Below are 55995 nucleotides of genomic sequence, written 5' to 3'. Positions count from 1 at the left end.
GTCGAGGCCGAGCTGATCGAGGCGACCGGCGAGGTCAGTTTGCGCAGCGCCCGCATCGGCGGCCGCCTCAGCCTGCGCGGCAGCCGGCTGCACAACCCGTACGGGCGCTACGCGCTCAACGCGGCCCGGGTCACCGTCGAGCACACCCTGTACCTCAGCGCGGGCTACGTCGGCACGGGCGGCTCCGGCGGCGGCACCCCTCCGCTGGGCGTGCGCACCCGGCGCTTCAGCTCCGACGGCGGGGTGCGGCTGGACGACGGCCGCTTCGGCAACGCGGTGATCATCCACCAGGCGCGGTTCCGGCTCACCGGCGGGCAGCAGCTGTCGCTGCGCCGCGTCCAGACGCCCGAGCTGCGGCTCACCCTCGACCAGCCGCCGACCGGGACGATCTCGCTGGCCGGGGCGCGCGTGGGCAACCTCACGGACAGCCGCACCTGCTGGCCCGATGCCGGCGGCCTCGACCTGACCGGCTTCGCCTACGGCTCCCTCAGCCCCGAGGGCGCCTTCCCGCTGCGCGCCCGGATCGGCTGGCTGGCCGCGGCCACCCCGGAGTACAGCCCCGAGCCGTACGAGCACCTGGCGGCCGCCCTGCGCGCGAGCGGCGAGGACGCCGACGCCCGCGAGGTGCTGCTCGCCAAGCACCGGCGGCGCCGCGAGACCCTCCCGCTCGCGGGCAAGCTGTGGGGCTACCTCCAGGACGTGACCGTCGGCTACGGCTACCGGCCCGGTCGCGCGGCGATCTGGATGGCCCTGCTCTGGGCGTTCGGGGCCGTCTTCTTCGCCGTCCACGGCGAGCCCGAGCCGGTGGACGGCGGCGCCTTCCCGCACTGGAACGCGCCCCTCTTCGCCCTCGACCTCCTCCTCCCGGTCATCAACCTCGGCCAGGACAACGCCTGGCGCCTCAACGGCGACGCCCAGTGGGCCGCCGCGGTCCTCACCATGCTCGGCTGGATCCTCGCCACGACCGTCGCCGCCGGCGCCTCCCGCCTCCTCCGCCGCGGCTGACGCCGCACGTCCGCCCGGGCCACCCGCAACCCGCGGGGCCCGTGGCAAGCCCCCGCACACCCGCGAATCCCGGACGCGAACCGGAGCGGAGGCGAAAACGGAACGGCACCGCACGAGGCCGACGAGGAAACGCACCCGCACCGGCGCCAAGCCAGCGGCGGCGAGCCCTCTCGGGCCCCACCGACGCGCCCACGGCAACAGCCACCGCGACGCGCGCCCGGCATCGTCACGGCGGCGAAAACGGGGCGGGACGGGACGAGGCCGACGAGGGGTGGGCGCCGCAGGCCCTAGGCTTGCTGACCGTGACCGCTCGTCTTCCGCTCTTCCCGCTCGGCTCCGTCCTCTTCCCGGGCCTCGTGTTGCCGCTCAACGTCTTCGAGGAGCGCTACCGCGCGCTCTTCCGCGATCTGCTGGCCCTGCCGGAGGACGCACCGCGCCGCTTCGGTGTCGTGGCGATCCGCGACGGCCACGAGGTCGCCCCCGCGGGGGCGGAGGAGGCGGCGGCCGGGTACGCGCCGGACCTCTCCGGGGCGCTGTACGCGCTGGGCTGCACCGCGGACGCCGCGACGATCGGGGAGCGCGAGGACGGCGGCTTCGACGTCGTGGCGACCGGCACGACGCGCTTCCGGCTGCTGTCGGTGGACGCCTCGGGGCCGTACCTGGTCGGCGAGGTCGAGGAGGTCGCGGAGGTGCCCGGCACCGGCTCGGGGGCGCTGGCGGCCGGCGTGGCCCGGGCGTTCCGCACCTACCAGAAGCGGCTGGCCGGGGCCCGGGAGCGGAGCCTGGCGGGGAGCCAGGAGCTGCCGGACGACCCGACCGTGCTGTCGTACCTGGTGGCGGCCGCGACCGTCGCCGCGGTCCCGGCGAAGCAGGCGCTGCTGGAGGCCCCGGACACCGCGGCCCGGCTGGAGCAGGAGCTCGCGATGCTGCGCCGCGAGGCGGCGGTCATCGACAAACTGCGCACCCTGCCCGCCGTGGACCTGACCCGGCAGGTCCCGAGCCCGAACTGACGTATCCTCGCAGCGCCATGGCCAAGAAGAAGCAGTCATCCTCCGGCGGCACGCCCGCCACCGTCGCGCTGGAGAAGGCGGACGCCGTCTTCACGGTGCACGCGTACGCCCACGACCCCGCCTCGGAGCTCGGCTACGGGGAGGAGGCCGCGCAGGCGCTGGGCACCTCCCCCGACCGGGTGTTCAAGACCCTCGTCGCCGACGTGGACGGGGCGCTGACCGTCGCCGTGGTCCCCGTCGCGGGGTCGCTGGACCTCAAGGCGCTGGCCTCCGCGGCCGGCGGCAAGCGCGCCGGCATGGCGGACCCGGCCGCCGCCGAGCGGACCACGGGGTACGTCCGGGGCGGGATCTCCCCGCTGGGGCAGCGCAAGCGGCTGCGCACCGTCGTGGACGCCTCCGCGCTGGAGCACCCCACCGTCTTCGTCTCGGCCGGCAAGCGCGGCCTGGAGGTCGAGCTGGCCCCGCAGGACCTGGTGCGGCTCACGGACGCGGTCGTCGCGCCGATCGGACGTGCCTGACCCCTGGACGGCGGGGCCGTACGGGCGCACGCTGCCCGGAAGCGCACCCGGCTCAGGGGAGGCCCGATGTCCAAGCGCACCCGCAAGCGCAAGTGGCGGATCAAGAAGCGCAACGCCAACCACGGCAGGCGCCCGGCGTGACCTCCGGGCCCCGGGTCAGACGCCCGGGGGCGGTTTCCAGTGCACGGCGGGGTGCTGCTGCTCCTCGCGCGGGCCGAAGCCCGTGGTGAGCACCAGATGGGTGAGGACGGCCCCTATGGGCCAGGCCAGGAACGCGCCCTTGGCCTGCAGTTCCAGGGGGCCGTCGAACACCTTCTTCGCACCGACCGCCCGGGCGTGCGCGATCAGGTCGCTGGTGGGGCCGAGCCAGGTGCCCAGCCGCCAGGCCAGCACGGAGCCCAGGACGGCGCCCACGGCCATGCCGAGGACGACACCGACACCCCCGCGCCGGCTGCGCCAGAAGACGAGCGCCCCGGTCAGCACCCCGATGCCCAGCCCGAGCAGCACGAAGGTGCCGTCGGCGCCGATCGCCTGCTCCCCCTCGGTGTCCTTGAGGTAGACCGCCTTGCCGTCCGAGACCAGCGGGATCCGCGGCGCCAGCCACAGCCACAGCAGGCCGAGGACCACGCCCGCCACGGCCACGAGCACCGCGGTCAGCGCACCGCTCTTGAGCTCCCGGACGGGGTCCATGCGGCTCTCCTGCTCCGGGAACGGCGGCAGCGGCGCGGGCGGCCAGTGGTCGTGGGGGGTCAGGGGTGCGGTCACCCTGCCATCGTGCCAGGTCCGTCCGTGGCCCGCGTCACCGGCACCTCACCGGCACCACACCCGCGGGTCACCGGCAGGCCGCGCGGCGGTAGGCCCAGGTGGCCACCGCCAGCGACACCAGGCCCACGGCCGCGCACACCGACAGGTCGGTGGTGATCGCCAACCAGTCGGGGTGGTCGTCGAAGCCGCGGATGAGGGCCTCCACGCCGTAGGTGGAGGGCAGCAGGTCCCGTACGTAGCGGATCGGCTCGGGGAGGTTGCCGGCCGGCAGCACGCCCAGCAGCAGCGCCGCCGACATGCCGAGCTGGCCGGCCAGGGTGGCCAGCTCCTGGCGCGGCGCGAGCAGCCCGAGGGCCGCGCCCAGCCCGGACAGCGCCGCCCCCGCCAGCGGGATCACCGCGGCGAGGATCCACAGGTTGGCGAAGGGCAGCTGGAACAGCGCGCAGCCGATGCCCGCCGTCACCAGCGTCCCGGGAACGGTGAAGGAGGCGTACGCGCCCGCCGCGCCCAGCACCACGGCGGCCGGGGGCACCGGCAGGGTGGCGTAGTGGTCGAGGCCGCCGGAGGCGCGCAGCTGGCCGAAGTACTGGGCGAGCAGGTTGAGCGCCACGAAGGCGACGACCAGCACGCTCGACCCGGCGACCACCGCGCGCGCGGCAGGGCCGCCGTCGACGACGCCGCGCATCATGATCATGATGCCGACCGACTGGAAGGTCGCCACGAACAGCAGGGGGATCCGGGCGACCTTCGCCCGGGACAGCTGCGCCCGGTACACCGCGGCCATCGCCGGCAGCAGCCGGGCGCGCGGCGCGAGCGCCGCGGCCGCCACGCCGAGGGGGGCGGCGGGCGCCGCCGGTGCCGCCGTACGGGTGTCCGCTCCCGCGGAGATGATCGTCACTGCGCGCCGCCCCGCTGCGCGGTGCCGCGCGCCACGTCCAGGTTCACGTTCCGGTCCACGTCCAGGCTCACGTCCCCGCCGTTGCCGCCGTTCACGCCTTGACCAGCCCCTTCCGCCGGCCGCCGAGTGCCAGGTAGACATCCTCCAGGCTCGGCGCCGTCAGGGTGAAATCGTCGAGCGCGGTGAAGGCCGGTCCGCCGGTCAGCTCGGCGACCACGGCGCGGGCGCGCTGCTGCGGCAGCCGCAGGGTCCAGCGGCGTCCGGTGACGTGGGCGGTCTCCCGCAGGGCCGCGACCTCTGGCACGGCCAGCGGGGGCTGGTCCCGCCACACCAGGTCCAGCCGTACCTCGTCGGCGACGAGCGCCTTGAGCCCGGCCGGGGTGTCGCAGGCGATGACCCGGCCCTCGTCGATGACCGCGACCCGGTCGAGGACGGTCTCCGCCTCGATCACGTTGTGGGTGACCAGCAGCACCGTGGTGCCGTGCTCGGCGCGCCGGCGGTCGACCGCCGCCCACACCGCGCGCCGGGCGACCGGGTCCATGGCGGTGGTCGGCTCGTCCAGCACGAGCACCGGCCGCTCGCCCACGAGGGCGGCGGCGAAGCAGGCGAGCCGGCGCTCGCCGCCCGACAGCCGCTTCACCGGCCGCGAGGCGAGGGCGGTCAGCTCCAGTTCCTCCAGGACGGCGTCCCGCTCGGCGCGGGCGGCCCTGGCGTCGAGGCCGCGCAGCCGTCCGGTGGTCTCGGCGGCGAGGGCGACGGTCAGTTCGTCGAGCGCGCTCGACTCCTGGCCGAGGTAGCCGATCAGCCGCGCCGCGCGCTCCGGGTGCCGTACGAGGTCGTGCCCGAGCAGTTGGACGCTGCCCGCGTCGGGGCGCAGCAACCCCGTCAACTGGCGTACGAGGGTGGTCTTCCCGGCGCCGTTGGGGCCGAGCAGCCCGAAGATCTCACCGCCCCGGACGTCCAGGTCGATGCCGTCGTTGGCGCGTACCGGGGGGCTCGCGGCGCCGCGCCGACCGCGACCGGCCGGGTAGCTCTTCACCAGCCCGCGCACGGTCACCACCATCGCCGTCCGCGCGGTGGCGCCCTGTTCCGTGCCGGTACTCACGAGCACCGAGCCTACGCTGCGTCCCGGCCGCGACGTGCCGCAGGGTGGGGTCCGGGCGCGCTCACTCCCCCGCGGAGGCCCCCGCGACGACCGCGCGGGCGTCGACCTCGCGCCAGAAGCCCGCCCGGATGGCGTAGCGGTCGTGCTCGTCGATCTGGTCGTCCTTGTGGGCGAGCAGCCCGAAACGGGCGGCGTAGCGCAGCAGCTCGCCGTCGATCCGGTGCGGGACGCGCGGGTACTCGGCGGAGAGCACCTGGAGGTGGGAGGAGTCGGCGATCCGGCCGATCCAGCGGCGGGCGAAGACCTGGCCGACCTCGTACGGGTCGCCGCTGACGTCGGTGATGTCCTCCTCGCGGTCCGCCCAGCGCTGTTCGGCGCTGGTGAGCTGGGCCAGCGTGGGCAGGCCCGCGTCGGCGGCCTCGGCGCCGCCGACCAGCCCGCGGTCGGAGGACCAGCGCAGGGTGGCGCCGGCGGCGGCCGGGGAGGCCGGGTGCGGGGAGGAGTGGCCGCGGTGGACGATGCCGGCGACGTCCTTGGGGGTGGGCATCCCCTTGCCGGCCGCGGCGGCCGGCGCCCCGGTGCCGGGGCGGGTGCCGTTGCGGTCGGCGGTGACGACCTGGGGGGCGGCGGCGGCCGGCTCGGCGGGCTGCTCGGCCGCGGGCTGCGGTTCGGTCCCCCGGCCGGTCTCGGGCAGCGGCGCGGAGAGGATGGCGGCGATCTCGGGGCGCGGGGTGAGCGGTGCGCAGACCCCGGCGGGCTCGCGCACGTGGATGGCCCGGGTGATCCACTCCCGGTCCAGGACACGGCGTTCGTCGGCCTCGGCGACCAGGTCCTCGGACTGGTTGAAGTCGCCGTCCGCGGCCTGCACGGCCCACAGGTGAACGGCGACGCCGTGCTCCTTCGCCGACATCATGCCCGGCAGGAGGTCGCCGTCCCCGGTGACCAGCACGACGTCGGAACAGGCGCGGTTGCGGGCCAGCTCGGACAGCTCGGCGTGCATGGCCGCGTCGACGCCCTTCTGCGCCCAGCGTCCGTCGGTGCGGGTCAGTGCGCCGAGGCGGACCGTGACCCTGGGCATCACGCGCAGCCTCCGGTGCTCCGGCTGCGGGACGCGGTCGGGCGCGCCGTCGAACCAGTAGATCCGCAGCAGGGGCTGGCCGGTCTCCTTCTCGGCGCGCTCCCGCAGTCCCGCGACGATCTCGGAGTGGTCGACGGTGATCCGGGACCGGGAGGACTCTCCGGCGAGGAGGCTCGCGGCGGCCCCGAGCAGGTACCCGGCGTCCACGAGGACGACGCAGCGGTCCATCGGTCTCACCCTCTTCTCCGAAAGTCCTGCCGTCCGTCCCCCCGGTAACACTGTTGCCCCGAGTCTGCCCGAACACGGGGGCGTTGTGACCGGTTACGCGATCACCGGCGCGCCTCACCCTGCAACTGCCCGAAATGCGACCTTCGTACTCCCGTGCAAGCCTGAGTGCGGCCCATCATCCGAGATTTCCCCCGAGGAGGAATCGTGGGCAAGAACAAGAACCGGGGCGAACGTACCGGCCAGCAGCACGACCGCGGCGCCGCGACCACCGAAGAGCACGCGAAGAGCGCAGGCGGACGCGAGCAGATGGCGATGACGGTCCCGGGCGCCGAACCGCACGTGTCGCAGAAGCGGCAGAAGAAGTTCGGCCACAACTAGCGCGCGCACGCAGGACGCTCATGACCGAGGGTGGCACCCCGTCCGGAAGGGGTGCCGCCCTCGGCGCGTTCCGCCGCCCGCGCGGCGGGTGATCAGCCCGCCTGCTGCTGGGCGGTGGCGAGGCAGGAGGGGCCCAGGAGCGCCTTGAGGTCGCCGAAGAGCGCAGGGTCGGGAGTGACGCGGTGGCGGTCGAGCCTCAGCACCGTCGTCTTGCGGGCGCCCTGCAGCCGCACCCGTACCTCGGTGCTCCCCTTGTGGCTGGCGAGGACCTCGCCGAGGCGGGCGACCAGCGGCGGGGTCACCTTCACCGTCGGGATGGAGATGGTCACCGGGGCGTTGGTCCCGGCGTCCGTGAGGTCGGGCACCATCAGCTCCATGGCCACCAGGCGCGGCACGTCCTCGCGCTTGTCGAGCCGGCCCTTGACGAAGACGACGGCGTCCTCGACGAGCTGGGTCGAGATCAACTGGTAGGTGGCCGGGAAGAACATGCAGTCGATGGAGCCGCCGAGGTCCTCGACGGTGGCGATGGCCCAGGCGTTGCCCTGCTTGGTCATCTTGCGCTGCAGACCGGAGATGATGCCGCCGATGGTGACGATGGAACCGTCGGCGTAGTCGCCGGCCAGCGCCGAGACGGAGGCGTCGGCCTTGTCGTTGAGCACGTGCTCGATGCCGAAGAGCGGGTGGTCGGAGACGTAGAGGCCGAGCATCTCGCGCTCCTGCGCGAGCAGGTACGTCTTGTCCCACTCGACGTCGGAGAAGGTGACGTCGAGGCCGAAGCCCGGCTCGTCGCCACCGGCGTCGTCGCCCATGCCGCCGAAGAGGTCGAACTGGCCCTCGGCCTCCTTGCGCTTCACCGCGACCACGTTGTCGATCATCGGCTCGTAGTGCTCGGTGAGGCCCTTGCGGGTGTGGCCCATCTCGTCGTAGGCGCCGGCCTTGATCAGCGATTCCACCGTGCGCTTGTTGCAGACCACGGCCTCGACCTTGTCGAGGAAGTCGGGGAAGGAGGTGTACTTCCCCTTGGACTTGCGGCAGCGGATGACCGAGTCCACCACGTTCTGGCCGACGTTGCGGACGGCGGTGAGGCCGAACAGGATGACGTCGTCGCCCTGGGCGGTGAAGTTGGCGTCCGACTCGTTCACGTTCGGCGGGAGCACCTTGATGCCCATGCGGCGGCACTCGTTGAGGTAGACCGCCGACTTGTCCTTGTCGTCGCGCACCGAGGTGAGCAGCGCCGCCATGTACTCGGCCGGGTAGTTGGCCTTGAGGTAGGCCGTCCAGTAGGAGACCAGGCCGTACGCGGCGGAGTGCGCCTTGTTGAAGGCGTAGCCGGCGAACGGCACCAGGACGTCCCACAGCGCCTGGATCGACGCGTCGCTGTAGCCGTTCTTCCGGGCGCCCTCCTGGAAGATGGTGAAGTTCTTCGCCAGCTCCTCGGGCTTCTTCTTGCCCATGACGCGGCGGAGGATGTCGGCCTCGCCCAGCGAGTAGCCCGCGATGATCTGGGCGGCCTTCTGCACCTGCTCCTGGTAGACGATCAGGCCGTAGGTGACGTCGAGGACCTCCTTGAGGGGGGCCTCGAGTTCCGGGTGGATCGGGGTGATGTCCTGCTGCTTGTTCTTGCGCAGGGCGTAGTTGATGTGCGAGTTCATGCCCATCGGGCCCGGCCGGTAGAGGGCCGAGACGGCGGAGATGTCCTCGAAGTTGTCGGGCTTCATCATGCGCAACAGGGAGCGCATGGGGCCGCCGTCGAACTGGAAGACGCCGAGGGTGTCGCCGCGGGCGAGCAGGTCGAAGGTCTTCGGGTCGTCGAAGGGCAGGGCCAGCAGCTCGATGTCGACGCCCTTGTTGCCCTTCACGAGCTTGACGGCGTCGTCCATGATCGTGAGGTTGCGCAGGCCGAGGAAGTCCATCTTCAGCAGGCCGAGCGACTCGCAGCTCGGGTAGTCCCACTGCGTGATGGTGACGCCGTCGGAGTGCCGCACCCAGACCGGGGCGTGGTCGACGATCGGCTCGCTGGACATGATCACGCCGGCGGCGTGCACGCCCATCTGCCGCACCAGGCCCTCCACGCCGCGCGCGAGGTCGATGACCTTCTTGGCGTCGGGCTCGTTCTCGTACATCGAGCGGATCTCGCCGGCCTCGCTGTAGCGCGGGTGCGAGGAGTCGGTGATGCCGGAGAGCGGGATGCCCTTGCCGAGGACGTCGGCGGGCATCGCCTTGGTGAGGCGGTCGCCGACGGCGTACGGGTAGCCCAGCACGCGGGCCGAGTCCTTGATCGCGTTCTTGGCCTTGATGGTGCCGTAGGTGCCGATCATGGCGACCTTGTCGGCGCCGTACTTCTCGGTGACGTACCGGATCACCTCGGCGCGCCTGCGCTCGTCGAAGTCGATGTCGACGTCGGGCATGGAGATGCGCTCGGGGTTGAGGAAGCGCTCGAAGATCAGGCCGTGGTCGATCGGGTCGAGGTCGGTGATGCCCATGGCGTACGCGACGATCGAGCCGGCCGCCGAGCCGCGGCCGGGGCCGACGGCGATGCCGTTGTTCTTGGCCCACATGATGAAGTCGGCGACGACGAGGAAGTAGCCCGGGAACCCCATCTGGATGATGGTGTCCATCTCGTACTCGACCTGCTTCATCCGGTCGTCCGGGATGCCACCGGGGTAGCGGCGCTGCATGCCGCGCATGGTCTCCTCGCGGAACCAGGTGACCTCGCTGTAGCCCTCGGGGACGTCGAAGCGGGGCATCAGGTTCCGCGCCTGGAACATGCCCTCGGTGTCGACCTGCTGCGCCACGAGCAGCGTGGTGTTGCGGCAGCCCTCCTGCCAGGCGTCGGAGGAGTCGATGGCGAACATCTCGTCCGTCGTCTTCAGGTAGTAGCCGGTGCCGTCGAAGCGGAAGCGGTCCGGGTCGGAGACGTTCTTGCCGGTCTGGATGCACAGCAGGGCGTCGTGGGCGTCGGCCTCGCTGGCGTACGTGTAGTGCGAGTCGTTGGTGACGACCGGCGGGATGCCGAGCTTCTTGCCGATCTCCAGCAGCCCGTCGCGGACCCGGCGCTCGATCTCGATGCCGTGGTCCATCAGCTCCAGGAAGTACCGCTCCTTGCCGAAGATCTCCTGGTACTCGGCGGCGGCCTTCAGCGCCTCGTCGAACTGGCCGAGGCGCAGCCGGGTCTGCACCTCGCCCGAGGGGCAGCCGGTGGAGGCCATCAGGCCCTCCGACCACTGGGCGATGGTCTCCTTGTCCATGCGCGGGTACTTGGTCAGCCAGCCCTCGGCGTAGGCGTCGGAGGAGAGCCGGAAGAGGTTGTGCAGTCCCGTGGCGTTCGCCGCCCAGATCGTCTTGTGCAGGTAGGAACCGGAGGCCGAGACGTCGTCGCGCTTCTGGTGCGGCTGGCCCCAGGTGACCTTGCGCTTGTTGCGCCGGGACTCCGGCGCCACGTACGCCTCGATGCCGATGATCGGTGTGATCCCGGCGCCCTTGGCCTGGTGGAAGAAGTCGTACGCCCCGTGCAGGTTGCCGTGGTCGGTCATGGCGATGTGCGTCATGCCCATCTCACCGCAGGCCTTGAACATGTCCTTGAGCCGTGCCGCTCCGTCCAGCAGCGAGTACTGGGTGTGGACATGAAGGTGGGTGAACGGCGTGGTCACGGGAAGCGACACCTCCGGCATCGGTCGTCATCTGGCGGCGTTGGAATCCTACGCCGGGGGTCCGACAGCCGCTGCCACTCCCGCCCTGCCCGCCCTCCCCGCCGCGGCCGGCCGGCCCCGTGTCCGGCCGGTCGCGGACGGTGGCGTCAGCTCGCCCGGTAGGCGGTCCACGAGCTCTTCATGCGGCTCACCTGGCCCGCGGTGAACTGGTACATGCAGGAGTCGTAGGTGTAGTCCATGAAGTTGTGGATCGGGTCGGTGCCGGCGGCCGTGCAGGTGTCGCGGCCGGTCGGGCAGGCGTTGGCGGCGGTCTTCTCGGCGGGCGTGTCGGAGACGTAGTCGCCGCTGGCGCCGCAGCCGCCCTGGAAGGTGTGGTAGAGGCCCATCCAGTGGCCGACCTCGTGGGTGGCCGTGTCGCCCTGGTTGTAGTTGGTGGCGGAACCGCCCGGCACGGACGCGTCGAGGATGACGACGCCGTCGTCCTTGGGGTCGCCGGCGTACCAGCTCGGGAAGGTGGCCCAGCCGAGCAGGTCCTCCTGGAGGTTGGCCGAGTAGATGTTGAGCGCGCTCGCGCCGCCCTTGCGGAGGCTGGTCTTCATCGCCGTCTCCGCCGAGGAGCCCTCGGTCAGGTTGTACCAGGCGGCCCGGTCGGTGTAGTCCGTGGCGACCAGCGAGAACCGGAAGCCCGAGTCGACGTTGCCGGTGCCCTGGCCGGCGTAGGCGGCGTTGAGCACCGCCATCTGGCCGGCGATGGCCGAGGCGCTGAGCTTGCCGGTGCTGCCGCTGTGGACGACGTGCCAGTAGACCGGGATCGTCGTGGTCGCGGCGGCCGCGGCCCGGGAGCCCTTGGCCTCGGCCTTGACCATGGCGACGCGCTTCCTGAGGTCCGCGTCCATCGCCTGGGCGGCCGCGTCACTGAGGGCGTTGGGCTCGTGGGCCGTGGAGCCCTTCATCGTGCGGGCCGCGGCGTCGCCGCTGTCCGCGCACTGCTCGGCGGGGGTTCTCGTGTGCGCGGAGGCGCTGCTCACGGTCGCCGTGGCGCCGGTGAGGGGGAGCAGGGCCAGGGTTCCGACCACGGCGGCGAGACCGACGAGACGGCGGGAACGGGGGGTGCGTGACATGTGGGGGCACTCCTCGTGGGACGTACGGGAGGAATTTCCTCCTCGCCGCCCGGAGATTATGTGTCCATGTCAGAGCCGCGGCAGCCCTCTTCCGGCCCAATGGCGGACAGAGGGTAATCCCTAGACAACGAGCGCCCCTTGAGGGTCCGCGCCGGCCGGCGCGACGTCCCCGTGGCGCGGGGCGGGCGATGTGTCCGGATACGGACCCAGGGGGGTCCCACCGCCCGCCCCGCGCCGGCCCTTTCCCGCGCGGCGCGCGGGCGTGGCCGGAAATCGGCGTACGGGACGCTCAGCGTACCGGCGAGTAGACCCGCTCGGCCTTCTGCGTGCCCGACAGGGTGCGGTACGAACGCTCCCAGGTGGAGGAGGCGTTCGGGTCGGTGCGGTCGGAGAGCGTGTAGTAGTCCATCTGCGCCCGCTCGCCGGTGACGTCCAGCACGCCGTAGCCGTGGGAGTCCATGTCCAGCCACTTCACGTGGCGGTTGGCGGCCTTCACCGCCGTCTGCGCGATCGTGGAGACCGTGTCCGGGGCGACCTTGAGGATGTCGTCCAGGTTGTCGGAGGTGACCGAGGTGACCACGAACTCGGTCGCGGCCGAGGCCGACAGCGGGTAGGTGGCCGCCTTCACGGGGACGTCGTTCGCCCACGCCATGTGGATGTCGCCGGTCAGGAAGACCGTGTTGCGGATGCCGTTGTCCCGCAGGTGGGCCAGGAGTTCGCGGCGGTCGTCGGTGTAGCCGTCCCACTGGTCGACGTTGACCGCCAGCCCCTCGGCGGGCAGGCCGAGCAGCTTCGCCAGCGGCGCCAGCAGGTAGTCGGGCAGCGCCCCGAAGGCGACCGGCGAGATCATCACCGAGTTGCCGATCAGCCGCCAGGTGGTGTCGGAGGCCTTGAGGCCGGCTTTCAGCCAGTCCAGCTGGGCCCGGCCGGTGATCGTCCGGTCCGGGTCGTCCACCGCGCCGCTGCCGGTCGAGGCCTGCTGGGAGCGGAAGGAGCGCAGGTCGAGCAGGGACAGGTCGGCGAGCCTGCCGAAGCGCAGCCGCCGGTAGGTGGTGCCGGCGACCGAGGGGCGCACCGGCATCCACTCGAAGTAGGCCTGCTTCGCGGCCGCCACCCGGGCCGTCCAGGCGCCCTCGGCGCCCTCGGTGTGGTTCTCGGCGCCGCCGGACCAGGCGTCGTTGGCGAACTCGTGGTCGTCCCAGATCGCCACCACCGGGGCCGCGGCGTGCAGCGCCTGCAGGTCGGGGTCGGTCTTGTAGCGGCCGTGCCGGGTGCGGTAGTCGGCCAGGGTGACGATCTCGTGGGCGGGCGCGTGCGGACGGACAACGGTGCCGCGGGCGGCGTAGCCCCCGGTGCCGTACTCGTAGAGGTAGTCGCCCAGGTGCAGCCACGCGTCCAGGTCGCCGCGGGCGGCCAGGTGCCGGTACGCGGAGAAGTACCCGGCCTCCCAGTTGGCGCAGGAGACCACGCCGAAGCGCAGCCGGTCGGCGGTGGCGTTCTCGGCGGGCGCGGTACGCGCGCGGCCGGCCGGGGAGGTCACGCCGCCGGCGGTGAAGCGGTACCAGTAGTCCGTGCCGGGCTGCAGTCCGCGCACGTCGGCCTTGAAGGTGTGGTCGGCGGCCGCGGTCGTGGTCGCCGTGCCGGTCGCCACGACGGAGGTGAACGCCTTGTCCCGGGCGACGGTCCAGGCCACCTCGGTCGCCGGGCCGAGCCCGGAGCCGGGGACGGCCTCGGGCACGGGCGTCACCCGCGTCCACAGCAGCACACCGTCGGGCAGGGGGTCACCGCAGGCCACGCCGTGCAGGAAGGCGGGCGACGCGGCGGCGGAGGCGGGGGCGGTGCCGGCCGTCAGGGGTATCAGCGCGGCACCGGTCACGACGGCGCCGGCCTTGACGACCGAACGGCGGGTGGGTGTTCTCGATGAAGTCCGTGAGGGTACAGAGGTCTCGGTCACGGCCGGTCAGATTACGCGTCAGTAACCCCTTTCCGGGACCCGACGCACAAGAGTTCGGGAGGACTTCGCCCTCCGGTCCCCGGCACGACGCCGGGGACCGGAGGGCGGAAGCGGCCCGCGGGCCGGTGCTAGCCCTTGCCGATGATCTGGTCGACGGCGGCCGTGTACTGCTCGGGGGTCATCGCCTGCACGCTCTCGATGGGCTTGTCGTCGAGCTTGACGGTCGGCGTCGCGCTGATGCCGTCGGCGGTGAACTGCTTGTCCATGGTCAGCGCCCACTTGTCGTAGGTGCCGTTGCGGACCGCGTCCTCGAAGGTCTTGTTGCCCTTGAGCCCGTCGACCTTCTGCGCCAACTCGATCAGCTTGTCCGCGCTGCCGAAGTCGTCCTTGGTCTCCTCGGGGTGGACGTCCTTGGAGTACAGCAGCGTGTGGTAGTCGACGAACGCCTCCTTGCTGACGTTCAGCGCGGCGCCCAGCGCGCTCAGGGCCTTCTTCGAGCCCTGGCCCTGACCGAGGCTGTTGTCGAGGAACGCGCCCATGGTGTACGAGATCTTGTACTTGCCGTCCTTGGCGTCCTTCTGGACGGTCTCGCCCGAGGTCTGCTCGAACTGCGCGCAGACCGGGCAGCGCAGGTCCTCGTACACCTTCAGCGTGTGCTTGGCGCTCTCGTCGCCTATGACGATCGTCGTGCCGTCCTTGCCGGAGGAGTTGGCCGGCTTGACCAACGGCTTCTCCGCGGCCTTCTCCCAGTAGTCCGGCGCGTTCATCTTGACGACGGCCACGGCTATGCCGGCGCCGAGCGCCAGCACGCCCAGCACGCCGCCGACGACGAAGAACTGCCGCCGCAGCTTCTCCCGCTTCGCCTGCCGCTCGCGCTCCACGCGCAGCCGCTCGCGGGCGGCACTCTTGGCGGCCTGGGTGTTCCGCTTGCTCATGATGGTGTGATCTCCGATTCGTACGTGGGGTGGGTGAGGGGTGTGGGCCGTGCTCAGCGGAAGCCGAGGCGGGCGGGCGGCCCTCGCCGTACGACGGAGTGCAGGAGCAGGGGCAGCGCCGGGGCGGCGGCCACGGGGCCGGCCGCGCCGGGGCGGGTGACGGTGCGCGGACCGGCCGTCCGGAAGACGGCCACCGCGACGAGCAGCGGCCGGACGGCGGCGCGCAGCAGGCGGTGCAGGGCGTCCTCACCGCTGCGCAGCCACCCGGCGGCGACCAGGCCGACGCAGACGTGCGCCAGCAGCAGCAGCCACGGCGAGGTGGTGGGGCCGGACATCCCCGGTGCCGAGGCGAGCGAACCGCCGGCCTCGCCGTGGCAGACCAGCGCCTCGTTGATCGAGCGCCAGGAGCCGGTGACGGGACCGCCGCCGGGGCCGTAGCAGGTGTTCTGGCCCGCCGTGAACAGGGTGTCGACGGCCAGTTCGAGCGGGACGAGCAGGCCGGCGATCGGCCAGTAGCCGCGCTCGCGGCCGCCGAGCGCGTACGCGACCGCGAAGACGGCCACCAAGGCCCCCGCCGTGGTCGTCATCGGCAGGGGCTCCCGCGAGAGCATGATGTGGGCGGTCGCGGACAGCGTCACGCACAGCGCGGCGAAGCATCCCGCGCGCAGTGCCCTCAGCCGGGGTCCGGTCCCTTCCATGGCGCCGAGTGTGCCATGCCGCTGTGTAAGCAATGCCTAAACCCCGGAACAAGGCCCCGGCTCAGAGACCCGGGATGCGGCCGTTGCGGAACAGGTCCACGAAGATCTGGTGGTCGGCACGGGCCCGGGCGCCGTAGGAGTGGGCGAACTCCACCAGCGACTCGACGAAGCCCTCCTCGTCCCGCGCTATGGCCGCGTCGATGGCGTCCTCGGTGGAGAACGGCACCAGGGAGTGCCCGCTCTCGTCGTCCGCCGCCGCGTGCATGCCGGCGGTGGCCCGGCCGAGGTCCGCGACGACGGCCTCGATCTGCTCCGGGTCGTCGATGTCCGACCAGTTCAGGTCCACCGCGTACGGCGACACCTCGGCGACCAGCTGCCCGACGCCGTCCAGCTCCGTCCAGCCCAGGTACGGGTCGGCGTGCGCCTGCAGCGCGCGCTGCGAGATCACGGTGCGGTGGCCCTCGTGCCGGAAGTACTCGCGCACCGCGGCGTCGGTGATGTGCCGCGAGACCGCCGGGGTCTGCCCCTGCTTCATGTAGATGACGACGTCGTTCTCCAGGGCGTCGGTGTGGCCCTCGAGCAGGATGTTGTACGAGGGCAGGCCCGCGCTGCCGATGCCCACCCCGCGACGGCCCACGACGTCCTTGACCCGGTGGCTCTCCGGGTTGATCCGGCTGGTCTCGGGCAGCGTGTCCAGGTACGCCTCGAAGGCCCGCAGCACCTTCTCGCGGGTACCACCGTCCAGTTCCACCGCGCCGCCGCCCGCGGTGAAGCGGCGGTCCCAGGCGCGGATCTCGGTCATGGAGTCCAGCAGCCCGAACCGGGTCTGCGAGCGGGCGTGGCGCAGCGCGTCCAGCAGCGGGCCCTCGGCGGAGTCCAGCGTCAGCGCGGGCACCCCCTCGCCCTGGGCCAGGGCGCGGACGCGCTCGCGGTAGGCGGTGGCGTAGCTGCGCACCAGGCCGGAGATCACGTCGTCGGCCAGGGCCTTGCTGTAGCCGATCAGCGCTATGGAGGCGGCGAAGCGCTGCACGTCCCAGGTGAAGGGGCCGACGTAGGCCTCGTCGAAGTCGTTGACGTTGAAGATCAGCCGGCCGTTGGCGTCCAGGTACGTGCCGAAGTTCTCGGCATGCAGGTCGCCGTGGATCCACACCCGGGAGGTGCGCTCGTCCAGGAAGGGGCTGCCGTCCCCGGCGTCGGCCAGGTCGGCGTAGTAGAGGCAGGCGGTACCCCGGTAGAAGGCGAACGCGGACGCCGCCATCTTGCGGAACTTGACCCGGAACGCCGCGGGGTCGGCCGCCAGCAGCTCCCCGAACGCGGTGCCGAAGACCTCGAGGATCCGCTCGCCGCGCTCTTCGTCCGTCGTCATGCCTGTGGCCATCGGTGCGGTGCCTCCTGGGCTGGTCCGTGTCTGCCGGGTCAACGCAGCAGCGTACGCCCGCGTGCCCGGCGACGGCCCCCGGCGGGGCGTTGTTCGCGTCACGGCCGCCGGGCGTTCAACCGGGCACTTCCGGCCACGGTCACGCGTTCTGGCTTGCGATGAACACCACCAGGGGGCGGGACACCGCGCGCCGCGGCCGGCGGCGCACCATATTCGGGCTGCTGCTGATCGGCGGCCTCGTACTGGCCGCAGTGGCGTGGCCCACACTCTCCGCACAGGTCCGCGCGGCCAACTGGCCGAAGGAGCAACCCCGCGGGCCCCAGCACATCACCGCCCGCATGGAGACGGTCCGCGACGCCGTCGTCAAGGAGTTCGGCCCCCGCGGCCTCGAGGGCGCCCCCGGCTGCTACCGCGAGGAGGGCGGCATCGCCGGCGGCGGCGAACACCCCCTCGGCCGCGCCTGCGACTTCATGCTCATGCCCGCCGGCGAGAAGGCCACCGGCAAACCCGACGCCCTGGGCGAGGACATCGTGGCCTGGGTCCGGGAGCACGCGGACGAGTACGGCATCTGGTACGTCATCTACGAGCAGCACATCTGGTCCAGCCGCCTCCCGCAGCAGGGCTGGAAACTGATGGAGGACCGCGGGTCCATCACCCAGAACCACTTCGACCACGTGCACATATCGGTCTACTGAGCCGCCGCCGCCTGGCTGCGCTGGGCTGGGCCTCCACAGGAAACAGCCCGGGGACGACCCCGCGGCGGTGCCCAACGGGCTGGGCGCCACCCCCGCTTGGGCGGGTCGACCGGGTCACTGATCATGGCATCGCCGGGATCGGTCTGGCACCATGCTCGCGTGAAGCGACTCAGAGAGGACGATGCCGCGTAGGCGGCCGTCGCAGGTCCGGGCCGCCGGTCGGGCTCCACGCCCGTGGCCAGGAGAACGAACAGGGCCGGGCTTCCCCCGCGGTTCACGCAGCTTGTTCGCTGCCGCTGCCGCTGCCCGGCTGGAACGTGAGCGGCTGTGGCCGGGGGCGCTGGCCCAGGCCCTGCTCCAGTGGTCACGTACAGCTCGCGGACTGTCCGGCGGCAGCGTCTGCCCGCTGTGCGATCCCTTCTACAAGACCGACGAACGCACGGTCCTCGAGCTCGCGCTCCATGCCCTGCCTTCACGGCCGGCACGCGAACTCCGGTCCATGGTCGAACCACTCGACGCGCTCTACATGGCGCGGACCTGCCCTGACCCCTACGCCTCCCCGGACGCGGGTTGGTGGGCCCGCCGGTGCCGGGACTGACTGCCGATCGGGGCTTGGTCGAGCAGCGAGAAGCGCACCAAGGAAGCCGTGGACCGGTCTTCGGCGGCCCGCGGGCCGATGACGGCCCCACCACGGCCCCGGGTGGAACGGCCCGCCGAGCGGCGTTGACGCCGTCCGGCGAAAGCACGCTTGCGGCAGTCTGCTTGGATACCGCGGATGACGACGAGTTCTCCCGCTCCCCGCGTAGACGACGCCGGTTCCGCCCGTCTGAGGGCCCTGCTGGAACGTGCCGCCACGGGACGGGACAACCAGGTTTGGGGCGACCTCTGGACGGAGCTCTACCACAACGGCTCCCTGGACGTCGCCGATCCGCTGGTGCTGCACACGCTGGCCGACCTGGCGGAAGTCGACCACGCCGACACCGCAGCTTCGGCTCTCCACCTGTCCGGCGCCCTTCTCGTCCAGGCCGACCAGCGGTACGAGACCCGCGACCTGCGGCATCGATACGAACCGGAAGTCGCACACCTACTGCGCGCCGCAAACCGGTGGCGACAGGTCACGGCCGACCGGAACGACTACTGCCACCTGGTTGAGGCGGTCCTGAACCTGGAAGGCGACATCCACTGGGCGGAGGACCTGATGGGTGGCGTCGTCGGCGAGGAATACGAGCTCGAGTGCCCCGACCCTGACGGGTGCGCGTCGCTGTGGGTGGTGTTCGGAGAGCACGGCTTCTTCAGTGCGACGGAGGACCACGCCCTCTCCGACGACATCGAGACCTTCCCTCTCCATCCGGCCGACCCCCGCGCTCTGGACGGTTTGGGCCGGCGCCTCCACGACCTCGCCCAGGCCGACGGCCATGAGGACGTCGCGCGTGCGCTGACCTATGCCTTCGGCGAGGCCACTTGCCCGGAATGCGGGCAGCGCTTCTCCGTCGTCGAACAGGTCATCGCCGGTTCTGGCTGAGAACCGCGGCGGGCAGCGGGGGTACGAAGCCACGGCCTCTTCGTCCCCAGGCAATGGGGCGCCCTTGAGGCCGCCGATGGTCAACACAGGAACTCCATCCCACGGGGCGCGAAGCCGGAAACGACACCACCCGCCCGTACGGCAGTGTTGATCGCACCGAATGCCTGCTGAGCCGAGAGGGGCAGTCCTTGAGTACTCCCGTGTCCGACAACGAACTCTGGCACGCATTCGTCGCCGCCAAGCGTGAGTTGCACCACTGCCAAGCGGACTTCTACCAGAACGCGCAGAACAGGCCCGACATCCTCAAGGCTGCCCTGGCAGGAGGGTCCTGGCAGCGCGGTGCCGCTCTGGACTTCCTCCGCTCGTTCTCAGGCGACGGCCTCGCACTTCTCCCGCAGCTCATAGAGCTGTCCATGTCACACGGCTGGGCCACGGAAGCCCGGCAAGCCGTCGACGGCATCCCCCGGGACACTCTCTTGCCGGCGCTGGACCCACTCATCACAGCTCAGCTGGATTCAGCCGACGAGGACGACTACCGCCGCCTCGCCGAGCTCCTCGCCTGCATCCGCGCATGGCCTCTACTCCAACAGCTGCTCCGGCATGCCCAGGCCAGTGAGGACTCCGACATTCGCGAGGTGGCCGACGACTTCACTGCCGAGTACGGCGTCATGGGAGACGCCGGCCCACGCCCCCGTCAGGCGTCGTTAACGTCGGCTGTGAATGCCGGTGGCCCCGATTCGGAGCCGCGGGCCGTCGGTGGGGTGGTGGGACGCCTTTCCCGCCACTGACGTCTCTTGTCCGCCGCGGTCCCTCCTCCGGCGGCACCCCTCCGCCACGCGGCCCGCTTCGCCCACTCTTGCCCGCCAAGGAAGCCCAACAGCACGAGACTCGACGCCCCGAGGAAACGGCTGATGGCGTCGCCCTCGGTCATCACGTTCATGAGCAGCGGCACAATCAACAGCAGGTACCAGGCCGGGTGGTTCTGCCATTTCGGTTTGTCCGCCACTCCTACCCCCTCACAGGTCGCACACCAGTCCGTGCCCCGGGCGATTGTGCCCTACGACGGATTGCGCGCTGCACGGTCAGTGAGGTTGGTGAGGCGGATCAGTCCCAGCAGCCGTGACCGACAACTCGACGTTCGGCTGAGGCCGGCGTCAAGGCGCTCGCGGCCCCGTGGTCGGCGGTGGCGACCGCGTACGCCCGCTCGACCTCGCCCAGGTACTGCTCGAGGCGGAAGCGCACCTCCTCGACGGGTCCGCCGTCGTTGCCGGGGTACGTCAGACCGGACCAGATGACCGTCCCGCCCCGCTGACGGACGCGGATGCGCAGCATGTCCGGCCCCGAGCCGGGCTGTTCCGCCGCCACCTCCACCGCGCGCGGCGTGTCCGCCGGATACAGGGGCCCGCCCGGCCGGAGCAGCCGCCTCGGGTCGAGGCCGGCCATTCTGCTGTCGCTCAGGGTGACCACGTCGAGACCGTCGACGAAGAGGTACGTGTGAACGCCGGCGCACACGGGCTCCCCCGGACACATGCCGACCAGCAGTGAACTCACCGCGCCATCGCCTCGTCCCCGGGACGTGGCGGCCCTCACCGCGCGCGGCGACCTACGCGGCATCTCCCTGATGTGACGTCATGGGGCGATCGTAGCGGCGGCGTCTGACAGGCGACTCCCCGCTCAGGCCAGCGGCCCCCCTTCCGGACGGGAAGGTACGATCAACGCGTCCCCGCGCCGCCGTCACCGCCGCCGCCGCCGTCCACGCTCCCCCGGCCGGGCCTCGTGCGGAGGTGCATGCGCTCGCCCTGGCGCCCGAAGAGGCTGAGGATCTCGACGGGCCGGCCGTCGGCGCTGCCGAACCAGTGGGGCAGCCGGGTGTCGAACTCGGCCGCCTCCCCCACGCCGAGGACGGCCTCGCCGTCGCCCAGCAGGAGGCGGAGCCGTCCGGAGAGCACGTACAGCCACTCGTGGCCCTCGTGGACGCGGAGGTCGGGCTCGCACTGGGCGACGGGGATGACGACCTTCCACGCCTGGGGGGAGCCCGGCTGGCGGGTGAGCGGCACGACGGTACGGCCGTTCACACGGCGGGGTCTGAGGCGTACCCGGGGGTCGCCCACCTCGGGGGCGCCGACCAGTTCGTCCAGCGGCACGCGGTGCGCCCGGGCGATCGGGAGGAGGAGTTCGAGGCTGGGGCGGCGCCGGCCGGTCTCCAGGCGGGACAGGGTGCTCGTGGAGATGCCCGTGGTCTGCGAGAGCGCGGCCAGGGTGACGCCCCGCCGCGTGCGCAGGCGTTTGAGCCGGGGGCCGACCTCCGCCAGGGCGGCGGCGATCGAGGACAGGTCTTCCATCCGCCCATTCCACCCCGGCCGCCCCGGGGACGGCAACGCGCGTCGCACGCGGGGTCTCATGGCGGACGACCGAGGCGGCGCCCCCCGCCGCACCCAGGGGATACCGTCGGGGTCGAGCCGGGAGGTGGGGGCCGTGGGTGTGACGGGCGTCTGGGTGGTGGGGGCCGTCCCCGATGACGTGGTGCGGGCACACGCGCGTACGCCCCGGCCCGCGGCCCGGGACGAGGAACTGCCGCCGGAGCTCGCGCGGGCGCTCGCCTGGTGGGCCGAAGGCGCTGACACAACGCGGCCTTTGCAAAACGATCCGGTCGCGCTGCGGTTCGCCGAACTCGTCGACTCCGCGAGCGCCGCCGAGGACGACGAGCCGACGCTGACGCTGCAGGACGAACTCATGCACCTCATGCCGCAGATCGAGGGCGAGGGCCCGTTCGCCGCCGCCGCCCGCAAGGCCGGCCCGGTCGCGGCACTCGTCTACGCCCTCGGTCCCGCGGCCTCGGCCCAGTTGCCCGGCAGGTTCGGCGAGTTCCTGCTCACCCACGACGAGCTGGCGGCGGCGCTCCCCGGGGCGGAACGGGCCCTGGACGTCTCCGGGGCCCGCCGGGAGCACGTCCTCGCCCGCGCGGCCGACTGGATGGGCGCCCTGGGCGATCCGGAGTTCGACTCGGCGGAACTGCTCGACGCCCCCTTGCGCGTGCTGCGTCGCGCCGCCCGGTCCGCCCATGGTGCCGCCGCGTTCAGCCGCTGGTACTGAGCCGGACCGCGATCCGCTAGGTTGAACGCGTTCAAAGCGGTGTACGCCAGGGGGGAAGGGGCGGCCATGGGGGCTGGGACGGGGCGGCCGGAGGTACGGACGGGGATCGGGCGCCGGCAGTGGGTGCTCGCGGTGGGGGCCGCGGCGGTGGCGGTGCCCGGGCTGCTCCACGGGCTGGACAGCTATTACGGCGGCTTCTTCGTGATGTCCGTGGTGCCGCTGGCGCTGCCGCCGCTCCTGGCGCGGTTCCCCAGGGTCTTCGCCCAGGCCTGCGTCGTCATCGCGCTCGCGCTGATCGTCTGGTCCGTCATCGGCGCGGCGATCGCGATGTACGTGTTCCTGCCCTCGGCCGCGTTCCTCCTGCTGGCGGCGGCCGCCGGACCGCGCGGGGCCGGCGTCGCTCAGGGGCGTATCCAGCAGTAGAGGCGCCGTCCGTCCGCCGTGGCGCGGCCGGCCAGCCCGGCGAGCTCCTTGAGGAACAGCCCGAGGACGTCCGGACCGTGGACGCCGTGGAGGCCTTCGGAGGTACGGGACCACCCCATGGCGACGTCGTCGAGCAGATCCGCGTCGAAGGCGGCGAGTGCGTCGCGGAAACTGTCGGTGAGGGAGACGGCGACCACCCTGCCCTCACCGGCCACCCCCACCAGGGCGCCGCGGCGCGGGTCGGAGCGCACGTCCTCGGGTGCGCGGCCGGTGATGAGGACCTCCGCGGGGAGCAACTCCACGACCGGGTCGATGCCCTGGGTCACGTGCTGGTCGCGGCTGCCGGCCTCGGCCCGGCGGAACTCGCGGACCACGGCGCGGGCGGCGTCCTTGTCGTCGGCGGCGGAGTAGTACCCGTAGAGAACACCCATGTATCGGATGATCTCAGCGGGCACTGACAACGGCCCCCGCCCACCGGGCCGTTACCCGTCCTCGCCCGCCTCCGTGGCGTCCGCGTCCCCCGCCTGCGCCTCCCCCGCCTCCGCCGCGAGGTCCGCCAGGAAGTCAAGCGCCACCGCCCACGTCTGCTCGGCCGCCTCCGCGTCGTAGTCGTCGAGGTCCGGGTCGGTGAAGAGGTGGCCGGCCCCGTGGTAGCGGTGGATCTCCACGTCGGCGCCCGCCTTGCGCATGCGCAGGTACCAGGCGTTCAGCCAGTCGTCGGGCTCGAAGGGGTCGGGCTCGGCGACGTGCAGCTGGACAGGGAGGTCGGTGGTGGCGTCGTCGGCGATGTCGGAGGTGCCGTGCAGCAGCAGGAGGCCGCGGGCCTTCTCGTCGGCGAGGGCGAGGTTCTGCGCGATGGAACCGCCCAGCGAGAACCCGGCGTAGACCAGGCCCCGGTCGGAGAGGGGGCCGGAGACGGTGACGGCGCGCATGAGCAGTTCGTCGCGGCCGATCTCGTCCTTGACGGCCATCCCCTCCTCGACGGTGTCCGCGGTGCGGCCCTCGTAGAGGTCGGGCACGTGCACCTCGTGCCCGGCCGCCCGCAGCCGGTCGGCGGCGGCGTGCACGGCGGGACGGAGTCCGTAGGCCGAGTGGAACAGCACGATGGTCATGCCGGAGGTCACAATCTCACGTCCCATGGGTGGTGCACGATCGGGGTACGGGCTCCATCATGCCCGTTACCGTCGAAACCATGGACTCCGTCGTACGGCCGCTGGGCGTGGTGGGCGGCTCCCTCATCGTGACTCTCGCCGTGGGCTGGGCCGTCGACCACGCGCTGCGCCGCGCGGACGCCCGGCACCCGGAGACCCCGCTGTGGAACCTGCTGCGGCGCGCACGGCTGGCGCTCCAGCTGGTGATCTGCAGCTCGCTGCTGCGCGGTTCGTACGAACAGGCGCACCTGGCCCGCGGCCACACCCGGGCGATCGGGCAGGTGCTGACGCTGGTGCTGATCGGGGCCTGTGCCTGGCTGGTGGTCAGGGTCGCGGCGGCCGTGGTGGAGGCCTCGTACTCCCGGTACGCCTCCGCCGCCCAGGACGCGGCGCGGGTGCGGCGGGTGCGGACGCAGGTGACGCTGATCCAGCGGGTGGTCACCGCGGTCGTCGGGGTGGTCGCGGTGGCGGCCATGCTGCTGACCTTCCCCGCAATGCGCGGCTTCGGCGCCTCGATGCTGGCCTCCGCGGGCCTGATCGGCATCGTCGCGGGCATCGCCGCCCAGTCGACGCTGGGCAACCTCTTCGCGGGGCTGCAGATCGCCTTCGGGGACATGGTCCGGATCGGCGACGCGGTGGTCGTGGAGGGCGAGTGGGGGACGGTGGAGGAGATCACCCTCACCTACCTGGTGGTGCGCACCTGGGACGAGCGGCGGATCACCATGCCGGTCTCGTACTTCACCAGCAAGCCCTTCGAGAACTGGTCCCGCGGCAACGCCCGGATGACCGGCACCGTCTACTTCCACCTGGACCACGCCACACCCGTCGACCTGATGCGCGAGCACCTCCACGACGTCCTCAAGGAGTGCGAGCAGTGGGACGGCCGGGCCTGGGGCCTGGTGGTGACGGACACCACGCCGTCCACCATCGAGGTGCGGGCGCTGGCCACGGCGAAGGACGCGGACGACATCTGGACGGTGCGCTGCGTGGTGCGGGAGCACATGATCGACTGGCTGCGCCGCGAACACCCGTACGCGCTGCCGCGCATCAACACCGCCGCCGCCCCCGGTCTTGCCGAGGCCCCGGACCGCGAGCAGGCCACGCCCGGGGCGGGCGACATCGGTCCCGGCCCCGGGGCCCGGTAGGGGCCGGGCGGCGGCGCCTACCGGGACACGCGCAGGCTGCGGACGTCGAGCTGGCGCAGCACCCGGTCGACGATCTCGGGGTCGTATCCGGGCTCGCTGCGCGCGGCGAGGACCTCGTGCCGGGCGGCGGAGAACATGTCGCGCTGGACGCGCTCGACGGTCTTGATGCGGCGGACACGGGCGGTGTGCCGGTCGCGCTTCTCGTCGTCGACGATGTCGGGGCAGATCCGGGCCCCGACGTCGAAGGCGCGGCGGTGCAGGAGTTCGGAGACCTCCTCGGAGAAGTCCTCGGTCGCCTCGACCTCCTTCAGCCGCTGCTTGGCGGCGGCCATGGCGCGCAGCGCGAGCAGCATCTCCATGTCGTGCTCCACCTGGGTGTCGCTGCTCACCCCGAGGCGTTTGACGACCTTCGGAAGGGTGAGCCCCTGCAGCACGAGGGTGGTGAGGACGACCGAGAAGGCGATGAAGAGGATCTCGTCGCGCGCCGGGAAGGGCGCGCCGGACTCCGTGGTGTGCGGGATGGCCAGCGCCAGGGCGATGGACGCCACTCCGCGCATCCCGGCCCACCACATGACGACGGTCTCGCGCCACGACAGGGGGATGTCCTCGTCGATGTCGCGCCGTTTGTGCAGTTTCCTGGTGACCGCCGCGGCCGGCATCAGGTAGGCCAGCCGTACGAGGACGACCGCGCCGACGACGATCGCCGCGTGGCTCAGCATGGTGCCCCAGCGGCCGGCGCCGACGCCGAAGACGTTGTGCAGCTCCAGGCCGATCAGCCCGAAGGCGACACCTGTGACGAGCGTGTCGACGACCTCCCAGAAGGTGGCGCCGACCAGCCGCCCGGTCACGTCGTCGGCGTCGCGGGCGTGTTCGGCCAGGAACAGCGCGGTGGTGAGCACGGCGAGGACTCCGGAGCCGTGCGCCTCGTCGGCGATCGCGTAGGAGGCGAACGGGACGAGCAGCGAGAGCCCGATCTGCAGGGTCGGGTCGCCCACGACCCCCATCAGCTTGGAGGCGGTCCAGCCGAGCACGACGCCGACGGCGACCGCGACCACCGCCGACAGCAGCAGTTCACCGAGCGCCTCCGGCCAGGAGAAGGAGCCCGTCACGGCCGCGGCGACGGCCACGTTGTAGACGACGATCGCGGTGACGTCGTTGAAGAGCCCCTCGCCCTCCAGGGTCGACACCATGCGGCGCGGCAGTCCCAGCCGCCCGGCGACGGCGGTCGCGGCCACCGGGTCGGGCGGGGCGACCAGCGCGCCGAGCGCGAGGGCGGCGGCGATGGAGATGCCGGGGACGACGGCGCTGGCGATGGCGCCCACCGCCGCGGTGGTGATCAGCACCAGCGCGACGGCCAGCAGGAAGATGGCCTTCTTGTTGGCGGCGAACTGCCGCCAGGACGTGCGCTGTACGGAGGCGTAGAGCAGCGGCGGCAGCACGAGCGGAAGGATGAGCTCGGGGTTGATCTGCACGTTCGGCACGAACGGCAGGAGGGCCAGGACGACCCCGAGCAACGTCATCAGAACGGGCGACGGCAGCCCCATCCGGTCGCCCAGCGGCACCATCACGATGGCCGCGAGCATCAGGGCGAAGAACAGCGCGAGTTGATCCACACACCCTAGCGTGGCATGCCCGCCGCCCCGGACCCGGTCAGAGCACGCGCCTCATCGACAGGTGCGGAATGCCCGCCTCCTCGTACTCGGCGCCGAAGGAGGTGTAGCCGAGGCGCTCGTAGAAGCCGACGGCGTGGGCCTGGGCGTGCAGTTCGACGGCGGCCAGGCCGTGCCGCCGGGCCTCGTCCTCGATGGCGCGCACCAGGGCGACGCCGATGCCCAGCCCCCGGGAGGCGCCGGTCACGGCGAGCCGCCCGAGGATGCCGGTGCCGTCCTCGCCGAGGAGCAGCCGGCCCGCGCCGAGCGCACCGCCGGGCCCGGTGGCCAGGACGTGCACGGCGTCGGCGTCGTGGGCGTCGTACTCCAGCTCGGCGGGGACCTTCTGCTCGACGACGAAGACCTCGTGCCGGACCGCGTAGTACGCCTTCAGGTCGTCCGGGTCGGCCGCGACGCGGACCTCGTAGGGCTCAGGCACTGTCGGCCCGCACGGTGTCGAGGGCGTACTGCAGGTCGTCCGGGTAGGTGCTCTCGAACTCCACCCAGCGGCCGTCCTCGGGGTGGGAGAAGCCCAGGCGCACGGCGTGCAGCCACTGGCGCGTGAGTTTCAGCCGTTTGGCGAGGGTGGGGTCGGCCCCGTAGGTCAGGTCGCCGACGCAGGGGTGGCGGTGGGCGGCCATGTGGACCCGGATCTGGTGGGTGCGGCCGGTCTCCAGCTTGATGTCGAGCAGGGAGGCCGCGCGGAACGCCTCGACGAGGTCGTAGTGCGTGACGCTGGGCTTGCCCTCCGCGGTCACGGCCCACTTGTAGTCGTGCTGGGGGTGGCGACCGATCGGGGCGTCGATGGTGCCGCTCAGCGGGTCGGGGTGGCCCTGGACCAGTGCGTGGTAGCGCTTGTCGACGGTGCGCTCCCGGAACTGCTGCTTGAGGTCGCTGTAGGCGATCTCCGACTTGGCGACGGCCATCAGCCCCGAGGTGCCGACGTCGAGCCGGTGGACGATGCCCTGACGCTCGGAGGCCCCGGAGGTGGAGATCCGGTAGCCGGCGGCGGCCAGACCGCCGATGACCGTGGTGCCGGTCCAGCCGGGGCTGGGGTGGGCGGCCACGCCCACGGGCTTGTCGATCACGACCACGTGGTCGTCGTCGTGCACGATGCGCATGCCCGGCACCGGCTCGGCGACGACCTCCACGGGGCGCGGCGGCGCGGGCATCTCGACCTCGAGCCAGGCACCGCCCGAGACGCGGTCGGACTTGCCGGCCTCGCTGCCGTCGATCGTCACCTTCCCGGCGGCGGCCAGCTCGGCCGCCTTGGTCCGCGAGAAACCGAACATACGGGCGATGGCGGCGTCGACACGCTCGCCCTCGAGACCTTCGGGGACGGGGAGGGATCGAACTTCGGCAGGCATACTCACCTGATCGAGTATGCCGGATCCCGGGGGCCTCCCCCGCCGCCCCGCTCCCCGGTCAGTCCTTGTGGACGGTTCCGTCCGGGTCCAGACCGCGGAAGGACAGCAGGACGATCAGGATGCCGCCGCAGACGATCGCCGAGTCGGCGAGGTTGAACACGGCGAAGTGGATCGGCGCGATGAAGTCGACGACGTGCCCCTGCAGGAAGCCCGGCGCGCGGAACACCCGGTCGGTCAGGTTGCCGAAGGCGCCCCCCAGCAGCAGCCCGAGGGCGATCGCCCACGGCACGCTGTGCAGCTTGCGGGCGATCCTGGCGATCACCACGACCACCGTGACCGCGATCACCGTGAAGACGATGGTCATGCCCTGGCCGAAGCCGAAGGCCGCGCCGGCGTTGCGCACCGCCTCGAAGCGCAGGTAGCGGCCGAGGACCTCGATGGGCTCGTGGCCCTCGAGGCTGGTCACCACCCAGATCTTGGAGAGCAGGTCGAGGACGTACGCGAGCGCCGCGACGCCGAGGAGCACGGCGATGCGCCGCGGTCCCCTGCCGGTGACCTCGTCCGTACCGCCGGTCGGCTCCTCGGCCGTGTCCGCCGCGGTCTCCTGTGCCTTCGCCATGTGAGTCCTTCAGCCCTGATCTGCGCCAGTCCGGATCCTGACGCAGACGAGGTTACGGCACACACGTCCGAACAGCGGGGCCGCGCGGCTCCGGGCCCCGCGATTCCCCGTGTCCGTGTCGTGCCGCGCGGCCGGCCGGCCGGCCGTCAGTGTCGTTCCTGGCGCTGCTTGCAGTCCACGCAGAGCGTCGCACGGGGGAAGGCCTGCATCCGTGCCTTGCCGATCGGCTTGCCGCAGGACTCGCAGAGCCCGTACGTGCCGGAGTCCAGCCGCTCCAGCGCGTGCTCGGTCTGCGCGAGCATCTCGCGGGCGTTGGCGGTCAGCGCCATCTCGTGCTCGCGCGTGATGTTCTTGGTGCCGGTGTCGGCCTGGTCGTCGCCGGCCCCGTCGCCCGAGTCCCTCAGCAGCCCGGTGATGGCGTTCTCCGAGGTGGTGATCTCCGACCGCAGCCGGTCCATCTCGGCCAGCAGCTCGGCGCGGGCCGCGTCCACCTCCTCCTCGGACCACGGCTCCTCGTCCGGCCGTACGGCCAGGTCGCCCGCGGCGACGGCGCCGGCCGCCTCGGCGATGCGGGCCGTCGGGACCGCCGAGGCGGACGCCCCTGCCGCGGCCGTACCGGCCGCCGTCTTCTTCGCAACCACCTTCTTGGCTCCCGTCTTCGTGGCCTTCGCGGCCTTCGTGGTCTTCGCCGCCCCCCGGGCGGTCGTGCCGGTCCTTGCGGTGGTGCCGGTGCTCGTGGTCCTCGCGGGTGCGGCGGAGGCGGCACCGGCCGTCTTCGCGGCCTTCCCGGCGGTCTTCCCCGCGGTCTTCGCGGTTGCCTTCTTCGCCGGTGCGGTCTTCTTCGCCGGGGCGGCCTTCTTCGCCGGGGCGGCCTTCTTCGCCGCGGTCGGCGCCTTCGCGGGCTTCTCCGCGGCCGTCACCGTCTTCTTGGCGCGAGGCGCGGTCCTGCTCGCCGTGCGTCCCGTGGTCTTGCGCGTGGACGCCGCCTTGGTCGTCGTCTCCTCCGCCACGGCCGCCTTCTTTCCTGCGGCCTTGGCCGCGGTCTTCCCCGCGGCGGACGCCGCGGCCTTCTTCGCGGCGGGTGCCGCCTTGCGTACGACAGCCTTCTTCGCGGGTGCCTTCTTCCCGGCCGCGGCCTTCTTCGCGATGGTGCGCTTGCCCTCGGCCGCTCCCTCACCGGCCGTGGCGGTCCTCCTGCGAGCGGGGGACGCGGCCGGGCGCTCGGCCGCCGCCTTCCGCGCGGTGGGCGCGGCGTTCCTGCGGCTCGCGGAGGCGGCCGCAGGAGCCGTCTTCTTCGCCGTCTTCTTCGTGACGGTGGTCTTCTTCCCCACCATGGCCGAGGCCCCTTCACATATTGTGATCTTGCTCGCGAATCGTGCCGGAACGATAAATCGACTCCGGACCCGCGGCAACGGGGCACGCCGCCTGATCCGCCTGCCGCGCCGGGTCGGGCGGCAGGTCTGCATCCGTTGTGCCCAGCTCTCCGCGAGGTATTCCGGTACCACCGGGTAACAGGGTGCGGACCGGGCCATTCGGGTCACACCGGCCCCCCGCGGAAACCCGGCCGACATCGCACCCCGCGGCCCCTTACACTGGGCGGAGCGAAAGGCGTGGAAGGGGACGAGTAGCGCCGTACGCAGCCCATAGCGACCCGGGGACGGTGGAAGCCCGGGGGCGTGCGCGACGTGAAGATCACCCCGGAGCCGCCGGAAGAAAGCCCGCGAGGGCGAGTAGAGCCGGCAGCGCGACCCCAATGAGGGGGTTGCGGAACGAGCCCGCGAGGGCCCGTCCGCGGCCAAGGAGGGTGGTACCGCGGGAGCAGTCGCAGCAGGCGCTCTCGTCCCTCCGACGGAATACGCACGCGCACGTGTCCGCCGGAGGCAGAACCGATGACGCAGTACCGCCAGGTCCCCGCCCAGGTCGACCTGCCCGCGCTGGAGCACGAGGTGCTCGCGTTCTGGCAGGAGAACAAGGTCTTCGCCCGCTCCCTGGAGCAGACCGAGGGCAGGCCGGAGTGGGTCTTCTACGAGGGCCCGCCGACCGCCAACGGCATGCCCGGCGCGCACCACATCGAGGCCCGCGTCTTCAAGGATGTCTTCCCGCGCTTCAAGACGATGCAGGGCCACCACGTGACCCGCAAGGCCGGCTGGGACTGCCACGGCCTGCCGGTGGAGCTCGCCGTCGAGAAGGAGCTGGGCTTCTCGGGCAAGAAGGACATCGAGGCGTACGGCGTCGCCGAGTTCAACGCCAAGTGCCGCGAGTCCGTGACCCGCCACACCGACGCCTTCGCCGAGCTGACCACCCGCATGGGGTACTGGGTGGACCTCGACGACGCCTACCGGACGATGGACCCGGGGTACATCGAGTCCGTCTGGTGGTCGCTGAAGCAGATCTTCGACAAGGGCCTGCTGGTCCAGGACCACCGCGTCGCGCCCTGGTGCCCGCGCTGCGGCACCGGCCTGTCCGACCACGAACTGGCGCAGGGCTACGAGACCGTGGTCGACCCCTCGGTCTACGTGCGCTTCCCGCTCACCTCCGGCCCGCTCGCGGGCGAGGCCGCGCTCCTGGTGTGGACGACCACCCCCTGGACGCTGGTCTCCAACACCGCGGTCGCCGCCCACCCCGACGTCACCTACGTGGTCGCCACCGACGGCACGGAGAAGCTGGTCGTCGCCGAGCCGCTGCTCGGCAAGGCCCTCGGCGAAGGCTGGGAGGCCACCGGGCAGAGCTTCACCGGCCGCGAGATGGAGCGCTGGACGTACCGGCGCCCCTTCGACCTGGTGGAGATGGAGGGCGCGCACTTCGTCGTCAACGCCGAGTACGTGACGACCGAGGACGGCACCGGCCTGGTCCACCAGGCCCCCGCCTTCGGCGAGGACGACCTCAGGACCTGCCGCGCCTACGGGCTGCCCGTGGTCAACCCGGTGCGCCCCGACGGCACCTTCGAGGAGGAGCTGGAGCTCGTCGGCGGCCAGTTCTTCAAGAAGGCCGACGAAGCCCTCGTCGACGACCTCCAGGAACGCGGGCTGCTCTTCCGGCACCTGCCGTACGAGCACAGCTACCCGCACTGCTGGCGCTGCCACACCGCGCTGCTCTACTACGCGCAGCCGTCCTGGTACATCCGCACGACCGCGGTCAAGGACGCCCTGCTCCGCGAGAACGAGCGCACCAACTGGTACCCGGAGGCGGTCAAGCACGGCCGCTTCGGCGACTGGCTCAACAACAACATCGACTGGGCGCTGTCCCGCAACCGCTACTGGGGCACGCCGCTGCCCATCTGGCGCTGCGAGGAGGGCCACCTCACCTGCGTCGGCTCGCTGGCCGAGCTGTCGGAGCTGACCGGCACCGACCAGACCGGCCTCGACCCGCACCGGCCCTTCATCGACGACGTCACCTTCGCGTGCCCGCAGTGCTCCGCCGAGGCCGTGCGCGTGCCCGAGGTCATCGACGCCTGGTACGACTCGGGTTCCATGCCGTTCGCGCAGTGGGGCTACCCGTACCGGAACAAGGAGCTCTTCGAGGGCACCTACCCGGCGCAGTTCATCTCCGAGGCGATCGACCAGACCCGCGGCTGGTTCTACACGCTGATGGCGGTCGGCACCCTGGTCTTCGACCGGAACGCCTACGAGAACGTGGTCTGCCTGGGCCACATCCTCGCCGAGGACGGCCGGAAGATGTCCAAGCACCTGGGCAACATCCTCCAGCCCATCCCGCTCATGGACCAGCACGGCGCCGACGCCGTGCGCTGGTTCATGGCGGCCGGCGGCTCGCCCTGGGCGGCCCGCCGGGTCGGCCACGGCACGATCCAGGAGGTCGTCCGCAAGACCCTCCTGACGTACTGGAACACGGTCGCCTTCCAGGCCCTGTACGCCCGCACCTCCGGCTGGGCCCCCGGCGACGCCGACCCGGCCCCGGCCGACCGCCCGCTGCTGGACCGCTGGCTGCTGGGCGAGTTGGGCGCGCTGGTCCGGGACGTCACCGACGCGCTGGAGTCGTACGACACCCAGCGCGCGGGCAAGCTGCTCTCGTCCTTCGTCGACGACCTGTCCAACTGGTACGTGCGCCGCTCGCGGCGCCGCTTCTGGCAGGGCGACAAGGCGGCGCTGCGCACCCTGCACGACGTCGTCGAGACGGTGACCCGGCTGATGGCGCCGCTGGTGCCGTTCATCACCGAGCGCGTCTGGCAGGACCTGGTCGTCCCGGTCACCCCGGGCGCCCCCGGGTCGGTGCACCTGGCGAGCTGGCCCACGGTGGACGAGGCGCTGGTCGACCCCGTCCTGTCCGACCAGATGGCCCTCGTGCGCCGCCTGGTGGAGCTGGGCCGCGCCACGCGCGCCGAGTCCGGGGTCAAGACCCGCCAGCCGCTCTCGCGGGCCCTGGTGGCCGCCTCGGGCTTCGAGGCGCTGGGCGAGGAACTGCGCGCGCAGATCGCCGAGGAACTCAACGTCGCCTCCCTGGCGTCCCTGAGCGAGGTCGGCGGCTCCCTTGTCGACACCACGGCCAAGGCCAACTTCCGCGCCCTCGGCAAGCGCTTCGGCAAGGGCGTCCAGGCCGTCGCCAAGGCCGTCGCCGAGTGCGACGCGGCGGCGCTGTCCCTCGCCCTGCGCGAGGGCAACGCCTCCGTGGTCGTGGACGGCGAGCCGGTCGCCCTGACCGCGGAGGAAGTGATCATCACGGAGACCCCGCGGGAGGGCTGGTCCGTCGCGTCCGACTCCGGCGCGACCGTGGCACTCGACCTCGAGATCACCCCGGAGCTGCGGCGTGCGGGCCTCGCCCGCGACGTCATCCGCCTCGTCCAGGAGGCCCGCAAGAACAGCGGCCTCGACGTCGCCGACCGCATCGCGCTGCGCTGGGCCGCGGCCGACGCTGAACTGGCGGAGGCGCTCGCGGAGCACGCCCGGCTCGTCGCGGACGAGGTCCTCGCGACGGACTTCGCCTCCGGCGGACCCGAGGACGGGTACGGTCCCGCCTTCACGGACGAGGCCCTCGGCCTCACCTTCCACCTCCGCAAGCGGTAACCCTCCGGGGCCCGCACATGACGGCTGCGCCGTCGTCCGCCCCAGCGGACTACGGCGCAGCCGTCCTTTTGTGTGCGGCGCCGTTGTGGTTGCTGTTGGGTTTCTCCCCACCCTCCCGCCCTCCCCCAGCCTTCGGCCGGGGGTGCCCCCATCCGGCGCGATTGGTGCGGGGCTCGCTCTGTGGGTTGGTGGGCCGGGGGCGGGGCCTCCGGGGTGGGCATTCTGTACCGCATATTTATGTGCATGACGGGCACCACTCGTCGGTGCCGTCGCTGCCGCACATCAAATACACGTCAGCGTCCAGAACGCCCACCCTCCCCCAGCCTTCGGCCGGGGGTGCCCCCAACTCCCCCACCCCCTCCGCCGGTTCCGCGACCAACGGCCGGTGGGTGGTCAGAAGGCGGTCCGGCGCACCCCGGTTGCCCATCTGCCCCCTCACCGGGGAGACGGGCAGCGCGGCTGTGGGGTCACAGCGCGGTTCGGGGTAACCCCGAGCTACCTCCATGCCCCCCACCGGCCGTTCTGCGCCCATACCTCGGGAGGGGGTGTGTCGGGGTGCGCCCGGAAACGACGAGCGGCGGACGCGGTACCGAATGATGTAGACGCAAACCGCGAGCGTTGAGGACGTGCGCCGGCGCGGCGCCGACCCCAGACGAACTTGCGCAAGCCCGCACCAATCGCGCCGGGCAATCGGGCGGGAGGGCGGGTGGACGCCCGCCGCAGGCGCAACGGACCCGCACACACCCGACCGGGCGGCCCGGCGCAGCCGCCCGCAGGCGCAACGGACCCGCACACACCCCACCGGGCGGCCCGGCGCAGCCGCCCGCAGGCGCCCACAACGTGCACGCAAACAACCAGGTGGCCCGGCGCAACCGACCCGCACACAAGCAACCCCGCCGCACGGACGGGAAAGGGCCGGGCCCCCGAGGGAAGCGATTCCCTGGGGGCCCGGCCCTGTCGTGCCTACCGCAGTCGCGCCGGCGACTAGTTGTCGTCCTCGTCGATGAGGAACCCACGCATCGGCGTCGGCGCCTGCTGCAACGGCGCCGGCCCCTGCGGCCGCACCGGTGCCATGGGCTGCGTCATGGCCGGAGACATCTGCTGCTGGCCGCCGTACGTCGGGTTCTGCCCGCCGACGCCGCCCATGCCCTGGCCGCCGCCGTAGCCCTGACCGCCACCCATGGTGCCGGCGCCGGCCGTGGCCATGCCGCCCATCGTGCCGCCACCCATGGTGCCGCCGCCCATCGTGCCGCCCATGCCTCCGGAACCGGAGGAGAGGGACGCGGCCGCGGGGGTGCGCGGCGGGGCGAGCGAGTCGTCGGCCTGGTTCTCCAGCTGACGCAGCTGGCTCTCCAGGTACGACTTCAGGCGGGTGCGGTACTCGCGCTCGAAGCCGCGCAGGTCCTCGACCTTGCGCTCCAGCGTGGCGCGCGCGGACTCCAGGGAGCCCATCGCCACGCGGTGCTTCTCCTGCGCGTCCCGCTCAAGGGCGTCGGCCTTGGCACGGGCGTCGCGCTCCAGACCCTCGGCGCGGCTGCGGGCCTCGCCGACGATCTTGTTCGCCTCGGCGCGCGCCTCGGCGATCGCCTGGTCGGCCGTCTGCTGGGCGAGCGAGAGCACACGGGCGGCGCTGTCGCCACCGGGGCCCTGCTGCTGCATGGGGTGACCGCCCTGCATGGGGTGCTGCTGACCCATGGGGCCGCCCTGCATCGGCTGGCCCATGGGGCCGCCCTGCATGGGGTGCTGCTGACCCATGGGACCGCCCTGCATCGGCTGGCCCATGGGGCCGCCCTGCATGGGGTGCTGCTGACCCATGGGACCGCCCTGCATCGGACCCTGGCCCATCGGACCGGGGCCCTGCTGTGCGCTGGGCCCGGCGGGCAGGGCGAGGCCACTGCCGGGTCCCTGGGGACCGGGGCCGCCCATCTGCTGCGGCGGCACCGGCTGCGGTCCGGATATGGCGGCGGGCACGGGAGCCCCGGGACCGCGGCCTTCCTGCGGCTCGGGCTTGCGCATGCCTTGCTGCTGGTTCTGGGCGGCGGCACGCGTCGCCGCGGCCAGCTTGGCGCGCAGGTCCTCGTTCTCGCGGAGCAGTCGCGTCAGTTCCGACTCGACCTCGTCAAGGAAGGCGTCGACCTCGTCCTCGTCATAGCCTTCTCGGAGGCGGACGGTCGTGAACTGCTTGTTCCGCACGTCCTCGGGGGTCAGTGGCATCTCTTCACCTCAACGTGATCGTCGACATATCGGGAGCCCGCATCGGTCATCCTCGCAAGCCCCCTACGACGGTGAGCAGGATGTACACGATGATCATCAATACGAAGAAGGACAGGTCGAGCGCCACGCCCCCGAGACGCAGCGGCGGGATGAACCGCCGCAGAAGCTTGAGTGGCGGATCGGTGACAGTGTAGGTGGCCTCCAGGACGACCACCATGGGCTTCCCAGGCTGCCACGATCGGGCGAACTGGAAAACATAGTCCATCACCAACCGGAAGATCAGAACGAGCAGGAAGCACATCAGCGCGATCCACAGCACCTGGAGTGCGATGTCCATCGCGCTTCCCCTCTCCCCTGCTCGTTCATGGGCCTCACGGCCGGTTTCGTACGGTTGCGTATATCAGCTCTGATTGAAGAACCCGCCTTCGGCGATGCGGGCCTTGTCCTCCGCCGTGACATCGACGTTAGCAGGCGACAGCAGAAACACCTTCTGTGTCACCCGCTCGATGCTGCCGTGCAGGCCGAAGACCAGCCCGGCGGCAAAGTCGACAAGTCGCTTCGCGTCGGTGTCGTCCATCTCCGTGAGATTCATGATCACCGGCGTGCCCTCACGGAAGTGTTCCCCGATCGTACGGGCTTCGTTGTACGTCCGGGGGTGGAGTGTCGTGATCCGGTACGGCTCTCGTTCCGACACGACCTTAGGCATGATCACCGGTGCGTTCTTCTCCAGGCTATGGCGTTCTTGTGTGATGGATGCCACTGGGGCGATCCGGGGTTCACGGGGGACCGGGGCGTGCACGATGCGTGCCGGTTCCTCCGGTTGTGTCTGATGTGGTGGCTGGTGGGACTGGTGCGGTCGGCGGGAGCGCTCCGGCTCGGGTTCGGGGTCGAACTCGTCGTCGGGGTCGAAGCCCGGGCCGTCGTACCCGTCGTCCTCCACGAGGCCGAGGTAGACCGCCATCTTGCGCATCGCGCCGGCCATGCTCTGCGTCCTCTCAGCGGGGAAAGACCATATGTTTTGTGTGGTCCGACTTGTTTGGTGACGTTACCCGAGCCCGGACCTGACGCCGAGTACCGCGCTACCGATGCGTACGTGTGTCGCACCGGCGGCGATGGCCTCCTCGAGGTCCGCGCTCATCCCTGCCGAGACCATGTTCGCAGCCGGATGCGCCGCGCGCAGGCAGGATGCGATTTCCGCCAGCCGATCGAAGGCGGCGCGGGGTTGACCCGCGTACGGCCCCGCCAGCGGTGCGACCGTCATCAGCCCGTCGAGCCGGAGCCCGGGGGCGGCGGCGACGGCTTCGGCGATGCCTTCGACGACATCGGGTGCGATTCCGCCGCGGGCGCCCTGCGTCCCGGACTCGGCGTCCAGCGCGACCTGCACCAGGCAGCCGAGCTCGCGGTCGGCCCGCTCCGACTTCAGGACGGCGGCGGAGAGCGCGTCGACCAGCCGGAGGCGGTCGACCGAGTGCACGACGTCCGCGTAGCGCACCACCGAGCGGACCTTGTTGGTCTGCAGCTGCCCCACGAAGTGCCAGGTCAGCGGCAGATCGGCGCAGGCCTCGGCCTTGGGGGCGGCGTCCTGGTCGCGGTTCTCCGCCACCTCGCGGACGCCGAGCCCGGACAGGATCCGCACGTCGCTCGCCGGGTAGGTCTTGGTGACCACGACCAGGGTCACCTCGTCCCTGGCCCGGCCGGCCGCGGCACAGGCCGCCGCGATGCGCTCCTCGACCGCGGCCAGGTTGCCCGCCAGTTCGGCGCTTCGCTCTTGCGTACGGTCAGTCACTCGGTCCGTCCAGCCAGACGTATCCCGCGAGCCGTCCGGTGGTCCGCTCGCGGCGGTAGGAGAAGTGGTCCCCGGACTCCATCGTACAAATATGGGATTTCTCACCCATCGGCACACCCAGCCGGGCGAGTTGGGCGTGCACCCCGGTGGCGATGTCCAGGGAGGGGGTGCCCCAGCTGGTGGTGGCGCGGGCCTCGGGGACGGCGGCGGCGACCTCATCGCGCATGGCCTCGGGCACCTCGTAGCAGGAGCCGCAGACCGAGGGGCCGGTCATCGCGGTGATCCGCTCGGCGCGGGCACCGAGGCCGACCATGGCCTCGACCGCCGCGGGGACGACCCCGGCCAGCAGTCCAGGGCGGCCGGCGTGGGCCGCGGCCACCACGCCGGCGTGCGCGTCGGCCATCAGGACCGGGACGCAGTCGGCGGTCAGCACCGCGAGGGCGAGACCGGGCCGGGTGGTGACGACGGCGTCCACCTCCGGGACCCGGCCGCCGGCCCAGGGGGCGGCGACGACGGCGACGTCGTTGCCGTGCACCTGGTTCATCCAGACCACACGGGCGGGATCGAGGCCCAGCCCGCGTGCGGCGGCGTCGCGGTTGGCGAGGACGGCGGCCGGGTCGTCACCGACCGCGCCGCCGAGGTTGAGGCTGTCGTACGGAGCGGCGCTCACCCCGCCCCACCTGTCGGTGAAGGCGAAGTGGGCGCCGCCCGGACGTGCGTGGTTGAGCGTTATCACGTGTGGCAGTGCTTACTTGAGGAAGTCGGGTACGTCGAGTTCCTCGGCGGCGGTGTCCTGGTACGGACGCGCCGGGGGAACCTGGGGGGCGATCGGCTGGGCCGGCACCTCGGCGACCGGCTCCGGCTTGGGCTCCTCCTCACGCTGGGTGACGCTGCCCAGGCCGCTGAAGGCCGGGCGGGCCGGCTCGGCGGACTGGGCGGCCGGACGGGCCGGGGCCGGGGAGGAGCTCTCCTCGCGGGAGGAGGACGCGTACGAGCCGAGCACCTTGTCGCGGTTGCGGGTCGGCGGCTGGCCGCCGTCGAAGCCGGCCGCGATGACGGTGACGCGGACCTCGTCGCCCAGGGCGTCGTCGATGACCGCGCCGAAGATGATGTTGGCCTCGGGGTGGGCCGCCTCGCTCACCAGCTGGGCGGACTCGTTGATCTCGAAGAGGCCGAGGTCCGAGCCACCGGAGATGGAGAGCAGCACGCCCCGGGCGCCGTCGATGGACGCCTCCAGCAGCGGCGAGGAGATCGCCATCTCCGCCGCGGCGACCGCGCGGTCGTCCCCGCGGGCCGAACCGATGCCCATGAGGGCCGAACCCGCCTCGGACATCACCGACTTCACGTCGGCGAAGTCGAGGTTGATCAGACCCGGGGTGGTGATCAGGTCGGTGATGCCCTGGACACCGGAGAGCAGCACCTGGTCCGCGGAGCGGAAGGCGTCCAGCACGCTCACCTGGCGGTCCGAGATGGACAGCAGCCGGTCGTTGGGGATCACGATGAGGGTGTCGACCTCGTCGCGCAGTCCTGCGATGCCGTCCTCGGCCTGGTTGGCGCGGCGGCGTCCCTCGAAGGTGAACGGGCGGGTCACCACACCGATGGTCAGCGCGCCCAGCGAGCGGGCGATGTTGGCCACGACGGGCGCGCCGCCGGTGCCGGTGCCGCCGCCCTCGCCCGCGGTGACGAAGACCATGTCGGCGCCCTTGAGCACCTCTTCGATCTCCTCGCGGTGGTCCTCGGCGGCCTTGCGGCCGACGTCGGGGTTGGCGCCGGCGCCGAGTCCGCGAGTGAGCTCCCGGCCGACGTCCAGCTTGACGTCGGCGTCGCTCATGAGCAGGGCCTGCGCATCGGTGTTGATCGCGATGAACTCGACGCCCTTGAGACCGACCTCGATCATCCTGTTGATGGCGTTCACGCCACCGCCGCCGATGCCGACGACCTTGATGACTGCGAGGTAGTTCTGCGGTGCTGCCACGTCGAAGGCCTCTCGCCTCGAGTTACGTATACCTGTGGGGACGGTCGGGAAGGCCCGCCGATCCGAACCCTAACCCTGAGGTTTAGGGTTACCAGTATGTCTGTCCCGCACTGTCGTTGGGACAGGACACTAAATCGACAAGCGGTTCGCGTTCAACGAACACGCCGAACCTCCCGTTTTTCTTTTGACCCTATGTGATCACGCCAGAGCCGGACCAACCAGGGTGTCGAACAGAAGGCTGGGACGTCAACCGTCCGATGCGGCAGGGGATGTTGGGGCACTCACGTCGAAGAACTCGGCATCGTGCTCGACTTTCATCAGGGCCGCGAGAGCAACCGCTTTCTCTGCCCCTTGATCCGCGCTCCCCCACATCACCGCACGCCCCCGCGTCAGTTCGACCGTAATGTCGTCATATGAGCGCACCTCGATGAGCTGTGCGTCCCGGTATGCGACCTTCGGCAGGTCCGCCGCGACCTGAACCGCCGCCGCCAATAGCCGCTTTGTCCCAAAAAGTCGATAGCTCGCGGAGTCGCGGTCGGGCCGCAATTCGATGATCGGTACACCCTTCAGGGGAGTGTCCCGCTCGTCGAACCGGAAGCCGTCCGCGTCGACTTCGATGAAGTACCCGTCACCTTTCACCAGGGCGGCGGGAGTTCGCTCCGTCACTTTCAGCGTGATCGTGTGCGGCCACGAACGCTCCACTTCCACCGCGGAGATGCGCGGCAGCCGCGCCTTCAGCCGACGGGCGATCACGTCGGTGTCCACGGAAACCAGCGGCCCGTTGAGCGGGACCTGCGCGGCGTCGCGGACCTCGTCGGGGTGGAGCACCTCGGTGCCCGTCACGCGGACGTGCGTCGCGCGCAGCCAGGCGGAGCCGTACAGCAGCCAGGTGCCGGTGCCGCCCAGCACGGTGGCCGCGGCGAGCGCCGTGAGGACGATGAGGCGCCGGCTCCGCCGCGGCGGGGGCTCGGCCCCGCCGTCCTGGTCGCCGGCCGCCTCGACGGTCGTCGGTACGGCCACTTTCGCCTCCGGGGTCGTCGGAACTGCCTTCCGCTTCCGGGCAGGCTAGTCGTCGTGCTGGGTGCCGGGGCGGCCGCGCGCCGCCGGGTGGGCCGGGCCCCCTCCCCCGTGACCCCAACGGAGCACGGGGCGCCCCCGGCGCGGTCCGCGGGGGCGCCGGAGGGGCCCGGCCGGCACCGTGATTCAGCGGCGGCGCGCAGCGATCGCCTCGTGGACCATGCCGACGAGCAGCTCGTCCGCGTGCGGGCGGCCGAACTCGGCGGCGGCGCGGGACATTTCGTACAGCCGGTGCGGATCGGTCAGGACCGGCAGCACGTTGCCGAGCACCCACTCCGCGGTGAGGTCCGCGTCGTCGACGATGACGCCGCCGCCGGCCTTGACGACCGGCTGCGCGTTCAGCCGCTGCTCGCCGTTGCCGATCGGCAGCGGGACGTACGCGGCCGGCAGGCCCACCGCGGACAGCTCGGCCACCGTCATGGCGCCGGCCCGGCAGAGCATCATGTCGGCGGCGGCGTAGGCGAGGTCCATCCGGTCCAGGTAGGGGACCGGGATGTACTGCGGCATGCCGGGCATGTTGTCGGCGTGCGGGAGCTCGTTCTTCGGGCCGACCGCGTGCAGGATCTGGACCCCGGACTGCTGCAGGCGCGGGGCGACGGAGGCGATCACCTCGTTGAGCCGCCGGGCGCCCTGGGAGCCGCCGGAGACCAGCAGGGTCGGCAGGGTCTGGTCGAGGCCGAAGGCGGCACGCGCCTCCGCGCGGACCGCGGCGCGGTCGAGGGTCGCGATGGACCGGCGCAGCGGGATGCCGACGTAGCGGGAGTGCCGGAGCTTGCTGTCCGGGGTGCTCACGGCCACGTGGGTGGTGTAGCGGGAGCCGATCTTGTTGGCGAGGCCCGGACGCGCGTTGGCCTCGTGCACCACGATCGGCACGCCGAGCCGCTTGGCGGCCAGGTAGCCGGGCAGGGCGACGTAGCCGCCGAAGCCGACGAGGGCGTCGGCCTTGGTGCGCTCCAGGATCTGCTCGGCGGCCTTGATGGTGCCGCGCAGCCGCCCCGGGACGGTGATCAGCTCGGGGGTGGGCTTGCGTGGCAGCGGGACGGCGGGGATGAGCGCCAGCTCGTAGCCGCGTTCCGGCACCAGCCGGGTCTCCAGACCCCGCTCGGTGCCGAGTGCCGTGATCCCCACGGTCGGGTCCTGCCTGCGCAGGGCGTCGGCGAGCGCGAGCGCGGGCTCGATGTGGCCGGCGGTCCCCCCACCGGCGAGTACGACATGCACCGAAATTCACCGCTCTCCGGACGGCCGCCGTCTGACGAACCGCCTCATCGTCCGTGTCATTGCCCCCGGCCAGTAGCCGGGCCCCCGCGCGTTGAGCGCCGCTCGCGCGCCGGGCTCGCTCCTCGCGAACGAGATGAGCAGCCCGATCGCGAACATGGTCGGCAGGAGGGCCGAGCCCCCGTAGGAGAACAGCGGGAGCGGGACACCGGCGATCGGCAGCAGGCCGAGCACCGCACCGATGTTGACCACGAACTGGGCCGTGATCCACGTCGTCACGCCTCCCGCGGCAAACCTGACGAAGGAGTCCTCCGTTCGACCGGCCACGCGGATACCCGCATAGCCTAGAGCCGCGAAGAGGGCGAGCACCGACAGCGTGCCCGTCAGCCCCAGTTCCTCCCCGGTCACGGCGAAGATGAAGTCGGTGTGCGGTTCGGGCAGTTGGCCCCATTTCTCCACGCTCGCACCGAGCCCGGAACCGAACCATCCGCCCGAGGCGAGGGCGTAGATCCCGTGCACGGCCTGCCAGCAGCCGCCACCGGGAGTGACGTCGGTGGCGCCGATGCAGGCCAGCCGCTCCATGCGGTTGCCGCTGGTCTTGATCAGCAGGAAGCCGATCACCCCCGCGACGCCCAGCACCCCCGCGAACAGCCGGGTGGGGGCACCGGCGATCCACAGCAGCCCGAACAGGATCGCGGTGAGGATGATCGCGGTGCCCATGTCACCGCCGAGCATGATCAGGCCGAGCAGCAGGAAGGCCACCGGCACCAGCGGGATCAGCAGGTGCTTCCACTGGACGAGGAGCTTCAGGTCCTCCTTGCGGGCCAGCAGGTCTGCGCCCCACAGGACGAGCGCGAGCTTGCCGAACTCACTGGGCTGCAGCTGGAACGGGCCGCCGAGATAGAGCCAGTTCTGGTTGCCGTTGACGGACTGCCCTATCCCCGGCACCTGGACCAGGGCCATGAGGAACACCGAGCCGACGAGCAGCGGGTACGACAGCGTGCGGTGCAGCCGTACCGGCACCCGCGAGGCCGCGACGAGCAGGCCGGTGCCGAGCACGGCCGCGAACAGCTGCTTGCGGAAGTAGTACGTCGACGGCAGCCCGTACTCCAGCGCCTTGATCTGCGAGGCCGAGAAGACCATCACCAGACCGAGCACGGTGATCAGCAGGCTGCTGCCGAGGATGACGTAGTACGCGGTGAGCGGGCGGTCCCAGGCGCGCATGGCGCGGTCCAGGACGACCCTGGCGCCGCGCAGCGCGCTGCCCCGCGGCGCCTTCCCGCCGGGCGTACGCGCCCCCGGGGCGGCCGCCCCGGGGCGCGGCGGCGCCGACCGCGCGGGGCGGGCGGGCGCCTTGAGGGCGTTGCGGGAACGAGAACCGGAGGCGTCGCCGTGGTCGGCTGCCGTCATGTCCCCTCCTAGGTCGCGGTACGGGCCGGAGCGGCTCCGGCTACTGCCCGGCGCCGGGCGCCCGCAGATCCCGTACGGCCTCCGCGAAGGCGTTTCCGCGAGCCTTGTAGTTCGCGAACATGTCCATCGAGGCGCAGGCCGGTGCCAGGAGCACCGTGTCCCCCGGCTGGGCGAGGTCCCGCGCGGCGTGGACGGCCGCCGCCATCGCCCCAGTGTCGGTGCGGTCGAGGTCGACGACCGGGACCTCGGGGGCGTGTCGCGCGAGCGCTTCACGGATGAGGGCACGGTCCGCCCCCATCAGCACGGCGCCGCGCAGCCGCTTGGCCGCGGTCGTGACCAGTTCGTCGAACGTCGCCCCCTTGGCGAGGCCGCCGCCGATCCAGACGATGTGCTCGTACGCGGCGAGGGAGGCCTCGGCGGCGTGGGTGTTGGTGGCCTTGGAGTCGTCGACGTAGTCCACGTCGTCGATCCGGTCCACGTGGGCGATGCGGTGGGCGTCCGGCCGGAAGGCGCGCAGGCCGTCCCGGACGGCGGCCGGCGCGACGCCGAACGCGCGGGCGAGGGCGGCCGCCGCCAGGGCGTTGGCGATGTTGTGCGGCGCCGGCGGGTGCACGTCGGAGACCTCGGCGAGCTCCTGCGCGTTCTTGTGCCGCTCGGGCGCGAAGGCCCGGTCGACCAGGATGCCGTCGACGACCCCGAGCTCCGAGGGCCGCGGGCTGCCGAGGCCGAAGCCGATCGCGCGGCAGCCCTCCTCGACGTCGGCCTCGCGCACCAGCGCCTCGGTGGCCGGGTCCGCGAGGTTGTAGACGCAGGCGACGACATTGCCCTCGTAGATGCGGCCCTTGTCGGCGGCGTAGGCGGCCATGGAGCCGTGCCAGTCGAGGTGGTCCGGGGCGAGGTTGAGCACCGCGGCCGAGTGCGGGCGGACCGAGGGGGCCCAGTGCAGCTGGTAGCTGGACAGCTCCACGGCGAGGACGTCGTACTCCTCGCCGGACAGCACGACGTCCAGCACGGGCGTGCCGATGTTGCCGACCGCCGCGGTGCGCAGGCCCGCGGCGGTCAGGATCGAGGCGAGCATCTGCACGGTCGTGGTCTTGCCGTTGGTGCCGGTGACCGCCAGCCAGGGCGCCGCCGAGGGGCCGCGCAGCCGCCACGCCAGCTCCACGTCGCCCCACACGGGCACGCCCGCGGCCTCGGCGGCCGCGAAGAGCGGGGCGGCGGGCGGCCAGCCGGGCGAGGTGACGATCAGTTCGGTGCCCTCGGGCAGGGTGCGGCCGTCCCCGAGCCGGACGGTGACGCCCAGCGCCTCCAGTTCGGCGGCCTGCGCCCGGGCCGGCTCGTCGTCGCCGTCGTTGACGACGGTCACGAGGGCGCCGAGGGCGTGCAGCGCCTTGGCGGCGGGCACCCCCGAGACGCCCAGGCCGGCGACGGTGACCCGGCGGCCCGGCAGGCCGAGCCGCCCGGCCGCCTCGACGGCGGCCGGCGGGGGGCCGTCCTTGAGGGGGCCGGGTTCCTGCCCGGGGGCCGACGTCACTGCGCGGCCACCCAGCCCGCGTAGAAGAGACCGAGGCCGACGGCCATGCACATGCCCTGGATGATCCAGAAGCGGACCACGACCAGGACCTCGCTCCAGCCCTTGAGCTCGAAGTGGTGCTGCAGTGGCGCCATGCGGAAGACGCGCTTGCCGGTCAGGCGGAAGGAACCGACCTGGATGACCACGGAGAGGGTGATCAGGACGAAGAGGCCGCCCAGGATCGCCAGCAGCATCTCGGTGCGGGAGCAGATGGCCAGACCGGCCAGGGCGCCGCCGAGCGCGAGCGATCCGGTGTCGCCCATGAAGATCTTGGCCGGCGAGGTGTTCCACCACAGGAAGCCGAAGCAGGCGCCCATGAGCGCGGCCGCCACGACCGCGAGGTCGAGCGGATGCGGTACGTCGTAACAGCCGGGCCCCGCGGTGATGACGTTGGAGCAGGACTGGCCGTACTGCCACACGCCGATGACGGTGTACGAGGCGAAGACCATCACCGAGGCGCCGGTGGCCAGGCCGTCGAGGCCGTCGGTGAGGTTCACGCCGTTCGACATCGCGAGGATCATGAACAGCGCCCAGATCACGAAGATCACCGGGCCGAGGGACCACCCGAAGTCCTGCGTGAAGGACAGCCGTGTGGAGGCCGGGGTGACGCCCCGGGAGTCGGCGAACTGCAGCGACAGCACCGCGAAGGTGATGCCGACGATCAGCTGACCCGCCATCTTGGCCTTGGCCCGCAGACCGAGGCTGCGCTGCTTCACGATCTTGATGTAGTCGTCGAGGAAGCCGACCACGCCCAGACCGGTGAAGAGGAAGAGCACCAGCACGCCGGAGATCGTCGGGCGCTCCGAGGTGATGACCTTGGTGAGCGCGTACGCGACGAGCGTGGCCAGGATGAACGCGATGCCGCCCATGGTGGGCGTACCGCGCTTGCTGTGGTGCTCCTTCGGGCCGTCGTCCCGGATGAACTGCCCGTAGCCCTTGCGGGCCAGCAGCTTGATCAGCATCGGGGTGCCGATGAGGGACAGGAACAGCCCGAGTACGCCCGAGACCAGGATCTGGTTCATTACTGAGCGCCCCCGCCCTCGACGCCGTCGAGCAGCGCGAGTGCGACCCGCTCCAGGCCGACCGCCCTCGATGCCTTCACCAGCACGACGTCCCCCGGACGCAGTTCACTGCGCAGCAGGTCGATCGCCGCCTCAGCGTCGGACACGTGCACCGACTCCTCACCCCACGAACCCTCGTTGTAGGCGCCCATTTGCACCCAGGCGGCCGCCTGGCCGCCGACTGCCACGAGCTTGCTGACGTTGAGCCGGACGGCGAGCCGTCCGACAGCGTCGTGCTCCGCGAGGGCCTCCCCGCCGAGCTCCGCCATCTCGCCCAGCACCGCCCACGTGCGTCCCCCGCGTGCCTCTGCGGCACGCCCCATGGCCGCGAGCGCGCGCAGGGCGGCTCGCATGGATTCGGGGTTCGCGTTGTAGGCGTCGTTCACGACCGTCACGCCGTCCGGCCGTTCGACGACCTCCATGCGCCAGCGGGACAGCGTGCCCGCTTCGGAGAGCGCGGTGGCGATCTCGTCGACGGGCATGCCGAGTTCACGGGCTACGGCGGCCGCGGCAAGCGCGTTCGACACGTGGTGCTCACCGTACAGGCGCAAGGTCACTTCGCTGCACCCGGTAGGTGTTGTGAGCGTGAAGACGGCCTGACCTCGGTCGTTGAGGCGGACGTTCTCGGCGCGGACGTCGGCGTCGGCGGACTCGCCGAACAGCACGATGCGCGCCTTGGTGCGGGATGACATGGCGCGTACGAGGGGATCGTCCGCATTCAGCACCGCGACGCCGCCGTCGGCGGCGTCCGGCAGCGCCTCGACCAATTCGCCCTTGGCCCGGGCGATCTGCTCGCGGCCGCCGAACTCGCCGATGTGGGCGGTTCCGACGTTGAGGACGACGCCGATGCGCGGCGGGGTCAGTTCGGTGAGGTAGGCGATGTGGCCGATGCCGCGGGCGCCCATCTCCAGCACCAGGTGCCGGGTGGAGGCGTCGGCGCGCAGCGCGGTCAGCGGCAGGCCGATCTCGTTGTTGAGGGAGCCGGGTGTCCAGACGGTCGGGGCGAGCCGCTTGAGCACCTGTGCGGTGAGGTCCTTGGTGCTGGTCTTGCCCGCCGAACCGGTAAGCGCCACAAGGGTGGCGCCGAGCCGGTCGATGACGTGCGCGGCCAGGGCGCCGAGGGCGAGCTGGACGTCGTCCACGACGATCGCGGGCACGCCGACCGGCCGGGCGGCCAGCACGGCCGCCGCTCCGGCCGCGACGGCCTGCTCCGCGTAGTCGTGGCCGTCCACGCGCTCGCCCTGGAAGGCGACGAAGAGGCCGCCCGGCGTCACCTTGCGGGAGTCGATCTCCACGGACCCGGTGACGGGCACCGTCGGGTCCGGTATGTCGTGCGTGCTCCCGCCGACCGCGTGTGCGACCTCGGCGAGGGTGAGTGGGATCACAGCTGGTCCTGGTCCTTCTCCTGTGCTGGTGTGGCGGCGGCCCGTTCGATGGCCGCGCGCAGCACTTCTCGGTCGTCGAAGGGGCGTACCACTCCGGCGATGTCCTGGCCCTGCTCATGGCCCTTGCCGGCCACCAGTACGGTGTCGTCCGGCCGGGCCAGGGCGACGGCGGTCGCGATGGCCGCCGCCCGGTCGGGTTCGACGACGACATGGCCCCGCTCGTGCGCGGGCACCCCGGCCGCTCCGGACAGCATCGCGGTGAGGATCGCGAGCGGGTCCTCGGAGCGGGGGTTGTCGGAGGTCAGCACGGCCGTGTCGGCCAGCCGTGCCGCGGCGGCGCCCATGGGGCCGCGTTTGGTCTCGTCGCGGTCCCCGCCGCAGCCGAGGACGATGTGCAGGCTGCCCTTGGTGACCTTGCGCAGGGCCCGCAGCACCGATTCCACGGCGTCGGTCTTGTGGGCGTAGTCGACGACCGCGAGGTACGGCTGCCCGGCGTCGACGCGCTCCAGCCGGCCCGGGACGCCCGGGACGGCGGCGACGCCCTGGGCGGCCGCCTGCGGGTCGATCCCGGCCACCGCGAGGGCGGTGATCGCGGCGAGCGCGTTGGCGACGTTGAAGGGCCCGGGAAGGGGCGAGGCGGCCTCGATCCGCACGCCGCCCGGGCCCACCACGGTGAAGGTGGAGCGCAGCGGCCCGGTCACCACGTGCTCGGCGCGCCAGTCGGCGTCCGGGTGGCCCTCGGCGGAGAAGGTGGTCACCGGGACCTGGGACTCGCGCACCAGGCGGCGGCCGTACTCGTCGTCGAGGTTGACCACCCCGGTCCTGCTGCGGCGCGGGGTGAACAGCTGCGCCTTGGCCTGGAAGTAGTCCTCCATGCCCGAGTGGAACTCCATGTGCTCGGGGCTGAGGTTGTTGAAGACGGCGACGTCGAAGACCGCGCCGTCGACCCGGCCCAGCACCAGGGCGTGGCTGGAGACCTCCATGACCAGGGCCTCGATGGCGCGCTCGCGCATCACCGCGAAGAGCGCCTGCAGGTCCGTGGCCTCGGGGGTGGTGCGCTCGCTCTTGAGCCGCTCGTCGCCGATCCGCGACTCGACGGTGCCGATCAGCCCCGTCCGGTCGCCGTGGACGGCCCGCAGGCCGCCCTCGATGAGGTAGGCCGTGGTGGTCTTGCCGGAGGTGCCGGTGATGCCGATCTGCAGCAGCGCGTCGCCCGGGCGGCCGTAGATCTCGGCGGCCAGGTCCCCCATCCGGGACCGGGGGTCCTCGACGGTCAGCACCGGCAGGCCGGTCGCGCGGGCGCGGTCGGCGCCCGCCGGGTCGGTGAGGATCGCGGCGGCCCCCAGTTCGGCCGCCTGCGGGGCGAAGTCCGCGCCGTGGAAGCGGGCGCCGGGCAGGGCGGCGTAGAGGTCTCCGGGGCGGACGGCGCGCGAGTCGTGCGTGATCCCGGTGACCGGGGCGGCACCGGGCGCGGGCGGCTCCACGCCCAGCCGCGCGGCCAGTTCCGCGGGCGGTACGGGCCGGACCTGGGTGGGGCGGGGTGCGCCCGGCTGCCGTGGTTCGGGGCCGGGGGACTGATCAGCGAGTGACACGGCCGTGAGAGTACCCGGCGGGCCGGGCTCCGGGCCAAAAGCCCCTCGCCGGGCTTCCGGCCTGCCGCTTCCTCCGGTACGGTCCGCGTGCGCGGGGCTACCGCCCGTACCCGCCGCTGTGGGGTCGTGTCCGTTCACGGCCGCCGTTCCTTCCTCCCCTGGCCGCCGGTCACGGCTTCGCGGGGTCCCACTCGACCGGCAGGTTCGGGGCCTTGACTCCGCTCGGCGCCACCTGCAGGGACTTCAGGGCGAACTCCATGACCCGCTTGAACACCGGGCCGCAGATCTGACCACCGAAATAACTGCCGCGGGTCGGGTTCTGGATCACGCACGACACGGTCAGCCGGGGGTCGTCGGCCGGGGCGAACCCCATGAAGGAGGCCGTGTAGCCACTGTAGGTGCCCGTTTCCGGGTCCACCCGGTTGGCCGTGCCGGTCTTGCCCGCGACGCGGTACCCCGCGATCCGGGCCTTGATGCCGGTGCCCTGCTCGTCGCCGACCACGGACTCCAGCATGGTGGACAGCGTCCTGGCGGTCTTCGTGCTGACCACCCGGTTCTTCGCCGGCACCGGGGACGGGACGAAGCGGCCGTCCGGGCCGGTCGTGCCGCGCACCAGGCTGGGTTCGACCCGGACCCCGCCGTTGGCGATCGTCGAGTAGACCGAGGTGGCCTGCAGCGCGTTGAGCGACAGGCCCTGCCCGAAGGGGATGGTGTACTGCTGGGACGCGTTCCACTTGTCCGGCCTCGCCAGGATGCCGGGCGTCTCCCCGGGGAACCCGACCCCCGTGGGCCGCCCGATGCCGAATTTCCTCAGATATGAGTAGAGGACGCGGTTCGCCTGCTTCTGGTTCTTGCCGAGCTGCTCGGCCGCCAGGATCGTGCCGATGTTGCTGGACTTGGCGAGCACGCCGTTCAGCGTCAGGTGCCAGGTGCCGTGGTCCACGTCGTCGTGGAAGACCCGGTCGGCGCGCGGCAGGGTGCCGGGCACCGTGACGTGGGTGTCGGGGGCGGCCACGCCCTCGTCGAGGACCGCCGCCATGGACATCAGCTTGCTGACACTGCCCGGCTCGTACGCGTCCTGCAGGGCGGCGTTGCCGAGGGCGGTGGGGTCGGCCCGGGTCAGGTCGTTGGGGTCAAAACCGGGTGCGTTGGCCATGGCCAGCACCTGCCCGGTGCGGGTGTCCTGGACGATGACGTAACCGCGGTCGGCGTCGGACGCGCGCACCTGCTGGGTGATCGCCCGCTGGGCGGCCCACTGGATGTCCCGGTCCAACGTCAGCTCCACGTCGGTGCCGGGCTCGGCGGCGCGCTCCTGCACGCTGGCCGTCGGCACGCGGCGGCCGCCGGACTGGGCGTAGGTGACGGTGCCGTCCTTGCCGGCGAGCGCCTTGTCCAGGCGGCTCTCCAGACCGCCGCCGCCCGTGCCGGAGGCGCTCACCCAGCCGATCACGCCCGCCGCGAGGTCGTTCGCCGGGTAGACGCGCTTGGCGTGCCGGAGCCGGAAGACCCCGGCGAGGTAGTTGACGCCGTCGCCCTTCTCCGCCCGGTCGGCGAGCGCGCTCTGCAGGTCCTTGATCTGGTTCCAGACCTGCGGCGACTGCTGCCGGGCGATGATCTCGTTGCGGGACCCCGGGTAGTTGGCGAGCTGCTTCGCGATCTTCTTCTCGTCCCCGTCGACGATCGGCGCCAGCAGTGCGGCGGCGCGCGCCGGGGCGTCGTCGGCCTCCGCGTACTCGGGGGCGAAGAGCATCGGGTCGGCCGTGATGTCGTACGCGTCGACGGTGGTGGCCAGGTCGACGCCGTTGCGGTCGGTGATCGTCCCCCGCTCGGCGGCGAGGGTCACCTTCACGTTCCGGTTGACCTCGGCCTTGGCGGCGTACGTCGCGGCGTCCACGGCCTGCACCTGGAAGAGCCGGATGACGAAGGTCAGCATCACCAGGGTCAGCGCGATGCTGACCAGCCGCAGGCGGGGGCGGGGCCGGCCCAGCCGCAGCAGCGGGGCGCCGGCCGGGGTGACCGGGCGCGGCGGCCTGCGCCGCGGCGGTACGGTCGCGCGGCCGGAGCGGGCGCGGGCGGCCCCGGCGTCGCGTTCGCGTGCGCCGGCCGGCCTGCGCGCGCCGGGGGTGCGGCCGTGCGCCACGGCGGAGGTGCCGGGTTTCTCCTGGCCGGGGGCGGGCCTGCGGGCGCGCGGGTCGCGGCCCGTGCCGCGGGCGGCCCGGGCGGCCTCCTCGCGCGGCCTGGCGCCGCGTGCCCCGGCGGCCCTGCGCGCCCCGGCCTGCTGCCCCGGGGGCGTCCTGCGGCGGGGCTCCCCGCCCTCGCCGTCGCGTGCGGGGGTTCCGGCGTCGCCCTCGCGTCCGCGCGGCACCGGGCGGCGCCGAGGGGTGGCCCCACCGCCCTCACCGCGGTCGGCGCGGCCCTGGGCGCCTGGCCCCGGACGGCCCGCGCCCTTGTCGCGGTCGGCGCGTTCACGCCGCTCGCCCCGCTCGCCCCTGTCGCGCGGTGGCTCCCCGTCACGGGTCACCACGCCCCGGCACCTTCCCGGCCGGCCGGGCGGGCGGATCGAGGCGGGAGGGCACGGGGCCCCGGAGCTGCGGTCACGGGGTCTCCTTCGGGCTCGTGCTGGGCTTGGCGGAGGGCGTCGGGCCCAGGGAGGCGGCCGCGGAGCCGCTGGGCGCGACGGTGGCCGGCGCCGTGCTCGGGCTGGGCGCCGGCACGTAGGGCGCGGCACCGGGCTTGCCGAGGACGGTGCCGTCGGGGGCGAGGAAGGCCGGGTTGCCGCCGGGGACCATGCCCAGTTCGCGGGCCTGCCCGTCCAGCGCGTCCGGCGCCGAGTACCGGTCGACCTCCTGCTGCAGCGCCTGCTCCTCGTCGGTGTACTGGGTGGTCTTCTTCTGCAGCTCACTGAGCTTGAAGGAGTCCCGGTTCACCGCCGAGTTGAGCAGCAGCAGGGTGATCAGGCCGCCGCCGAGCAGCAGCACGATCAGCAGCACGAAGGGCGAGCGCGCCGCCGAGCTGCGCCGCCTCACGCCAGGGCCTCCCGGATCCGCTGGGCGCCGCGCAGCCGGGCCGGTGCGGCCCGGCGGTTGGCGGCGATCTCGTCCTCCGTGGGCAGTTCGGCGCCGCGGGTGAGGAGCTTGAGCCGCGGCTGGTACTGCTCGGGCACCACGGGCAGCCCGGGCGGCGCCGTGGTGGCCGCGCCGGCCGCGAGGACGCCCTTGACGAGGCGGTCCTCCAGGGAGTGGTACGAGAGCACGGCGATCCGGCCGCCGACGGCGAGCGCGGCGACGGCCGCCGGGATGGCCCGCTCCAGCACCGTCAGCTCCCCGTTGACCTCGATGCGCAGCGCCTGGAAGGTGCGCTTGGCCGGGTTGCCGCCGGTCCGCTTGGCGGCCTGGGGCAGCGCCTCGCGGATCAGCTCGACCAGCCGGGCGCTGGTGCTGAAGGGTTCGCGTGCGCGCTCGCGGACGACCGCCTCCACGATCTTGCGGGCGAACTTCTCCTCACCGTATTCGCGCAGCACCCGCACCAGCTCGCCCGGGGGGTAGGTGTTGAGGACCTCGGCGGCGCTGATGCCCGCGGTCTGGTTCATGCGCATGTCCAGCGGCGCGTCCTGGGCGTAGGCGAAGCCGCGGTCCGCCTCGTCCAGCTGCATGGAGGAGACGCCGAGGTCGAACAGGACGCCCTGCACCTTGGGGACGCCGAGCCCCGCCAGCACCTCGGGGATCTCGTCGTAGACCGCGTGCACCAGGGTGGCCCGGTCCCCGTACGGCGCGAGCCGCTCGCCGGCGAGCTTGAGCGCGGCCGGGTCGCGGTCGACGGCGACCAGCCGGACCTCGGGGAACCGCCGCAGCAGCGCCTCGCTGTGCCCGCCGAGGCCGAGGGTGGCGTCCACGACCACGGCGCCCGGCGTGCCGAGGGCGGGGGCCAGCATGTCCAGGCAGCGGTCCAGCATGACCGGGACGTGGCGTGGCTCGGACGGGGTGGTGCTCATGAAGCCCTTCTCATCTGCTCTCGGGGACGTACCACTGGGTCCCCGCCCGCTCGTGGGCGGCCATCTGGCACCGGGGAAGGAGTGCCAGCGGACCGGGGAGCGGGAGGAGGCCGAGCGTCACGTACTCGTACGTGAGTCATCAGGCTACGGGCGAGGTCACGGTAAGCCGGGAGGCACCTCCTGGGACAACGCCGAAAAGGCGTCCTCCTGACCCGCCAGATAGTCCTCCCAGGCCGCCGCGTCCCACACCTCGACCCGGGTGTTGGCGCCGATCACCGCGCAGTCGCGGCGCAGTCCCGCGTAGTCGCGCAGGGGCTGCGGGAGGGTGACCCGGCCCTGCTTGTCGGGGACCTCGTCGTGGGCGCCGGCGAAGAGCACGCGCATGTAGTCGCGTGCCGCCTTGGAGGTGAGGGGGGCCCGGCGGAGCTCCTCGGTGAGGGCGCGGAAGCCCTCGACCGGCCATACGTACAGGCAGCGCTCCTGGCCCTTGGTGATGACCAGGCCGTCCGCGAGCTGCTCGCGGAACTTCGCGGGGAGGACCAGCCGGCTCTTGTCGTCCAGCCGTGGCGCGTACGTCCCGAGGAACATCCGCACCTCCCGCACTTGGCTGGCGACCCACTTCGCGCCACTTTACTCCACCGGTCCCCACGGTCAACGAGAAGCCTGCCCTGGCGCGGGCGCCCGCGTGGGCCCCGCCGCCCGAATCACCCGCACGGGCGAGCGCGCGCGACGCCTGTGGGTTACCTCACAGTGGACCGGTTTGACCGAGATTTGCCGGACGCCACAGCAGGTCGGAACGGACCGTGCCCTCTACGGTCGTGTCATGTCGATAAACGCGCATCAGTCCGCGGTTCCCGCAGGCACCGGCACGGCCTCCGTCACCGACCGGCTGGTCGAGGCGAACCGGCGCTACGCCGAGCAGTTCCGCGACCCCGGCATGGACGCCCGCCCCGTCCTGAAGGTGGCCGTGGTCGCCTGCATGGACGCCCGGCTCGACCTGCACAAGGCGCTGGGCCTGGAACTCGGCGACTGCCACACCATCCGCAACGCCGGCGGCGTGGTCACCGACGACACCATCCGCTCGCTGACCATCAGCCAGCGCGCCCTCGGCACCAGCTCGGTCGTGCTGATCCACCACACCGGCTGCGGCCTGGAGTCGCTGACCGAGGAGTTCCGCACGGAGCTGGAGGAGGAGGTGGGCCAGCGTCCGACCTGGGCGGTGGAGTCCTTCCGCGACGTCGACCAGGACGTGCGGCAGTCCATCCAGCGGGTCCGGACCTCGCCCTTCCTGACCCACACGGACGATGTGCGGGGGTTCGTGTTCGACGTGCACACCGGCCTGCTGCGCGAAATCACAAACGAGTAACGGAAGCGGAGTGACGCGGAGCATAGTTGAAGGAGAGAATGCTTCGTGTAACGGGGAGGGCCGGTCCAGGGATGACCGCGACCCTAGGAACGGGCCGAGGAGAACCGGGTGACGACCTATGACGCGCGAGCGAGCCTCAGCGATCTGACTGCCACGGCGGACCGCGTACGCCGGTCGGTGGAGAACGTGATCGAGGGCAAGCCCGAGGTCGTACGGACTGCGCTGACGGTGTTGCTGGCCGAGGGGCATCTGCTGATCGAGGATGTGCCCGGCGTCGGCAAGACCATGCTTTCCAAAGCGCTCGCACGGTCGATCGACTGCTCGGTGCGGCGCATCCAGTTCACGCCGGACCTGCTGCCCTCGGACATCACCGGGGTCAGCGTCTTCGACCAGCAGCGGCGGGACTTCGAGTTCAAGCCGGGCGCGATCTTCGCGCAGATCGTCGTGGGCGACGAGATCAACCGCGCGTCGCCCAAGACGCAGTCGGCGCTGCTGGAGTCGATGGAGGAGCGGCAGGTCACCATCGACGGCAGCACGTATCCACTGCCGAGCCCCTTCATGGTCATCGCCACCCAGAACCCGGTGGAGATGGAGGGGACGTACCCGCTGCCCGAGGCGCAGCGGGACCGCTTCATGGCCAGGGTCTCCATCGGCTACCCCAGCATGGAGGCCGAGCTGGAGATGCTGGACGTGCACGCGGGCGCCAGCCCGCTGGACGACCTGCAGCCGGTCGCCCACGCGCACGAGATCGTCAAACTGGTCGACGCGGTACGGACGGTGCACGTGTCCGCGGCCGTACGGCACTACGCGGTGAGCCTGGTCTCGGCCACCCGGGACCATGCGGACCTGAGGCTCGGCGCCTCCCCGCGCGCCACGCTGCACCTGGTGCGCGCGGCCCGTGCGGCGGCGGCCCTGGACGGACGGGACTACGTCCTGCCCGACGACGTCCAGTCGCTGGCCTCGGCCGTGCTGGCGCACCGTCTGCTGCCCACCGCACAGGCCCAGTTGAACCGGCGCACACCGGAGCAGGTCGTCGCGGAGATCGTGCAGCGCACGCCGGTCCCGGACCCGTACGGCAGCCGGTGACCCGGACGACGGGCGGGGGCGCTGGAGGTGCCGCGTGACCGAGCGTGAAAGCGGCTTCCGGGCCGCCCTGGGGGGCCTCACCACGCGGGGCCGCTCCTTCCTGGCCGCGGGGATCGCGGCGGCCGTCTGCGCCTACGTCCTGGGGCAGCCGGACCTGCTGCGGGTCGGCCTGCTGTTGGCCGTACTGCCGCTGGCCTGCGTGGCGGTCCTGTACCGCACGCGGTACCGCGTCGCGGGCAGCCGCCGGCTGTCGCCCTCACGGGTGCCGGCGATGTCCGAGGCGCGGGTGCACCTGCGGGTGGACAACGTGTCGCGGCTGCCCACCGGGCTGCTGATGCTCCAGGACCGGGTGCCCTACGTGCTGGGGCCCCGGCCCCGCTTCATCCTGGACCGGGTGGAGCCCGGCGGGCACCGCGAGGTGTCCTACCGGGTCCGCTCCGACCTGCGCGGGCGCTATCCGCTGGGGCCGCTGCAGCTGCGGCTGACCGACCCCTTCGGCATGTGCGAGCTCACCCGCTCCTTCAGCGCGTACGACACCCTGACCGTGGTGCCCCGCGTGGAGCCGCTGCCGCCGGTCAAGCTCAAGGGCGACTCCTCCGGCTACGGGGAGAGCCGCACCCGGGCGCTGGCGCTGGCGGGCGAGGACGACGTGATCCCGCGCGGCTACCGCCACGGCGACGACCTGCGCCGGGTGCACTGGCGCTCGACCGCCAAGTACGGCGAGCTCATGGTGCGGCGCGAGGAGCAGCCGCACCGCGCCCGCTGCACGGTGCTGCTGGACACCCGGGCCGTGGCGTACTTCGGCGCCGGGCCCGACTCGGCCTTCGAGTGGGCGGTGTCCGGGGCGGCGTCGGTGGCGAT

The 55995-nt window shown here is 72.3% G+C and carries 51 protein-coding genes and 1 pseudogene (1 of these 52 running past the window's edge); 16 read left to right on the top strand and 36 right to left on the bottom strand.

All coding sequences use genetic code 11. From position 1 onward, the window contains the following. The 4 genes and pseudogenes from ACFZAU_RS16375 to ACFZAU_RS16360 all read left to right on the top strand — a co-directional run. Positions 1-1005, top strand: a pseudogene (locus ACFZAU_RS16375) (oxidoreductase); the annotation flags it as partial. A gap of 302 nt (positions 1006-1307) precedes the next feature. Beyond that, a complete protein-coding gene (locus tag ACFZAU_RS16370) occupies positions 1308-2015 on the top strand; it encodes an LON peptidase substrate-binding domain-containing protein (protein ID WP_500552706.1) in 708 nt (235 codons plus the stop codon). A 17-nt stretch (positions 2016-2032) separates the two neighbouring features. After that, positions 2033-2533 (top strand): Cys-tRNA(Pro) deacylase, encoded by a 501-nt coding sequence (ybaK, locus tag ACFZAU_RS16365; protein ID WP_500459483.1) that lies wholly within the window; start codon positions 2033-2035, stop codon positions 2531-2533. A 66-nt stretch (positions 2534-2599) separates the two neighbouring features. Beyond that, positions 2600-2674: a 50S ribosomal protein bL37 gene (locus ACFZAU_RS16360; protein ID WP_488180945.1), complete on the top strand. Its 75-nt coding sequence runs from the start codon at positions 2600-2602 to the stop codon at positions 2672-2674. Between the two features lie 15 nt (positions 2675-2689). Here the strand turns inward: ACFZAU_RS16360 and ACFZAU_RS16355 are convergent, their stop codons facing one another. From ACFZAU_RS16355 to ACFZAU_RS16340, 4 genes are all read right to left on the bottom strand, one after another. Continuing rightward, on the bottom strand, positions 2690-3298 hold the full coding sequence (locus tag ACFZAU_RS16355; RefSeq protein WP_500459484.1) for an ABC transporter permease: 609 nt from the start codon (positions 3296-3298) through the stop codon (positions 2690-2692). Between the two features lie 67 nt (positions 3299-3365). Further along, a complete protein-coding gene (locus tag ACFZAU_RS16350) occupies positions 3366-4196 on the bottom strand; it encodes an ABC transporter permease (RefSeq protein WP_500552705.1) in 831 nt (276 codons plus the stop codon). Between the two features lie 91 nt (positions 4197-4287). Beyond that, positions 4288-5259 (bottom strand): ABC transporter ATP-binding protein, encoded by a 972-nt coding sequence (locus ACFZAU_RS16345; RefSeq protein WP_499607993.1) that lies wholly within the window; start codon positions 5257-5259, stop codon positions 4288-4290. A gap of 103 nt (positions 5260-5362) precedes the next feature. Further along, a complete protein-coding gene (locus ACFZAU_RS16340) occupies positions 5363-6607 on the bottom strand; it encodes an NYN domain-containing protein (RefSeq protein WP_500552704.1) in 1245 nt (414 codons plus the stop codon). Between the two features lie 204 nt (positions 6608-6811). Between ACFZAU_RS16340 and ACFZAU_RS16335 the strand changes: the two genes are divergently transcribed. Then, a complete protein-coding gene (locus ACFZAU_RS16335) occupies positions 6812-6985 on the top strand; it encodes a hypothetical protein (protein WP_500459486.1) in 174 nt (57 codons plus the stop codon). 92 nt (positions 6986-7077) lie between these two features. Here the strand turns inward: ACFZAU_RS16335 and dnaE are convergent, their stop codons facing one another. The 6 genes from dnaE to ACFZAU_RS16305 form a co-directional block, all read right to left on the bottom strand. Further along, positions 7078-10656 (bottom strand): DNA polymerase III subunit alpha, encoded by a 3579-nt coding sequence (gene dnaE / locus ACFZAU_RS16330; RefSeq protein WP_500552703.1) that lies wholly within the window; start codon positions 10654-10656, stop codon positions 7078-7080. A 125-nt stretch (positions 10657-10781) separates the two neighbouring features. Continuing rightward, positions 10782-11756: a zinc metalloprotease gene (locus tag ACFZAU_RS16325; protein ID WP_499607871.1), complete on the bottom strand. Its 975-nt coding sequence runs from the start codon at positions 11754-11756 to the stop codon at positions 10782-10784. A gap of 289 nt (positions 11757-12045) precedes the next feature. Next, positions 12046-13710 (bottom strand): alkaline phosphatase D family protein, encoded by a 1665-nt coding sequence (locus tag ACFZAU_RS16320; protein ID WP_500552702.1) that lies wholly within the window; start codon positions 13708-13710, stop codon positions 12046-12048. 128 nt (positions 13711-13838) lie between these two features. Then, positions 13839-14645, bottom strand: a complete 807-nt coding sequence (locus tag ACFZAU_RS16315) for a DsbA family protein (RefSeq protein ID WP_499607865.1) — start codon at positions 14643-14645, stop codon at positions 13839-13841. A 53-nt stretch (positions 14646-14698) separates the two neighbouring features. Beyond that, the gene (locus ACFZAU_RS16310; RefSeq protein WP_500552701.1) at positions 14699-15343 is read right to left on the bottom strand and encodes a hypothetical protein; all 645 of its coding nucleotides are present in this window, start codon (positions 15341-15343) and stop codon (positions 14699-14701) included. Positions 15344-15404: 61 nt separating this feature from the next. Beyond that, entirely contained in the window at positions 15405-16721 is a 1317-nt protein-coding gene (locus tag ACFZAU_RS16305; RefSeq protein ID WP_500552700.1) for a DUF2252 domain-containing protein, read from the bottom strand. Positions 16722-16879: 158 nt separating this feature from the next. On the opposite strand from ACFZAU_RS16305, the gene ACFZAU_RS16300 reads away from it, so the two are divergent. The 4 genes from ACFZAU_RS16300 to ACFZAU_RS16285 all read left to right on the top strand — a co-directional run bounded on the left by ACFZAU_RS16300 (position 16880) and on the right by ACFZAU_RS16285 (position 19726). Next, positions 16880-17416, top strand: coding sequence for a VldE C-terminal domain-containing protein (locus tag ACFZAU_RS16300; RefSeq protein WP_500459493.1), 537 nt, complete (start codon positions 16880-16882; stop codon positions 17414-17416). A 283-nt stretch (positions 17417-17699) separates the two neighbouring features. Continuing rightward, entirely contained in the window at positions 17700-18014 is a 315-nt protein-coding gene (locus ACFZAU_RS16295; protein ID WP_500552699.1) for a hypothetical protein, read from the top strand. Between the two features lie 177 nt (positions 18015-18191). Beyond that, positions 18192-18938 carry a hypothetical protein gene (locus ACFZAU_RS16290; protein ID WP_500552698.1) on the top strand — a complete coding sequence of 249 codons (747 nt, stop codon included), beginning with the start codon at positions 18192-18194 and terminating at the stop codon, positions 18936-18938. Positions 18939-19138: 200 nt separating this feature from the next. Next, entirely contained in the window at positions 19139-19726 is a 588-nt protein-coding gene (locus ACFZAU_RS16285; protein WP_500552697.1) for a hypothetical protein, read from the top strand. 316 nt (positions 19727-20042) lie between these two features. Here ACFZAU_RS16285 and ACFZAU_RS16280 read toward each other — a convergent pair whose 3' ends face one another. Beyond that, positions 20043-20450, bottom strand: a complete 408-nt coding sequence (locus tag ACFZAU_RS16280; RefSeq protein WP_500552696.1) for a hypothetical protein — start codon at positions 20448-20450, stop codon at positions 20043-20045. A gap of 200 nt (positions 20451-20650) precedes the next feature. Beyond that, positions 20651-21280, bottom strand: coding sequence for a helix-turn-helix domain-containing protein (locus ACFZAU_RS16275; RefSeq protein ID WP_500552695.1), 630 nt, complete (start codon positions 21278-21280; stop codon positions 20651-20653). 133 nt (positions 21281-21413) lie between these two features. Between ACFZAU_RS16275 and ACFZAU_RS16270 the strand changes: the two genes are divergently transcribed. Next, on the top strand, positions 21414-22031 hold the full coding sequence (locus ACFZAU_RS16270; RefSeq protein ID WP_500552694.1) for a hypothetical protein: 618 nt from the start codon (positions 21414-21416) through the stop codon (positions 22029-22031). A gap of 66 nt (positions 22032-22097) precedes the next feature. Then, a complete protein-coding gene (locus ACFZAU_RS16265) occupies positions 22098-22454 on the top strand; it encodes a hypothetical protein (protein ID WP_500552693.1) in 357 nt (118 codons plus the stop codon). Here ACFZAU_RS16265 and ACFZAU_RS16260 read toward each other — a convergent pair. Further along, on the bottom strand, positions 22433-22885 hold the full coding sequence (locus tag ACFZAU_RS16260) for a hypothetical protein (protein ID WP_499607834.1): 453 nt from the start codon (positions 22883-22885) through the stop codon (positions 22433-22435). The two genes, ACFZAU_RS16265 and ACFZAU_RS16260, sit on opposite strands and share 22 nt — an antisense overlap. Before the next feature lie 51 nt (positions 22886-22936). Beyond that, positions 22937-23566: a dienelactone hydrolase family protein gene (locus tag ACFZAU_RS16255; RefSeq protein ID WP_500552827.1), complete on the bottom strand. Its 630-nt coding sequence runs from the start codon at positions 23564-23566 to the stop codon at positions 22937-22939. Between the two features lie 80 nt (positions 23567-23646). Between ACFZAU_RS16255 and ACFZAU_RS16250 the strand changes: the two genes are divergently transcribed. Continuing rightward, on the top strand, positions 23647-24750 hold the full coding sequence (locus tag ACFZAU_RS16250; RefSeq protein ID WP_500552692.1) for a mechanosensitive ion channel family protein: 1104 nt from the start codon (positions 23647-23649) through the stop codon (positions 24748-24750). A 17-nt stretch (positions 24751-24767) separates the two neighbouring features. On the opposite strand, the gene ACFZAU_RS16245 is transcribed toward ACFZAU_RS16250, so the two are convergent. The 5 genes from ACFZAU_RS16245 to ACFZAU_RS16225 form a co-directional block, all read right to left on the bottom strand. Continuing rightward, a complete protein-coding gene (locus ACFZAU_RS16245) occupies positions 24768-26363 on the bottom strand; it encodes a Na+/H+ antiporter (RefSeq protein WP_500552691.1) in 1596 nt (531 codons plus the stop codon). A 37-nt stretch (positions 26364-26400) separates the two neighbouring features. Continuing rightward, the gene (locus tag ACFZAU_RS16240; RefSeq protein ID WP_499607826.1) at positions 26401-26838 is read right to left on the bottom strand and encodes a GNAT family N-acetyltransferase; all 438 of its coding nucleotides are present in this window, start codon (positions 26836-26838) and stop codon (positions 26401-26403) included. Further along, positions 26831-27766, bottom strand: a complete 936-nt coding sequence (locus ACFZAU_RS16235) for an RluA family pseudouridine synthase (RefSeq protein WP_500459735.1) — start codon at positions 27764-27766, stop codon at positions 26831-26833. Before ACFZAU_RS16235 ends, ACFZAU_RS16240 begins: the two co-directional genes overlap by 8 nt. A 58-nt stretch (positions 27767-27824) precedes the next feature. Continuing rightward, a complete protein-coding gene (gene lspA / locus ACFZAU_RS16230) occupies positions 27825-28385 on the bottom strand; it encodes a signal peptidase II (protein WP_499607822.1) in 561 nt (186 codons plus the stop codon). A gap of 146 nt (positions 28386-28531) precedes the next feature. Next, positions 28532-29719, bottom strand: coding sequence for a TraR/DksA family transcriptional regulator (locus tag ACFZAU_RS16225; protein ID WP_500552690.1), 1188 nt, complete (start codon positions 29717-29719; stop codon positions 28532-28534). A gap of 555 nt (positions 29720-30274) precedes the next feature. On the opposite strand from ACFZAU_RS16225, the gene ileS reads away from it, so the two are divergent. Next, the gene (ileS, locus tag ACFZAU_RS16220) at positions 30275-33403 is read left to right on the top strand and encodes an isoleucine--tRNA ligase (protein ID WP_500459508.1); all 3129 of its coding nucleotides are present in this window, start codon (positions 30275-30277) and stop codon (positions 33401-33403) included. Between the two features lie 984 nt (positions 33404-34387). On the opposite strand, the gene ACFZAU_RS16215 is transcribed toward ileS, so the two are convergent. From ACFZAU_RS16215 to mraZ, 17 genes are all read right to left on the bottom strand, one after another. Then, entirely contained in the window at positions 34388-35617 is a 1230-nt protein-coding gene (locus ACFZAU_RS16215) for a DivIVA domain-containing protein (protein ID WP_500552689.1), read from the bottom strand. 46 nt (positions 35618-35663) lie between these two features. After that, positions 35664-35954 (bottom strand): YggT family protein, encoded by a 291-nt coding sequence (locus ACFZAU_RS16210; protein WP_018557120.1) that lies wholly within the window; start codon positions 35952-35954, stop codon positions 35664-35666. A gap of 63 nt (positions 35955-36017) precedes the next feature. Then, positions 36018-36599, bottom strand: a complete 582-nt coding sequence (locus tag ACFZAU_RS16205) for a cell division protein SepF (protein WP_500552688.1) — start codon at positions 36597-36599, stop codon at positions 36018-36020. A gap of 63 nt (positions 36600-36662) precedes the next feature. Continuing rightward, positions 36663-37403, bottom strand: coding sequence for a YggS family pyridoxal phosphate-dependent enzyme (locus ACFZAU_RS16200; RefSeq protein WP_499607804.1), 741 nt, complete (start codon positions 37401-37403; stop codon positions 36663-36665). Then, a complete protein-coding gene (pgeF, locus tag ACFZAU_RS16195; protein WP_499607985.1) occupies positions 37396-38136 on the bottom strand; it encodes a peptidoglycan editing factor PgeF in 741 nt (246 codons plus the stop codon). The genes ACFZAU_RS16200 and pgeF overlap by 8 nt, the downstream gene beginning before the upstream one ends. Positions 38137-38151: 15 nt before the next feature. Then, positions 38152-39378, bottom strand: coding sequence for a cell division protein FtsZ (gene ftsZ / locus ACFZAU_RS16190; protein WP_500552687.1), 1227 nt, complete (start codon positions 39376-39378; stop codon positions 38152-38154). Positions 39379-39624: 246 nt separating this feature from the next. Next, positions 39625-40398: a cell division protein FtsQ/DivIB gene (locus tag ACFZAU_RS16185; RefSeq protein WP_500552686.1), complete on the bottom strand. Its 774-nt coding sequence runs from the start codon at positions 40396-40398 to the stop codon at positions 39625-39627. Positions 40399-40581: 183 nt separating this feature from the next. Next, complete coding sequence (gene murG / locus ACFZAU_RS16180) at positions 40582-41673, bottom strand: undecaprenyldiphospho-muramoylpentapeptide beta-N-acetylglucosaminyltransferase (RefSeq protein WP_499607796.1); 1092 nt, start codon at positions 41671-41673, stop codon at positions 40582-40584. A gap of 6 nt (positions 41674-41679) precedes the next feature. Further along, positions 41680-43080 carry a putative lipid II flippase FtsW gene (gene ftsW, locus ACFZAU_RS16175; RefSeq protein WP_500459513.1) on the bottom strand — a complete coding sequence of 467 codons (1401 nt, stop codon included), beginning with the start codon at positions 43078-43080 and terminating at the stop codon, positions 41680-41682. Positions 43081-43120: 40 nt separating this feature from the next. Next, positions 43121-44530: a UDP-N-acetylmuramoyl-L-alanine--D-glutamate ligase gene (gene murD, locus ACFZAU_RS16170; protein ID WP_500552826.1), complete on the bottom strand. Its 1410-nt coding sequence runs from the start codon at positions 44528-44530 to the stop codon at positions 43121-43123. An 80-nt stretch (positions 44531-44610) separates the two neighbouring features. Continuing rightward, entirely contained in the window at positions 44611-45675 is a 1065-nt protein-coding gene (gene mraY, locus ACFZAU_RS16165; protein WP_018557111.1) for a phospho-N-acetylmuramoyl-pentapeptide-transferase, read from the bottom strand. After that, positions 45675-47099, bottom strand: a complete 1425-nt coding sequence (locus ACFZAU_RS16160; protein WP_499607789.1) for a UDP-N-acetylmuramoyl-tripeptide--D-alanyl-D-alanine ligase — start codon at positions 47097-47099, stop codon at positions 45675-45677. Before ACFZAU_RS16160 ends, mraY begins: the two co-directional genes overlap by 1 nt. Then, complete coding sequence (locus ACFZAU_RS16155) at positions 47096-48691, bottom strand: UDP-N-acetylmuramoyl-L-alanyl-D-glutamate--2,6-diaminopimelate ligase (protein ID WP_500552685.1); 1596 nt, start codon at positions 48689-48691, stop codon at positions 47096-47098. Before ACFZAU_RS16155 ends, ACFZAU_RS16160 begins: the two co-directional genes overlap by 4 nt. Before the next feature lie 169 nt (positions 48692-48860). After that, a complete protein-coding gene (locus tag ACFZAU_RS16150; protein WP_500552684.1) occupies positions 48861-51215 on the bottom strand; it encodes a peptidoglycan D,D-transpeptidase FtsI family protein in 2355 nt (784 codons plus the stop codon). Positions 51216-51285: 70 nt separating this feature from the next. After that, the gene (gene ftsL / locus ACFZAU_RS16145) at positions 51286-51717 is read right to left on the bottom strand and encodes a cell division protein FtsL (protein WP_500552683.1); all 432 of its coding nucleotides are present in this window, start codon (positions 51715-51717) and stop codon (positions 51286-51288) included. Further along, positions 51714-52682 carry a 16S rRNA (cytosine(1402)-N(4))-methyltransferase RsmH gene (gene rsmH, locus ACFZAU_RS16140; protein WP_500552682.1) on the bottom strand — a complete coding sequence of 323 codons (969 nt, stop codon included), beginning with the start codon at positions 52680-52682 and terminating at the stop codon, positions 51714-51716. The genes ftsL and rsmH overlap by 4 nt, the downstream gene beginning before the upstream one ends. 156 nt (positions 52683-52838) lie before the next feature. After that, positions 52839-53270 (bottom strand): division/cell wall cluster transcriptional repressor MraZ, encoded by a 432-nt coding sequence (gene mraZ, locus ACFZAU_RS16135; protein ID WP_499607774.1) that lies wholly within the window; start codon positions 53268-53270, stop codon positions 52839-52841. A 235-nt stretch (positions 53271-53505) separates the two neighbouring features. Here mraZ and ACFZAU_RS16130 point away from each other — a divergent pair, with 235 nt between their 5' ends. From ACFZAU_RS16130 to ACFZAU_RS16120, 3 genes are all read left to right on the top strand, one after another. Beyond that, entirely contained in the window at positions 53506-54048 is a 543-nt protein-coding gene (locus tag ACFZAU_RS16130) for a beta-class carbonic anhydrase (RefSeq protein WP_499607771.1), read from the top strand. Positions 54049-54156: 108 nt separating this feature from the next. Next, positions 54157-55134: an AAA family ATPase gene (locus ACFZAU_RS16125; RefSeq protein ID WP_500459517.1), complete on the top strand. Its 978-nt coding sequence runs from the start codon at positions 54157-54159 to the stop codon at positions 55132-55134. A gap of 34 nt (positions 55135-55168) precedes the next feature. Further along, on the top strand, positions 55169-55995 hold the 5' portion of the coding sequence (locus ACFZAU_RS16120; protein WP_500459518.1) for a DUF58 domain-containing protein. The gene runs 517 nt beyond the window's last position; 827 of the gene's 1344 nt are visible here — the first part of the coding sequence; its start codon is at positions 55169-55171; its stop codon lies off the right edge, out of view.

This window comes from Streptomyces sp. NPDC008238 (assembly GCF_042956445.1).
Taxonomy (GTDB): Bacteria; Actinomycetota; Actinomycetes; order Streptomycetales; family Streptomycetaceae; genus Actinacidiphila.
This window is presented reverse-complemented; position numbering and strand designations above follow the sequence as displayed.

What these genes read in the sequence shown, in the direction of transcription:
- ACFZAU_RS16225 (WP_500552690.1), bottom strand. Translation starts at nt 29,719, where the DNA reads ATGGTGGGGAAGAAGACCACCGTCACGAAGAAGACGGCGAAGAAGACG.
- ACFZAU_RS16310 (WP_500552701.1), bottom strand. Translation starts at nt 15,343, where the DNA reads ATGGAAGGGACCGGACCCCGGCTGAGGGCACTGCGCGCGGGATGCTTC.
- ACFZAU_RS16325 (WP_499607871.1), bottom strand. Translation starts at nt 11,756, where the DNA reads ATGTCACGCACCCCCCGTTCCCGCCGTCTCGTCGGTCTCGCCGCCGTG.
- ACFZAU_RS16205 (WP_500552688.1), bottom strand. Translation starts at nt 36,599, where the DNA reads ATGGCCGGCGCGATGCGCAAGATGGCGGTCTACCTCGGCCTCGTGGAG.
- ACFZAU_RS16250 (WP_500552692.1), top strand. Translation starts at nt 23,647, where the DNA reads ATGGACTCCGTCGTACGGCCGCTGGGCGTGGTGGGCGGCTCCCTCATC.
- ileS (WP_500459508.1), top strand. Translation starts at nt 30,275, where the DNA reads ATGACGCAGTACCGCCAGGTCCCCGCCCAGGTCGACCTGCCCGCGCTG.
- ACFZAU_RS16315 (WP_499607865.1), bottom strand. Translation starts at nt 14,645, where the DNA reads ATGAGCAAGCGGAACACCCAGGCCGCCAAGAGTGCCGCCCGCGAGCGG.
- lspA (WP_499607822.1), bottom strand. Translation starts at nt 28,385, where the DNA reads ATGGCGAAGGCACAGGAGACCGCGGCGGACACGGCCGAGGAGCCGACC.
- ACFZAU_RS16305 (WP_500552700.1), bottom strand. Translation starts at nt 16,721, where the DNA reads ATGGCCACAGGCATGACGACGGACGAAGAGCGCGGCGAGCGGATCCTC.
- ACFZAU_RS16345 (WP_499607993.1), bottom strand. Translation starts at nt 5,259, where the DNA reads ATGGTGGTGACCGTGCGCGGGCTGGTGAAGAGCTACCCGGCCGGTCGC.
- ACFZAU_RS16235 (WP_500459735.1), bottom strand. Translation starts at nt 27,766, where the DNA reads ATGCCTGCCGAAGTTCGATCCCTCCCCGTCCCCGAAGGTCTCGAGGGC.
- dnaE (WP_500552703.1), bottom strand. Translation starts at nt 10,656, where the DNA reads ATGCCGGAGGTGTCGCTTCCCGTGACCACGCCGTTCACCCACCTTCAT.
- ACFZAU_RS16265 (WP_500552693.1), top strand. Translation starts at nt 22,098, where the DNA reads ATGGGGGCTGGGACGGGGCGGCCGGAGGTACGGACGGGGATCGGGCGC.
- ACFZAU_RS16255 (WP_500552827.1), bottom strand. Translation starts at nt 23,566, where the DNA reads ATGACCATCGTGCTGTTCCACTCGGCCTACGGACTCCGTCCCGCCGTG.
- ACFZAU_RS16215 (WP_500552689.1), bottom strand. Translation starts at nt 35,617, where the DNA reads ATGCCACTGACCCCCGAGGACGTGCGGAACAAGCAGTTCACGACCGTC.
- ACFZAU_RS16290 (WP_500552698.1), top strand. Translation starts at nt 18,192, where the DNA reads ATGACGACGAGTTCTCCCGCTCCCCGCGTAGACGACGCCGGTTCCGCC.
- ACFZAU_RS16340 (WP_500552704.1), bottom strand. Translation starts at nt 6,607, where the DNA reads ATGGACCGCTGCGTCGTCCTCGTGGACGCCGGGTACCTGCTCGGGGCC.
- mraY (WP_018557111.1), bottom strand. Translation starts at nt 45,675, where the DNA reads ATGAACCAGATCCTGGTCTCGGGCGTACTCGGGCTGTTCCTGTCCCTC.
- ACFZAU_RS16275 (WP_500552695.1), bottom strand. Translation starts at nt 21,280, where the DNA reads ATGGAAGACCTGTCCTCGATCGCCGCCGCCCTGGCGGAGGTCGGCCCC.
- rsmH (WP_500552682.1), bottom strand. Translation starts at nt 52,682, where the DNA reads ATGAGCACCACCCCGTCCGAGCCACGCCACGTCCCGGTCATGCTGGAC.
- ACFZAU_RS16260 (WP_499607834.1), bottom strand. Translation starts at nt 22,885, where the DNA reads ATGGGTGTTCTCTACGGGTACTACTCCGCCGCCGACGACAAGGACGCC.
- ACFZAU_RS16210 (WP_018557120.1), bottom strand. Translation starts at nt 35,954, where the DNA reads ATGGACATCGCACTCCAGGTGCTGTGGATCGCGCTGATGTGCTTCCTG.
- ACFZAU_RS16130 (WP_499607771.1), top strand. Translation starts at nt 53,506, where the DNA reads ATGTCGATAAACGCGCATCAGTCCGCGGTTCCCGCAGGCACCGGCACG.
- ftsW (WP_500459513.1), bottom strand. Translation starts at nt 43,080, where the DNA reads ATGACGGCAGCCGACCACGGCGACGCCTCCGGTTCTCGTTCCCGCAAC.
- ybaK (WP_500459483.1), top strand. Translation starts at nt 2,033, where the DNA reads ATGGCCAAGAAGAAGCAGTCATCCTCCGGCGGCACGCCCGCCACCGTC.
- mraZ (WP_499607774.1), bottom strand. Translation starts at nt 53,270, where the DNA reads ATGTTCCTCGGGACGTACGCGCCACGGCTGGACGACAAGAGCCGGCTG.
- ACFZAU_RS16300 (WP_500459493.1), top strand. Translation starts at nt 16,880, where the DNA reads ATGAACACCACCAGGGGGCGGGACACCGCGCGCCGCGGCCGGCGGCGC.